The organism is Apilactobacillus kunkeei DSM 12361 = ATCC 700308 (genome assembly GCF_001281265.1).
GTDB lineage: Bacteria > Bacillota > Bacilli > Lactobacillales > Lactobacillaceae > Apilactobacillus > Apilactobacillus kunkeei.
This window is the reverse complement of the sequence record NZ_JXDB01000009.1, coordinates 1-57,671: the sequence shown is the minus strand read 5'-3', so window position 1 is coordinate 57,671 and position 57,671 is coordinate 1. Positions and strand designations below refer to the sequence as shown.

Here is a 57,671-nt window from a genome sequence, read left to right as displayed (position 1 = left end):
GTATCTATTTTACCTAGAATTCTTGTTGGGTTAGTTGCTGGACTTATTTTTACACGTTTATACAAACCTAATAAACCATATCGGATGTACATGTCCATTACTGGTTTTGTCAGTTCAATTGTGAATACTGTTGTATTATTAGGATTAGTTTATATATTCTATCGCGGTGATGCATTTAATATTTATCACATTAATGTTGATCAATTATTACCTTACTTATTATTTGTAGCCTTAACTAATGGTTTAGTTGAAGCATTTCTATCAGCCGTATTAGTACCGGTGATAGGTTCACCATTATTAAAGATAAGAAAAAGCACCGATGACTAATGTCATCAGTGCTTTTTTTATTACTTTTCGTCGGCTTCACTATCTTTGTTTTTACTCTTTGAGTTGTGAGGTCCTTCTTTTACCATAGTGATGTTCTTGTTGTTAATAACAATCTTTCCGTGGTATTTGTCCTCTAATGCAGGATCGGTAGTTTGAAAACCAATCATGTATGAGTTGTTGTATCCTTTTTCAATAATTCCTTGGAATTTCTTTTTTTCTAGCATGAATGAAACTTGGTCACCAACATCAAATGGTGATTTGTCATTGCTTGTTAATTTATCTTTTACCAAAAGCATACATCTCCTAACTTATACCTTAAAATTACAGAAAAATGAGTCATTTGTCAATTAAACAATATTTAAGTTAAAATTTGATTTTCTTTTTTTTAGTGAATAGTTTAGAATATTAAATAATATAAGGAGAGATTCTGTGAGTAAAAGAAGATATCGAAAAAGAAGAAAGAAGAAAACATCTAACTTTGGATGTCTTATTTTTATTTTAATCGTTGGTGTATTATTATTTGCAGGCGGAATGAAGATATTCGATCGGATTTACACATATGATTCATACACACAACAGAATGTGTTAAAAAAGCATCGTAAGTTTATCAACGCTTTATTACCAGCTGCAAATGATGTACAAAGACGTTATAACATCCTAGTTAGTATTAGTTTGGCTCAAGCAATCCTTGAGTCAAATTGGGGAACTAGTCAATTATCTAGTCAGTATAATAACCTATACGGAGTTAAAGCGTCAGGAAACCAACCATCTGTGAATCTTTCTACCCAAGAGTTTGTAAACGGCCAATTTATCACGATTACGGGTCGTTTCAGAGTATACAACAGTTGGTCTGAGTCAGTTGAGAGCCATGCTCTATTGCTTGTAAATGGGACTGATTGGAACCCAAATCAGTACAAGGATGTAATTGATTCAGACAATTACGTTGCTGCTGCCAAGGGACTACAAGTAGACGGATATGCGACAGATCCAACTTATCGCAACAAGATTATTGAAATTATCCGTAAATACAAATTATATCAATATGATAAACAAACTACCACTACAGGAGGAACCTCAAATGAAACTACTGGAAGATAAGATTAAAGAAGTCGGACGTGTATTACCAGGGGATGTATTAAAGGTTGATGCATTTCTAAACCATCAGGTTGATCCTAAATTGATGTCTGAAATGGGTAAAGAATTTGCTAGACTATTTAAGGACGATAACATTACCAGAATCGTAACTGTTGAGTCTTCTGGAATTGCCCCTGCAGTGATGGCTGGATTGTACATGGATGTACCAGTTGTATTTGCTAGAAAACATAAGAGTTTAACACTAACTGATGACGTATATACTAGTGAGGTATATTCATACACTAAACAAACCAGCAACCAAATTAGTATCGATAAAAGATTTATTCAACCCAATGACCATTTATTAATCATTGATGATTTCTTAGCCAATGGCCAGGCCGTTCAAGGACTATTGGACGTAGCTAAGCAAGCTAATGTATCAGTTAATGGAATTGGTATCGTAATTGAAAAGTCATACCAAAAGGGCCACGATTTGATTGAAAAGACAGGGATTCATCTAGAATCACTTGCGAAAATTAAATCATTAGATAACGACAAAGTCACTTTTGTAGAAGATTAAAAAGAGTCGGCATAATTTGCCGACTTTTTTATTTGGTGCTAAATGAAAATATGCCCAGCTATGATATAATTAAACTATATATAAATTTGAGAGGATTGTGTTTTTTGTGCCAGTAAACGATTTAATTTCAGGAATGAATGATAAACAAAAAGAAGCAGTATTATGTACCGAAGGTCCTCTATTGATAATGGCCGGTGCAGGTAGTGGTAAGACCCGTGTCTTAACCCATCGCATTGCTTACTTAATCGAAGAAAAAAATGTATTGCCATGGAACATCCTAGCAATTACTTTTACCAATAAAGCAGCTCGTGAAATGAAAGAACGTGTTTCTAACCTATTGGATTATGGTGGGAACGACGTTTGGATTTCTACTTTCCATGCTCTATGTGTCAGAATTTTAAGAAGACATATTGATAAGGTTGGTTTTAACCGTGCATTTACTATTGCCGGTAGTAGTGAACAAAGAACTTTGGTAAAGAGAATTCTAAAGGATTTTGATATTGATCCTAAGAAGAATGATCCAAGAGCAATTCTTTCAGCTATTTCAAACGCTAAAAATGATTTATTAGACCCAATTCAATACAGTGAATCAATCGACCACAACAGTCCATTTGAAGAAACTGTATCAAAGGTTTATGACGAATACCAAAAACGTCTTCACGGAAACCAAGCATTGGACTTTGATGATTTAATCATGTTAACCATCCAATTGTTTGAATCTGACAAAGAAACATTAGAATACTACCAAAACAAATTCCAATACATTCACGTTGATGAATACCAAGATACCAATGAAGCGCAATACAAACTTGTTACTATGCTTGCTAAGAAGTACAGAAATATCTGTGTTGTTGGTGATTCTGATCAAAGTATTTATGGTTGGCGTGGTGCCAACATGAACAACATCTTGAACTTCCAAGATGATTACAACGATGCTCACACAACATTACTTGAACAAAACTACCGTTCAACTAAGAACATCTTAAGTGCTGCTAACGACGTTATTCAAAACAACGTTGCTAGAAAGGCCAAGAACCTTTGGACCGAAAACAAAGAAGGGGACAAGGTTTCATACTATCGTGGCCAAAGTGAAATTGATGAAGCGCGTTTCGCAGTTACCCAAATTCAAAAGATTATGGATGAAAAGCATTATTCTTACAACGATTTTGCTATCCTATACCGTACCAACGCTCAATCACGTATCATTGAAGAAACACTTCTAAAATCAAACATTCCATACAACATTGTTGGTGGACACAAGTTCTACGACAGAAAGGAAATCCAAGACATCTTGGCTTACCTAACACTAGTCGCTAACCCAAGTGATTCAATGAGTTTAGAACGTATCATCAATGAACCTAAACGTGGAATTGGTGCATCAAGTGTTGATAAACTAAGAGTTTTCGCCGGTGAAAATGGTTGGTCAATGCTAGAAGCTGCCAAGAACGTTGATTTAAATAACACACTTTCAAGTCGTGCTAGAAACTCAATTGCCGACTTTGCCAACGTGATGACTAAGATTCAAAAGGTTGCCAAAGAAGGTAGCGTAACTGATGTTGCCCAACACGTATTGGATGACACTGGGTACCTAGCTGAACTAAAGAAGACTAACTCACTTGAAAACAAGGCACGAATTGAAAATATTGAAGAATTTATTTCAGTAACTCAACAATTCGATACCAACAGAAGCGAAGAAGACAACGAAGATGGTAACGAACCATTAACCGACTTCTTAGCAGATCTAGCCTTAGTTTCCGCACAAGACGACGTTGAAGAAAATTCTCCACAAGTAACCCTAATGACACTTCACGCTGCCAAGGGACTAGAATTCCCAGTCGTATTCTTAATGGGAATGGAAGAAGGAATCTTCCCACTAGGTCGTTCAATGGAAAATGAAAAGGAACTAGAAGAAGAACGTCGTTTAGCATACGTGGGAATTACCCGTGCGCAAGAAAAACTATTCTTAACCAACGCGTTCTCAAGAATGTTATATGGTCGTCGTCAAACTAATCCTGAATCTCGTTTTGTAAACGAAATTTCACCTGAATTAATTGAATCAGAAAACAACTTTGCACAAAGCAGTACTGTAAAGACACCATTTGATTCAAATAGAAACCAACGTAATGCGCGTTTTGCACAACAACGTGCATACAAGCAACCAGCTAAGAAGGTTCAAAAGCCTGAAGGAACTGGTGCTGACAAGAAGGCATGGACTGTTGGTGACAAGGTCGAACACAAGGCCTGGGGAACTGGTACTGTTGTCAAGGTTAACGGTACTGGTGAAGATATGGAACTAGATATTGCCTTTCCAGACAAGGGATTAAAGAGACTATTAGCTGCATTCGCACCAATTCAAAAAGTTCAATAGAGGTGAGCTAATTGACTGATCAAAGTAACGATATTCAAATTGAATACAATAAATTAAAAGACCAACTAAAGACCTGGAGTCGTCAATACTATCAAGAAGATAGTCCCAGTGTAGAAGATCATGTTTATGATATGAGCTACCGTCGACTTCAAGAAATCGAAGCTAACCATCCTGATTTAATCGCTAGTGATTCACCAACCCAAAACGTTGGGGGACAAACCTTACCTGGTTTTAATAAGGTCAATCATGAAATTCCAATGCTTTCTTTAGGGGATGTCTTCTCTGAAGAAGAACTAAAGGACTTCATCGACCGATTGGATAAGAACTATCCAGAAATCACCGAGTACAACTGTGAATTAAAGATTGATGGTTTAGCAATTTCACTTCGCTATGAAAACGGGATTTTAGTTCAAGGTTCAACTCGTGGAAACGGAACAATTGGTGAAGACATCACTAACAACCTAAAGACGATTGAATCAATTCCACAAAAGTTGACTCGTCCAATCGACATCGAGGTGCGTGGTGAATGCTACATGCCTAAGTCATCTTTTGTAAAACTAAATGAACAACGTGAAAAAGATGGTGAATCAGTTTTCGCCAATCCACGTAACGCGGCAGCTGGAAGTCTAAGACAATTAGACTCAAAGGTTACCGCGCATCGTAAACTAAGTACCTTTATGTACAACGTTGCAAATTACGATGATCTAGAAACTAATACCCAAGCTGGATTGTTGGAGGAACTTAAGGATTTGGGTTTCACAATTAATCCCACATACCGTGTGATTAAGGACATGGATGATGTTCATGACTACATCGAATATTACACACAACGTCGTGATGAACTAAGCTATGGTATCGATGGAATTGTTATTAAGGAAAATGATTTATCTTTACAAGAACAAATCGGAACCACTGTGAAGGTTCCAAAGTGGGCGATTGCCTACAAGTTCCCACCAGAAGAAGTTGAAACTAAATTACTAGATATCGAATGGACAGTTGGTAGAACTGGTGTTGTTACACCAACTGCCATCATGAATGAAGTTCAACTAGCCGGTACTAAGGTTTCCAAGGCATCATTGCACAACCCCGATTATTTAGAAGAAAAGGGTGTCCGCATTGGTGACACTGTTAAGTTGCACAAGGCCGGAGATATCATTCCAGAAATTTCTGAATATATCCCAAGCAAACGTCCAGATGACAGTGTGGAATATGTCATTCCAACCACTTGTCCATCATGTGGTGACAAACTAGTTCATTTGGATGATGAAGTTGCTTTGAGATGTATTAATCCAAAGTGTCCAGCTCAATTGAGTGAACAAATTAATCACTTTGCTTCTAGGAATGCGATGAACATTGATGGATTGGGACCTAGAATTGTTCAACAACTTTTTGATCGTCATATGCTAGACGATGCTGCAAGTTTGTACAAGCTAACTCAAGAAGAACTTGAAACTTTAGATAAATTTGGTAGCAAATCTGCAACAAATTTATTATCTGCAATTGATAATAGCCGTAGTAATTCTGTTGAAAGATTATTATTTGGTCTGGGAATCAGACACGTTGGTGCTAAGGCCGCTAGAATTATCTCCGAACACTTCGGTGACATGGATAAGCTAATGGCAGCTAGTGCTAACGATATTGCTGAGATTAACGGAATGGGTCAAACAATTGCTGATAGCATTGTTACTTACTTCGAAAATCCGGAAGCACAAAAACTAATTGATGAGTTCAAATCATTGGGTGTTAATATGCAATATCTAGGAGCGTCCCAATCTGATATCGATAATTCAGATTCACCAGTTGCTGGAAAGACAATGGTCCTAACTGGAAAGCTTTCAGAATGGACACGTCCAAAGGCTAGTGAATGGTTGGAAAACCACGGAGCTAAAGTTACCGGAAGTGTTTCTAAGAAGACCGATGTTTTAATCGCCGGTGAAGATTCGGGAAGCAAGCTAACAAAGGCCCAAAGCCTCGGTGTAGATGTATGGACCGAACAAGATTTTATTGCTGTAGTTAATGAAACTAAGTAATTTGTGGAGGAAAGCAAATTGAAAAAATTAAATGTTTTATTCGTAGCACTACTAAGTGCATTAGTGTTAGCAGCTTGTGGAAGCAACGATGATAGTAGCAGCTCATCTGGTACTCAAGTTATTTCCCAAACTAATAGCAATTATTATCAAGGTGTAATTAAGAATGGTCACTACTTAACAAGTAAGTCCAGAGGGGTGTCCGTTCAACAAAATGATAACCAATTAAATCTAAAAGGTTTTGAAAATGGATTACTAAGTATCTCAAAGGATCAATTCCCAACAGATACATACATCTTACAAGAAGGCCAATACATCGACACTAGTACTGCCGAAGATTGGTTGGGTCGTAAGAGTAAGAATAACCCTGATGGTTTAAACCCATCGGGTAGTGATACTAAGGAACCACTTTATTTACAACAAATGGATGAACAAGATTTTATGGAACAAAGTCATGGCTCATTAAAGATTAAGGGGATGACAGTTGGTCTTGGAATTAATTCTGTTTACTACTACCGTAAGGAAGCTTATGGTGCTGTCTACCAAAAGAAATTAAGCGATAGTGATATTGAAAAACAAGGTAAGGAAATTGCTGATAAGGTATTACAACGTTTAAGACAAAAGAAAGACTTAAAGAACATTCCAATTGTGATTGCGTTATACAAACAAGCATCTAACGATAGTCTAGTAGGTGGTAACTTCTACTCATATTCAGTTAACAAGGCTGGTTCAACTAGTGTTGATAACTGGAAGTCATTAGATATTAAGAACTATGTCTTACCAGATAGTTCAACTAGTGAAGTTAATAGTAATGACGAAGATGCTTTTGAAAACTTCAAGAACCAAGTGCAAAAGTTCTTCCCTAACTTAAGTGGTGTTACCGCTCAAGCACATTACGTTGACGGAACTCTACGTGGCCTACACGTTAACATCACCACACAATTCTATGGACAAAGTGAAATCATTAGTTTCACCCAATACGTCGCTTCTACGGCCAAGAAGTACTTACCAAACAATATTCCAATTGATATCCAGGTTTCTTCTTCAGAAGGAATTCAAAGCTTCCTATCAAGAAAAACCGGATCAAAGAATTTCTATACTCACGTTTTTACCAGTTATTAATGTGAATGTGTTAAAATACTGGTAGCGTATTATCAATATATATAAGAAAGAGGGAACAACGATGTCTGAAAAAATTAGTAAAGAGACAGTAAGTCACGTTGCATCATTGGCTAAGTTGGAATTAACCGATGAACAACTACCATACTTTACTGACCAATTAGGTAGTATCATGGGAATTTTTGATTCCTTAAATGATGTAGATACTAGCAATGTCGAACCAACATTTAGTGTTACTGATCAAATTAACGTTATGAGAGAAGATGTTGCTGATAATTGGGGACAAAGGGATGCACTATTGAATAATGCACCAGACGTTTCCGACGGATTAATTAGAACACCTACAATCATTGATGAAAGCGGGGACTAGTGAAGATGGACTATTTAGGAAAAGATATTTTTAGCATTCACGAAAGCCTGGTTAATGGTGATATTACCGCCGAAGAATTGACAAGACAAACAATTGAAAATGCTAAAAAGAACGATGAAGATATTAACGCTTTCGTCGTTTTCGATGAAGAAAATGCAATTAAGCAAGCCCAAGAAATTGATAAATCCGGAATTGACCCAGATAACGTATTATCAGGTATTCCAGTTGCAATGAAAGATAACATGCTAACCAAGGGTGTATTAACATCTGCAGGTTCAAAGATGCTATCAAACTTCAAACCAATCATTGATGGAACAGCTGTTGCTAAGATGAAAGAAGCTGGCACTATCAACATTGGTAAGACCAACATGGACGAATTCGCCATGGGTGGTTCAACCGAAACTTCATTCCATGGTAAGACTAAGAACCCATGGAACTTAGACAAGGTACCTGGTGGATCATCAGGTGGTGCTGCTGCAGCTGTTGCTGCAGGGGATGTCTTAGTATCACTAGGTTCAGATACTGGTGGTTCAATCAGACAACCAGCATCATTTAACGGTATCGTTGGTATGAAACCAACATACGGTCGTGTATCTAGATGGGGATTGATTGCATTCGCATCAAGTTTAGACCAAATTGGTCCATTGACTAGAACTGTTAAGGACAACGCCGTAGTTCTAAATGCCATTGCTGGTAAAGATGAACATGATATGACAAGTTCAAACAAAGAAGTTCCTGACTTTACTGCAAACATCGATAAGGGTGTTAAAGGTATGAAGATTGCTTTACCTAAGGAATACTTAGGTGAAGGTGTTGATAAGGATGTTCAAGACGCTATTCTAGCCGCTGCTGACAAGTACCGTGAATTAGGTGCAACTGTTGAAGAAGTGTCTCTTCCAAACAGTAAGTACGGTGTAGCAGCTTACTACATCATTGCTCCTTCAGAAGCATCGTCAAACTTACAACGTTTCGATGGTATTCGTTATGGTTACAGATCTCAAGATGCTAAGAACCTAGAAGAACTATACGTTAAGAGTCGTTCACAAGGTTTTGGTGATGAAGTTAAGCGTCGTATCATGGTTGGTACTTACTCACTATCAGCTGGTTTCTTTGATGCTTACTTCAAGAAAGCCGCTGAAGTTCGTACTTTAATCATTGACGACTTCAAGAAGGTTTTCCAAGATTACGATGTGATCTTAACTCCAACAGCTCCCACTCCAGCTTACAGCTTGAAGGATGAAAAAGACCCAATCACTATGTACATGAATGATATTCTAACCATTCCTGTCAACATGGCAGGTCTTCCAGGAATGTCAGTTCCTGCAGGTTTCTCAGACGGACTACCAATTGGTATGCAATTAATCGGTAAGCCATTTGATGAATCAACTCTATACCAAGCTGCTTACGCTTTCGAACAAAATACTGATTTCCATAAGCAAGATCCAAAGATGGGGGGAGCACAATAATGAACTTTGAAACTACAATTGGACTAGAAGTCCACGTTGAATTAAAGACTAACTCTAAGATTTTCAGTCCATCTCCCGTACAATACGGGGTTGACCCTAACTTAAACACCAACGTAATTGATTGGGGATACCCAGGGGTATTACCATCAACCAACAAAGGTGTCGTTAAATCAGGTATTATGGCTGCTTTAGCATTACATGCTGAAGTTGAAAAACACCCTCATTTTGATCGTAAGAACTACTTCTACCCAGATAATCCAAAGGCTTATCAAATTACGCAAAAGGATACTCCTGATGCTCATGATGGTTGGATTGAAATTGAAGTAGATGGTAAGAAAAAGAAAATCGGTATCGAAGAAATGCATATTGAAGAAGATGCCGGTAAGAATACCCACGGAAACAAGTTCTCTTATGTTGACTTGAACCGTCAAGGTACTCCACTTATCGAAATTGTTTCAAAACCAGATATTGCTTCACCTGATGAAGCATACGCTTACCTTGAAGCTTTACGTGAAAGAATCCTATTTACAGGAATTTCTGACGTTAAGATGGAAGAAGGTTCAATGCGTGTGGACGTTAACGTTTCAATCCGCCCATACGGTCAAAAAGAATTCGGTACTAAGGTCGAATTAAAGAACTTGAACTCATTTAACTACGTAAGAAAAGGTCTTGCATACGAAGAAAAACGTCAACAACGTGTAATCATGGCTGGTGGCGAAATTCAACAAGAAACTAGACGTTTCGATGAAACAACTGGTAAAACTGTCTTAATGCGTGTTAAGGAAGGTGCGGATGATTACAGATACTTCCCAGAACCTGACCTACCAGCACTAGACATTACAGACGCATGGATTAATGAAATCAACGATTCAATGCCTGAAATGCCAGCTAGTCGTCGTCAACGTTACGTTAACGATTTTGGTTTGAAGGACTACGATGCAATGGTTCTTACTCAAACTAAGGAAATGGCTGACTTCTTCGATGCCGTGATTAAATTAGGTGCAGATCCTAAGATGGCATCTAACTACCTACAAGTTAACGTTAACGCTTACTTGAATGATGAACAAAAAGATCTATCTGAAACTGAAATTACACCAGAAAACTTAGCTACAATGATTAAGCTAATTGAAGACGGTACTATTTCATCTAAGATGGCTAAGAAAGTCTTCAAGGGTATTACTGAAGGTAAGGAACCTAAGAAGTTCGTTGAAGACAACGGAATGGTCCAATTATCAGACCCAGCCCAATTACAACCAATTATTGATGAAGTACTATCAAACAACCCACAATCTGTGGAAGACTTCCATAATGGTAAGGACCGTGCTATCGGTTTCCTAGTCGGTCAAATTATGAAGCAAACTCGTGGTAAAGCTAACCCACAAGTTGTTAACAAATTATTAATGGCATCCATTAATAAATAAAGTTTAGGAGAATTTGGAAATGCAAAAAAGGGCACGTGTAATATACAATCCAACATCTGGCCGTGAGGCATTGAAACGCAACCTGATTGATATTCTCGCTGTTTTCGAAGAAGCTGGTTATGAAACTAGTGCATACGCAACTACTCCTAAACCTAATTCAGCACGCGATGAAGCCAAGAGGGCATCATTAGATGGTTTTGACTTAATCGTTGCTGCTGGTGGGGATGGAACTATTAACGAAGTTGTTAATGGGATTGCACCACTAGAAAAACGTCCTAAGCTAGCAATTATTCCAGCTGGGACTACCAATGACTTTGCCCGTGCATTGCATATTCCAAGAGAAAATCCAATTGAAGCGGCCAAAGTTGTTTTGAAAGGTCAAACTTTCAACATGGACATTGGTAAAGCTGGAGAGAAATACTTCATGAATATCGCAGGTGGTGGTTTATTAACCGAATTAACCTACGATGTTCCTTCAGATTTAAAGACCATTTTTGGTTATTTAGCTTATCTAGTTCGTGGAGCAGAATTACTTCCAAGAATTAAACCAATTCAAATGGATCTTGAATATGATGGTGGAGAATTCAAAGGTAAAGCTTCAATGTTTCTACTTGCCATGACAAACTCAATCGGTGGTTTAGAACAAATTGTTCCAGACGCCAAGTTAGATGATGGTAAGTTTACAATGATTATTGTTAAGACTAGTAACATCGTTGAAATCGTTCAATTACTTGCGAAAGTCTTAAGTGGTGGTCGCCATATCAATGACCCTCGAATCATTTACAAAAAGACCAGCAAGTTAGTTGCTAATCCTGTTCAAGACAAGATGCAGATTAACTTGGATGGTGAATATGGTGGCGACGCACCAATGACTTTTATTGACTTAAAACAACATATTGAAATGTTTGCGAATGTCGATGAAATGCCAAAGAAGTCTATCAGTTTTGATGCTGAAAAGGTGGAAAAAGAATTCGTCGATAAAGTTGATAAATTATCATAGTGGAATTTAAAAACGAAAAGTTTTGTTGTATGATTATTTTAGAAGATTACAACAAAACTTTTTTGTTTAGAAAAAGGGGTAAATATGAAATTTAAAGCACCAGTTACAAAGAACGAAGAATATGAAGTCGATATTATCGACTTAACTTATCAAGGCTTAGGAGTCGCTAAGATAGAGGATTATCCTTTGTTTATTGAAGACACTCTTCCAGGCGAAAAAGCTTTGATTAAAGTAATCAAAGTTAACCAAAACTTTGGTTTCGCAAAGTTAGAAAAATTACTAACTAAATCACCAGATCGTGTAGAAAACATTGATAAGAACTACACTCGTACAGGAATCGCTCCATTACAACATCTAAAATATGATGCTCAATTGGAATTCAAACAACATCAAATCCAAGAACTTTTCGATAAGTCTAAGATGGATGTTGAAGTATTACCAACTATTGGGATGGATAATCCAACTCATTACAGAAACAAGGCGCAAATTCCAGTTCGTTCAATTAATGGAAAACTACAAACTGGTTTCTTCCGTAAGCACTCACACGATTTAGTAACCATTGAAGATTTTTACATTCAAGATCCAGAAATCGATAAAGCTATTGTTGTCGTTAGAGACATCTTACGTAAGTACCACATTGAACCATACAATGAAACTAAGCACAATGGTGTGATTAGAAACATCATGGTTAGAAGAGGACACTACACTAACGAAATGATGATTGGTTTAATTACTCGTACCAAGAAGATTCCAATGGTTGATATAATTGTTCGTGAAATCAAGGAAGCCTTACCAGAAGTGACAAGTATCATGCAAAACATCAATTTGTCAGATGGTAACGGATTATTAGGTAAGAGTACCGTTTGTCTAGATGGTAAGAAGTACATCGAAGATAAGTTACTTGGCTTGAAGTTCGCTATTTCATTGAACTCATTCTACCAAGTTAACCCAGAACAAACTGAAAAACTTTATTCTCTTGCAATTGAAAAGGCTCAACTAGATGGTACTCAGACAGTAATCGATGCTTACTGTGGTATCGGTACTATTTCATTAGCGGTTGCTGAACATGCTAAGAAAGTCTATGGTGTCGAAATCGTTAAGGAAGCTATCGAAGATGCTAAGATTAACGCTCAAAAGAACCACATCAACAACACTACATTTGTAGCCGGTAGTGCAGAGGAACAAATGGAAAAATGGCAAGCACAAGGATTGAAACCAGATGTTATCATGGTTGATCCTCCACGTAAGGGACTTGCATCATCATTCATCGACAGTGCTGCTCAAGTAGCGCCTAAGAAGATTGTTTATGTATCATGTAACCCATCAACATTAGTACGTGATGCACGTCGTTTAGCTGAATACGGTTATGAAATCACTCAACCAGTTCAACCGGTTGATCAATTCCCACAAACTGTTCACGTTGAATCAGTGACTGTATTTGAAAAGAAATAGATAAAGGAAAAGACACCCTGAAGAGGGTGTCTTTTTTTGTTTAAGATTAAAATTATATAACTATTTATTAAATGCTGTTGTTTAAGTGTTCACAAATATTTATACTAAATACATATAAAAAAAGGCAAAAAGGTAGGTTTATATTGTTGAACGAAAATGATTTTATAAGTATTTCTTATGAAGAATGGAATAAGTATATCAGTATGTATTTTGAAACTGATAATAATGTTTTATGTAAATATATACAATCATATCCATTCACTAAAATGGATGAAAAAACCAGAAAAATGATTCTATCTAGAAGATTTTTCGATGATTATATAAGAACGTGTGCTTTCTTAAATGATCAAGAGCTAAAATCCTATAAGACTGTTGTTACAAAAAATGATGGAACTTTGAGAGAAATAAATTTGGTTACTCCGATAATTTTTTTATTTTTTATCGTCCTTGGAGGACATTTTCATAATAATTTAAAATCAGAATATAAAGATGATATACATAGTAAGTTATATGCTGGTGATTATGATACAGAGGATTTAAATTACTCAAAAAGTTATGAACGATTTACAGTAGCATTAAAACAATATAAAAGTCAATATGATTATTATATCAAGATGGATATAAGTAATTTTTATCCAAATATACGTCTAGAATATTTATTTAAGAATATCGAGAAAATGTGTAATGGTGAAGATATCAGATCACTTTACTTTTATAAAAATTTATTAGAGTTTTTTGGTAAAAATAGAATGCCAATAATAATGGATAATACTGGAATTTCTTTTATAGCGACCATGTTCTACTTAACAGAATATGATAGGAATATTACTAAAAGAATAGGAAATTTTCTAGATTCTAAAGACTTTGAATTGTTGAGGTATGTTGATGATTTATATATAGTTTTTAATTGTGATGATAAAGATATCAGAATGGTAAAAGAACAGATAACTCAATCAATACAGAATGCATCAATAGATATTGGAGTTAATATAAATATCAATAAACAAGGTTTTGGAGTATCTGAGAACATAGATGAAGAACTTTATAAAAATATTTATGATTATATAGTTAATGTAGAAGATGTTGACTATAAAGAGCTATTTTCAAAAGACGATTTTGTAAAAATGCTTAAGGAATTGTATGATCTTCCTGATTTTCCAGATCATAAGGAAGTCGAAGATGTATTGAAAAAAAACATGGGAAATAATAAATATTCATTTCATTATACTGAGATTTTTAATTGGTTACTCTATAAGAATAAAGGGTTATTTCATGAAAATGAGGTGGTACTATATCTTACAGAATTATCAAATAAATTAAGCATATTCAGGCATTATCCAAAACAATTTATACAAATGTTGCTTGACAGTAATGATGGATACCTAATAAAGAACTTTTTACGTAGAGTATTTGAAAAATCTAGAAGTGATGAGTACTCTAGATATTATGAAATTATGATATATCAATATTTGCTGGGGAGAAATTTCAAACATAATGATTTAAAAAATATTTTGAAAGACAAAAATAACGAACTATTTTGTTATATAAACGATTATTGTGAACATGATGTAGAATATACTTTAACAGAAGATAGTAATGAGATCGTAAAAAAGATGAATAAAGATAGAATCATTCATTATTTATACTTCATGTATTTATTAAATGATAATCAGAATAATTTATTTGAAACATTTGCTTATTATAAGAACTATTTTGATAGACGTTTAGCGTATTTAATGGCTGCAATTGGAATAGCTGGGACTCAAAAGAAAAATGGGAAAATATCATTTAATAAGAGTTATAGGGCAAATGAAATTAATGAAATAGTTAATAAAGTTCATAATAATCATATGAATGAAATAGCGCAAAAAATTAAAGATACCTATCGGATTAGAAATGGGAATCCGTTAGTTCATTCTGGATCAGAACTATTAGATCATAACGATTTAAAAAAAGAAGAAATATATAATACAATCAAATTATTAGATGATTTTCAACGGGAAATGGAGAATGAAATAAATACTAAGTAACGGTACTTTTTCACAAAATTTAATTACGAAAAGAAACAAAAAAGTACATCTTTTAGATGTGCTTTTTTATAATGAGTGCTTATTTTAATTATAATCTAATTGGAAACAGTATCGATTTAAATGGTAAAATGCTTATATACATATAGATGTAAATAAATTACATCTTTTGAGGGGATGACGATTTTGAGTTCAAAAACATTTAATGAATTAATTGATGAAATAAATGAACATTTAACAAATGATAGAGATCGTGGAACTGCTTTTGAAAAGATGGTAGTTGCGTATTTAAAAAATGAACCAATTTATAAAAAGAAGTATTCAGATGTCTGGATGCTATCTGACGTTCCAACAAATCTTGGAATATCACGTATTGATACAGGTGTTGATATTGTTGCTAAAGATTTTAATGGTCAATTAACAGCTGTTCAAGCAAAATTTTATAAAGGCAAAGTCGGCAAAGATGCAATTAATTCTTTTGTTGCTGAGACAGGTAAAGACTGTTATTCTGCTGGGATTATTGTTTCAACAACTGATGAATGGAATAAAAATGCTGAATCAACACTAAAAAACACTTCAAAACCATTCTCAATTATTGGTTTAACACAATTGAAGAACTCAAGTGTTGATTGGGGTAAATTCTCATTTTCTGAAGATAATGATTTATCAATTAAAAAGCCAAAAAAGCTTAGAGGATATCAAGAAGAAGCAATCAAAAATGCTGTTGAATATTTTAAGAGCAATGAAGATTACCATGACCGTGGAAAATTAATTATGGCTCCAGGAACTGGAAAGACGTTTACAAGTTTAAAAATTACTGAAGCTCTTATGAAGGATCAAGTAAAGAGTAAGTTTAATGTTTTATATTTAGTTCCAAGTATTCAATTATTATCGCAAACATTATTTAATTGGAACGATGACGTCAGTGAAGATATTCATATGACCTCTTTTTCTGTTGTCTCTGACCGTAAGGCCACAAAAAAGGGTAAAGAAAGTGACGATGATTTAAGTTCTAAAGATATTGGCTTCCCGGCAACGACTGATGTTAATGAACTAATTAAAAACTACGAGTATGTAAAAGAGTTAGACACTGGACGAGAAATGACTGTAATATTCTCAACTTACCAATCTATCGATGTTATTAAGCAAGCTCAAGAAATGGGTTACCCAGAATTTGATTTAATTATTGCTGATGAAGCACATAGAACGACTGGTGCAAATAAATTAAATGAAGATAGTATGTTCACAGAAGTACATTCTAATTCGAATGTTAAAGGTAAGCTTAGACTTTATCAAACTGCTACACCAAAAATTTATGATCAAAACGCTAAGAAAAAGGCAGAAGAAAATAGTATAGTTGTTTCTTCAATGGATGATCCTGAAAAATACGGACACGAAATCTTTCGTTTAGGATTCGGTGACGCAGTTGCTCAAGGATACTTAACAGACTATAAAGTTTCTGTTTTAGCCGTAAGTGAGTCTTATATCAATAAAGATATGCAACAAATAATGGCTGCTGATAATCAACTAAAAGTTGATGATATCGGTAAAATTATTGGTGTTTGGAACGCTATGGTAAAACGTAATGGAATAACAGGTGAAGTTACTGGTGCTCCAATGAAGCGAGCAATTGCATTCTCAGATACTATTAAGCATTCAAAAGCGATTTCTAAAGAATTCTCTTCTGTTGTTAATGAATACCTAGATACACAATCAAGTGAAAGCTTTATGGTGGATGTTCACCACGTTGATGGTGGTCTTAATGCACTCCAAAAGACTGAACAAATTGATTGGCTTGGTGATGAACATATTGAGGATAATCGTGCTAGAATTCTTTCTAATGTTCGATTCTTGACTGAAGGTATTGACGTTCCAAATCTTGATGCGATTATTTTCTTTAGTCCTAAGAAGTCACAAGTTGATATTGTTCAAGCAGTCGGACGTATCATGAGAAAAGCACAAAATAAGGAATATGGATATATTATTCTACCAATTGTTGTTTCTGAGGGTGTAGATCCAAGCTCTGCATTGGATAATGACAGCAAATATAAAGAAGTATGGCAAGTATTAAATGCCTTACGTTCAACTGATGATCGTTTTGATGCTGAAGTAAATAAAATTGATTTAAATAAGAAGAAACCAGAGAACCTTGAACTTATTGGGGTTAATAGTAGTCCTGATTCAAATGTTACTGAAGAAGATGGATTAAAAGCTGAACAAGAAAACGTTACTGAACAACTTGAATTACCACTGGATTGGCAAGATATGCGTAATGCATTCTATGGTAAGGTAGTACAAAAAGTTGGTGACAGAAGATATCTTGAAGATTGGTCTAAAGATGTTGCTGATATTGCTAAAAGACATATCACTAGAATCAGTGACATTATCGATTCTAACGATGGGGCAAAAATGGCGTTTGATAATTTCTTAAATAGTTTGCATTACAATATTAATAACAGTATTGGAAAAGAACAGGCTATTGAAATGCTTGCTCAACATTTAATTACTGAACCAATTTTTGAAGCACTATTTGGTGAATACTCTTTCGTAAGAAATAATGCCGTATCAAAAGCCATGAATGATGTGGTTGGTGCATTTAGCATGTTTGGATTTGATAAAGAACAAGCGGAATTAAAGCCGTTTTATGATTCTATTAAGTTAAGAGCAACTGGAATTGATAATGCCGCCGGTAAGCAAAAACTTATCTTAACACTTTATGATAAATTTTTTAGAACTGGATTTAAGAAAACTACCGAACAATTAGGTATTGTATTTACTCCTGTGGAAGTTGTTGATTTTATTGTTAATTCAGTTGATGATTCATTAAGAAAATATTTCAATAAATCTTTAATTGATAAAAATGTTCATATTTTGGATCCTTTTACAGGGACTGGAACTTTCATGACTAGATTGCTATATCATTTCAAAGAAAAACTTGATAAAGGCGAAATTACATTTGATGAGATTTTATCAAAGTACATGCATGATATGCATGCTAATGAAATTGTGTTATTAAGTTATTACATTGCTGCAATTAATATCGAATCAACATTTGAAGAAATAAACAATGAATACGGTAATGAGAAGGAAGATTATAAACAATTCGAAGGAATAGTTTTAACTGATACATTTGCAAGTACAGAAAATAAAGATACTTTGGATGACAAGATATTTGGTGAAAATGATGAAAGATTAAAGAAAGAGCAAGAAACACCGATAACTGTTATCGTTGGAAATCCACCATATTCTAAAGGACAATCTAGTGAAAATGATAATAATCAAAATGTATCTTATCCTGAATTATTTAAATCTATATCAAAAACCTATGTAAAAAAGTCAAAATCAAATAGTGTTTTAGGTATGTATGATAGTTACGTATTGGCTATTAGATGGGCTTCAAATAGAATTAAGGAGAATGGAGTAATAGGATTTGTTTCCAATGGATCATACGTAGATAGTCAATCGGCTGATGGATTACGAAAATCATTATTCGAAGAGTTTAATCACCTATATATATATAACTTACGTGGAGATCAGAGAACCCAAGGTGAAATATCACGTAAAGAAGGAGGGAAGATATTTGGTTCCGGAAGTAGAACCCCTATTTCAATTTCTATTTTAGTTAAAGATGGTAGTAATAATCATGAAATTCATTATCATGATATAGGAGATTATTTGAGTCGTGAAAACAAATTAAAAATATTACAATATAATGATTCAATTAGTTTAATTGATTGGAAAAATATTGTTCCGGACAAGAATAATGATTGGATAAATCAAAGAGATATGAACTATGTAAATTATCCATCCGTAGCCGATGAAGATGATTCTATCTTTAACGTAAGAGATATGGGTATAGTGACAAATAGAGATTCATGGGTTGTTAATTTTTCTTATAATGATTTAAGTAAAAATGTTTCTAGTATGATAGATAACTATAACAATGATGTTTCTAAATTAAGTAAGATTAAAAAAAAGTTTGATTATAAAACTATTTCTGATTACGTTAATAACGATTCAAGACAAATATCTTGGTCAAGAAGTTTAAAGCAAAAAGCTGCTAAATTAAAAAATGTAAAATTCAATAGCGATAACATAATCCCATACATGTACAGACCATTTACCAAAAAATGGTTATATAGGAGTAGGTTCTTAAACGAAAATGTTAGAAAATCATATTTATCTTTTCCTAATGCAAAGAATAAAAATCTACAAATTAATTTTTCTGGAACTTCAAATAAATCTGATTTTTCTTTAATTATGTCGAATTTAGTTTCAGATCTTATGTTGTTAACAAATTCTAAAAATTTACCACGTTATGTATATGATGATAGTGATTTATTAGATAGTAAAATAGATAATGTTTCTAGCGATGATGAATTTTATTATGTATATGGTGTTCTTCATTCAACTGAATATAGAAATAAATATCAAAATGATTTAAAGAAAGATTTACCAAGAATTCCTAAATTAAAAAATAGAAATAAATACATTGAAGTTGGTAAGGAACTAGCTGATTTACATCTTAACTACGAAAATCAAAATAAAATTGATGAAGTTAAAATTGAATATTCAAATGATAACCCAAGTTATCTAGTTGAAAAGATGAAACATCCAAAGAAAGGTGAGTTAGATACAATTGTTTATAACAATGACATTAAGATAACTAATATTCCTGAAAGAGCTTATGACTATGTTGTTAATGGGAAGCCAGCTATAGAGTGGATAATCGATCAATACAGGGTTAAAACTGATAAAAAGTCTGGTATTACAGATGATCCTAATGAGTTTAGTGATGATCCTAAGTATATCCTTAACTTAATACTTTCTGTTATTACAGTAAGTATTAAGACTCTTGATTTGATAGACGAATTACCACCTTTCGAAATTGATGAATAATAAAAAAAGACACCCTCAGGGTGTCTTTTTTATTTGTCGAATTTCCAACTTCGACCTTTATTAATGTTTATTTTTTCTTGTATAATATCATTAGGATTAACTTGTAGTTTATCGCACATGTAGTAGCAATATATTAATACATCAGCTAATTCTAACTTCAATTTTTCTTTATCCGCGGATGATAGAGAGCTATCATCTTTTTTCCAAAGAAATATTTTTTCTACCTCAGAAGCTTCAATACCTAAAGCTCTAGATAATGATATAAGAGTATGGTATTCATTCCAGCATCTGTCGTTTCTAAATTCAATTAATTCTTGAATTATATTTTTATATTCCATAAAAAATCTCCTTTAAGGTAGGTACTTTCTAAATGTCAGATAACAACATAGCTAAACCAATTATTAGAAAATATGATTACAATACTAATAGTGACATAAAACAAGAAATTTTAAAACAAAATAATACTAGTGAAGAGCATGAATTAATAACTAGATTCCCAACTGTATACATAGTTATAGATAAAATTAGTGGTAATAAAAAGAAGTTCGGTCAATTTAAAGCATATGTAGGAGAAACTAACAATATTGTTAGAAGAACTGAAGAACATCTGAACAGCGAATCAGAAGATAGAACTGATTGGACAGAATTAAATAATTCTAAGGATGCTAAGATTATTGTTATTGCTCATAAAGAATTTAACAAGTCTTTAACTTTAGATATTGAAAATCAATTAATGAAATATCTTCTTAGTGACGATGCCATTGGTGAACTAAATAATCGTAGATCGAATGATCAAGATTTATACTTTACGAGAGATCATTTTAGAGATATTTTTCAAAACATTTGGGAAGAATTATCCAAGAAAAATAAGGATATATTTCCGAGTGTCGATGATATTACCAATTCTGCAATTTTTAAAGCATCTCCTTTTCATAAGTTAACTGACGAACAACTAGATGCTAGAGATGAAATAATTGATAAAATCGAAGATATTCGTGAAAGACGTAGTACAGATAATTTGATTATTATTAAGGGTTCTGCTGGAACAGGTAAGACGGTTCTTTTAAGTTCTTTATTTGCTGAACTTAATAAACCTGAAAATCAAGAAGCATATATGATTGTAAATCATGATCAACAAGTGAAAGTATATGAAAACATTGCACAGAAAATAGGTATTAAAACAAGACTAGGAGATTCCATAGTTAATAAACCAACAAAGTTTTTAAATAAGCATCAAGTTGGAGATGAAAATTCAAAAATAGATATTGCTTTAATAGACGAAGCTCATTTGTTGCTTACTGAAGGTTACATGGTATATCAAGGATCAGGTCATTTAAAAGATATAAGAAGCGTATCTGATGTGGTTGTAGCAGTGTTAGATCCGATGCAAGTTTTAAAGCGAAACGGTTATGTTGAAAAATCATTTTATGACGACTTAATAAACAGAGCAAAATCAAACCATCAACTTATTGAATTATCTGAACAAAATAGAATGGATGCTTCAAAAGAAACAATTGATTGGATTGAAGATATTGTTACTAAGGATAAAATTAAAAAGATTCCATATGATGACAAATATGATTTAAGAATTTTTGACGATATCAATGATATGTACGATGCAATTAAGAAGCATAATGATAGTATCGAGTCATTAACAAAGGGACTATCTAGAATGGTTGCAACTTATGATTGGAAATTTAAATCAAGTAAATATCATAAAGTTGTTAAAGACGATGGAACTACAATTGATGATTTATGGAGAGTATCAATTGGTGATAAATTTAATCTTCCTTGGAATTATCAATTACCTGCTGAGAAGAAATATAGAGGACTATCATGGGCTGAACAGCCTCAAACAATTAATGAAGTTGGTTCAACATTCACAATTCAAGGATTTGACTTGAATTATTGTGGGGTTATTCTTGGCCCATCCATTAAATTTAGAAACGGTAAATTAGTTTATGATGGGTCAAAAAGCTTTGATAGACAGGTTAAAGAAAAAAGAACAATGAAAAATGGTGAACAGAAGGATATATCATCAGAATTAATTCGAAACCAGCTTAACGTATTATTAAAACGTGGTGTTCATGGACTATTCATTTATGCAGTTGATGACGAACTAAGAAAAGAACTACTGCGACAGAGTAAGTAAATTTAAAAGACACCTCCACTCAGGTGTCTTTTTTGCACTCTCATGTTTTTTGTTATATATTACTTTCTATAAAAAATGAATGTAAAAGTAGGCGAAGATAATGCGTATTAATATTATTCAACATACTCCAAACGAACGCCCCGGTTCGATTTTGGATTGGGCACATGACAGGGGACATGATGTTTACATTTACCATCCATACCAATTTGGTATCCTACCAAAGGTCAATGAAACAGATATGTTAGTTATCATGGGTGGTCCAATGAGCGTTAACGATGCTATTGATTGGATTGGGTTCGAACGTGATATTATTAAAGAACTTGCAAAAAAAGATGTTCCAATCTACGGTGCTTGTTTTGGTGCACAACAAATTGCCAAAACATTCGGTGCCAAGATTACTACTTCAACGGCTAAGGAAGTAGGATGGGCACCTGTATACTTAAGATCCGAACGCATTCCTGGAATTTACAACAAGCTTACTGCAATGCATTGGCACGGGGAAACATTTGAAATTCCCAAAAACGGTGAATTATTATTCTCCAGTGATTTGGTGGAAAACCAAGGATTCATCATTGGTGACAGAATTGTTGGTTTACAATTCCACTTTGAACTAGGTACTGACGAAGTCAGAGAGATTGTCACCAACGATAACAAGTACGTTACTGGATCTGCTTTGAATCAATCTAATGAAGATATCTTAGCTAGACCAGTACCAAAAGAAAATAAACAAGTGATGTATGCAATCTTAGATTACATCGCTAAAGGCAAATAAACGCCATTTTAGACACTTTATTAATCATTAATATAAATAGACGAAACGTTTAATAAAATCGATTTAAAAGAAAATATAGCACTAAAAAAAGCATTCGAAGTTAGGAACTGCAACTATTATTTTGAACAAATAAATAAAAGCAGCTTTCTAACTATTTAATTGGGCAACTGATTTTCTGTATTCTACAGGGGATTGGTTGCCTAATTTTGTTAGTATTCGTTTATTATTCCAAAATTTGATATAATTATTTACACACTTGATTGTATCAGCTAAACCTTTAGGTTTAGCTTGTGTGTATATCATTTCAGTCTTTAGGTTGGCGTGAAATGATTCGATGATGGCGTTATCAGCTGGCGTGCCTTTTCGGGACATGCTTCTGATGGCGCCTTTTTTACGTGCTAATTCATAAAATTCACGTGAAGTATAAGTGGAACCTTGATCACTATGAATAATAGCTCCATTTAAATAGCCTAATTGATTTAATGTATCTAAGGCCAATTGTGTATTTGGATGATTAGAAATTTTATGAGCAATGATTTCCGAATTAAAACTATCCATTATTGTAGAAAGGTATAACATCTTATTTCCGCAAGGAATATAAGTGATATCAGTAGTTAATTTACGTTTGGGTACACTAACGCTCCAATCACGATTGATTATATTATCAAATTGTTTGAATGGATTACCAGGTCGATGGGATCTTTTACGTTTTATACGACACCCCCAACCATATTTAGCCATAATTCTTTGAACTTTACTAACACTGCATTTTAAGTACTTATTAATTAGTGCATGAATTTTACGATAACCATATAAAAACTTCGTTTTTATACATAGCTGTTGAATCTCCTGTTCAATCCGATTTAAATTAAAATGATCTGCATGTTTTTTATGGTAGTAATAGGTGCTTCTAGATATATTAAGATACTGACAAATTCTAACTAAAGGTATTTTGGATGTAAAAGTATCGATTAATCTAATAGTATCTTGGTTTACCACAGCCCTTCCATGATTAAATATTTTTTTATAACTTCAAGTTCTTCTTTCATTTGTTTAATTTCCATGTCTTTTATGACATCACTGGGTAGCTCCAAATTACCTTTATTATATTTATATTGCTTTCCAGGTTTTTGATTCAAACGATAATAATCACCGTTTCTTACATATTTACGCCACGTATAAATTAAACCATCACTCTTTAATCCCAATATTTTACAAATCTTTCTACCTGGAACACCTTCATTAAGAAGCCGGACGGCTTCTAGTTTAGTTTCATATGAATATCTATTATTAGCCATACAAAAAACACCTCCGAATTATGTTATTTTATCAAATTAAAATAATCATTTTATCGAAAGTGCTTTTATTTATCTGTTCAATATTATAACTTCAGTTCCTTAATCGAATGCTTTTTTATTATTTACTGTTCTTCAAATGTCTTTGTTGTAGATAGTAAACTGGAATTCCAATTAGTGTTAAAAGTAATCCAACTAGAGCTAAACCAGTTTGTGTAATTAGTGTTTCGGCTAGGATGAACACACCACCAACCAACGCTATAATTGGCACGATTGGGTACCAAGGAACCTTATATGGACGAATCATTTCAGGTTCTTTACGGCGAAGTTTAAATACGGCAATGAATAGTAGACAGTTAAATATCCACATAACAAACACTAACATGTCAGTTAATAAGTCGAAACTTCCCGCAAAAATCATTAAAATTGCGATTACGAATTGGAAGATTCCAGAAGTGTATGGCACGCGAGTTTTCTTAGAAAGTTTAGCAAACCAATCGCTAAATGGAAGTGATTTACTTTGACCCATTGCATAAGGAATTCTCATTCCTGATAGGGTGTAACCATTTAAGGAACCATAAACTGAAACTAGAATACCGATAGTAACTAACTTACCACCGAATTCACCGAATAGCTTAATAGCAGTTTCTGAAGCGGTGTTTTGGTTACCAGCGATGTGATCAATTGGTAATGTCTTTAGGAAGGCAACGTTTACCAATGTGTAGATAACCATAATCAAACTTAGACCGATAATGATGGCCTTTGGTAAGTTCTTCTTAGGGTTCTTAATTTCACCGGCAACGTCACAAACACCAATCCAACCATCGTAAGCAAACATAGTTGCTAATAAACCTGAACCAAAGGCAGTCCAAACGTTGGCGTGATTACTTGGACTAATTGGTAAGAAGGAAACGTGAACAGCACCAGGAATAAATAAACCAAAAATAGCAATTAGAATAATTGGAATTAACTTACAAATAAGTGCAACTGTTTGAACGTTTCCGCTAATTTTTGATCCCAATAAGTTAATGAATAACACACTCAATGCCACAATAATTGCCATTGGGTTTAAGATGTTTGGGTTTAAATGGAATAGGTTAATTAATTGTGTTGAGAAAATAATTGCTTCAGCGGCAATGTTGGCAGGGTAGTAGACCAAGATTTGAGCCCAACCCATTGAGAAACCGGTTAGCGGACCATAGGTATAATCTAGATACTTAATGGCTCCTCCGGTCTTAGGAATGGCAGCAGCTAATTCAGATACAGTTAAACCAGCACAGATGGTCAATAAACCACCAACAATCCATGCTAAAACAGTTAATGTAAATGAGTGGGTGCTATTAACAACACTGGCAGTTTTAAAGAACACACCAGCACCAATAACAGTTCCCATCACTGTTGAAAGAGCCGCCATCATGCCAATTCCACGTTTTAATTCGTTTTCTTGCATGACGAATATCCTCCTAGATAATTTTTAATATAAAAAAGGAAGGGGTCTAAATAGACACCCAACCTTTTTAATAAATAATATTAGTTATTATTTGTCTTCGCTTTCAACATCGTGTTTACGTTGGAATTCAGCAATGTTCTTGTATTCAGTTTGAAGTTGACGACTCAAACGAATGTAGATAGGAGCTAATTCACGGTAAACTTTGTAGTTGTCAGGATTTGGCTTGTGGGCGTTAGTTACTCCAACGAAGTCTTTAACCTTTTCTAGGTCATCAATGATACCTAATGAGTACATACCTAATGTGGCAGCACCTAAAGCAGTACCTTCAAAACTTTCTGGAATAGTAACATCTTGTTCGAAGATGTCAGCTAACATTTGACGCCATAGTTCTGAACGAGCAAAACCACCAGTAGCTTGGATACTTGTTGGCTTACCAATAACTTCTTCTAAGGCAAGACTAACAGTGTATAGGTTAAATACGATTCCTTCTAGAGCTGATCTAATCATATGAGCACGAGTGTGGATACGAGTTAAACCAAAGAATGAACCACGAGCGTTAGCGTCCCAGATAGGAGCACGTTCACCACCTAAGAATGGGTGGAATAGTAATCCATCAGAACCGGCTGGAATCTGTGAAGCAATTTCAGTTAATAGGTCGTATGAATCCATGTGCATTTGTTCAGCAGTAACCTTTTCAGGAGCACATAGTTGATCTCTTACCCAACGGAAGACGATACCACCGTTGTTAACAGGTCCCCCGACAACCCATTTGTCTTTTGATAAGTAGTAACAGAAAACACGACCCTTAGGATCAATAACAGGTTTGTCAGTAACGACACGAACGGCACCAGAAGTACCAATTGTAACGGCTAGAACACCTGGTTTAATAGCATTAACACCAAGGTTAGCTAATGGACCATCAGAAGAACCGATAACGAATGGAGTATCTTCATCGATACCAATTACGTTAGCGTAAGCTTTGTTTAGTCCTTTGAATTGGTATGTAGTGTCAACTAATTCAGGAAGTTGGTCACGTGATACACCAGTTAATTCAAGTGCTTCTTCGTCCCAATCCATCTTAAAGATGTTGAACATACCAGTAGCATTGGCAATTGAGTAATCTTCTTTTAATTCACCAAATAGTTTGTATAGGATGTATTCCTTGATACCTACGAAGTAGGCAGCCTTGTCATATACATCTTTTCTTTCATTCTTCAACCACATTAACTTGGTTAGAGGAGTCATAGGGTGAACTGGAGTACCAGTCTTTTCATATAATTCCTTAGCCTTACCGCTTTCCTTTAGTTGGTCAGCGTAGTTAACGGCACGGTTATCAGCCCATGTAATAGCACGAGTTAATGGTTTGTGGTTTTCATCAAGTAAAATCAAACTGTGCATAGCACATGAGAATGAGATACCCTTCAATGTACCATGTTTAAGGTCAGCCTTACGTAAAACTTCAGTTAGACCTGCAAGCATGGCAGAGAAGATTTCTTCTGGATCTTCTTCAGCCATATCTGGAGTATCTTGGTATAAAGGATAACCATCGTTTGAGTATCCCTTAACTTCTCCATCGGTATCGTACAAAACAGTTTTTACACTGGTTGTTCCAATATCAACACCAATGATGTAGTTCATAACATAACTTCCTTTCGATCTAAAAAGAGAGACTTAATTATTTTTTTAATAATGTTAACTATTATAATAAAATCCGCATAAAAAGTCATCACTAATTTATTTAGTTACCGCTTTCATTATATTGAAAACAAAAGGCCGATTCAAGTGTTTTAACGTGTTTTATAGTAATTTGCAGTCATTATGATTATAATAAGGTTAATTGTATAAAAGAGGTGAGTGAATGGATACCAGAATGTCTTTGTATCATCAAAAACCAAAGCCTACAAAAAAATACGGACAGTTTTTTAAAAAATATGCATGGTTGATTGCAATTTTAATTGTAGTATTGAGTTCAATCTTCGGATATGTTGCATACCAAAGTTATGAAAATAATATGATTAATAAGTATCAAGTTAAGGGAATCATGATTAGCCAATCAAATGGTTACATCGATTTCGTAACCCTAGCAAATACTGGCCAAAAGTTTGTCTACATTCGTGCCAGTCAAGGTGCTACATATACAGATGATGATTTTAGTGATAATTTTCAACGCAGCCAGGGATCGGGTTTGCAGGTTGGTTCTTACCACGTTTTTAGTACACAAACGGCGATTAAGGATCAATTGAAGAACTTTACACGAGAAGTTGGTGATGATTACGGAACATTACCTCCATTAGTGGAGGTGACTTCACCTTTATCTGATGATCAAGTTCATCGACTTTCTGAATTCATTTACATGGTTCATAAATACTATGACACCAATGTAGTTGTAAGAAGTAGCACGAGTGTCTTCAATCGATTAGACGAGAAGGTAGAACATGATGTGCAGTTCTTTAGCGGAAACGCTAATAATAAACGGGCCAATTTTATCGAAGTGAAGAATAATAGGAAAATTAATATCGATGGTTCAAACGTCTATGTTAATCAAATTGCCTTTAATGGTAACAAGAAAGGTTGGCAACAGTACCTATTGAAGAATCAAGACCGTTAATAAACATCGATATTAATGAAGATATTTGCTAAAATAGAACATATATTAATTCGAAATTAAGTAGGGGAACCCAGAATGTTAGAACAATTTCAAAAGTATTTTAACAAGCTTGGATATGATAAACAGACGCTGATTCAAGAGCGTGTCTATCCAATTATCAAGAACCACGATAGTGTCTTAGGACTATCACCAACCGGATCTGGAAAAACAGTTGCATTTTTAATTCCAAGTATCGAAATTCTAGAACCTGAAGGTGGTTCACAATTACTAATTATCGAACCATCTCAAGAACTAGCAATTCAAACCGCAAAGGTAGCCAGAAACTGGGCTAATTTGCGTGGAATGAAAGTGTTGGCTTTAACCGGTGGTGCAAATATCAAACGTCAAATGGAACGTTTGAAGAAACATCCTGAAGTAATCGTTGGTACAGCAGGTAGAATCAAGAACTTAATCGATGACAAAAAACTGAAAACTCATCTTTTTTCTACTATTATAATTGATGAAGCTGACGACCTATTACAAGGTGAAACTTTGACCACAGTTAGAGACATTGTTTCTTCCATGATGTCAGATGTTCAATTGGAATTCTTCTCAGCCACAGCAACACCAATTTTAGACCAACTATCAGGTTGGTTTGGTAACCGTGACATCCAAAAGGTCGATGTTCGTGCAGAAGACAAGACACAAGGCCACGTTGAACACGGTCTGATGAATGTCTTACGTAAAAACAGAAATAAGATGTTAGCTCGTCTACAACACGTTGCCGGTTTTAAAGCATTGGTATTCTTCAATCAAACCGTTGATTTGAATAAGACCTATAGTTTCTTTGTTCATAACCACTATCAGGGTGTGGCCAAACTAACATCTGATCAGAATCAAACCAAGCGTCAAAAGGCGATGGATGATTTCAGATTAGGGCGTATCAAGTTACTACTAACTACTGATGTTGCGGCGCGTGGATTGGATATTGCTAAGCTACCAGCGGTTGTTAATTATGATTTACCTGATGAAGCCATCGACTACGTTCACCGTGTTGGTAGAACCGGTCGTATGGGTGAAGACGGCATGGTAATTAATTTCGGTGATGACCATGATTTAAGAGACTTGAAGAATTTGTTATCCGATTATGATTTTGACTTTCAGCCAAGTTACTTCTACAAGAATAAGATTGTAAAGTCTGTTCCAAAGACTGCTGAAAAAGTTGTCGAAGTTGTTGAAAAAACAACCAATAACGACAAGCCATCTAAGGATGAATCAACCAAACCTCATGTTAAGAAGGTAAAAAAACAAGTGGTTTCCAACCCAGCACCAAAAAAACGTGTCAAGAAAAATAAACACACCAAGAATAAAGGTATGCGTAACAAATGGCGTAAAAACAATAATAAGCATAATTAAAGAGCTTTACATTAATTTACTAAAATGCGACAATATTAATTGTCGTTTTAATGACTCCATAGCACAACTGGATAGGGCGACCGCCTCCTAAGCGGCTGATCTCGGTTCGATTCCGAGTGGGGTCATAAAAAGCACTAACATTTTAAATGTTAGTGCTTTTTTATATTTACATAACTTTTACATGAAAATAACTTTAAATTTACAAACCGTCGATATACTAAGCTTGTAACATAAAATATTGGTTAGGAGATATTGATATGATTAAAATGAATAAGGTTCTATCAATTGCTTCAGTTGTTTTAGTTTCAGGTTCACTATTAGCTGCCTGTGGTAGTACAAGTGTTTCACAGGCTAGCGGGGATGTATCAGTTGTCGGTTCAACTGCTTTACAACCATTAGTGGAACAGGCAGCAAAGGATTATCAAAAAGATAATTCAGGTGTTAACATTTCTGTTCAAGGTGGTGGATCTGGAACAGGATTAAGCCAAGTTCAATCCAAGAGTGTTTCTATCGGTAATTCTGACGTTTTTGCTGAAAAACAAAGTGGGATTGACGCTAGCAAGTTAAAAGATAACAAGGTTGCTGTAGTTGGTATGGCACCGGTTGTTAACAAGGGTGTTGGAGTTAAGAATATTTCACTAGAAAATCTAAAAAAGATTTTTACTGGTAAGATTACCAACTGGAAAGAACTCGGGGGTAAAAACCAAAAGATTGATGTTATCAATCGTGTAAAGGGAAGTGGAACCAGAGCTACTTTTGAAAGTAACGTTTTGAATGGAGCTTCAGCTATCCAAACCCAAGAACAAGATTCTAACGGTGCAGTTAAGAAAATTGTTTCATCAACTCCTGGAGCAATTAGTTACCTAGCATTTTCATTCATTGACAGTAGTCTTCAACCACTATCAATCGATAATGTTGCCCCAACAGACAAGAATGTTGAAACTAACGCTTGGAAGATTTGGTCATATGAACACATGTACACACCAAAGAAGGCTGACAAGAACGCTACTAAGTTCATCAAGTACGTTGAATCTGGTAAGGTTCAAAAGGCTTTAGTTAATAAGCTAGGTTACATCAGTATCTCAGACATGAAAGTAACCAAAGATAGTAATAATAAAATTGTAAAATAAACCAATTGAAAGAGATCAGTTTAATGAAACTGGTCTTTTTTTGTACTCATTTCTAAAATTTACATAAAATTTACAAAAAATCTAAATTAGATTTACATTAAATCGTTATACTTAGTTTTGTAAATTAAAAAAGGATGATTTTATTATGATAAAAATTAAAAAGTTAGCGATTATGACATCGGCAGTCTTATTCGCAGGGACAGTATTAACAGCGTGCGGAGTTAGCTCGGCGTCAAACGATAAAATTACAGCGGTTGGATCAACAGCTTTACAACCTTTAGTAGAAGAGGCAGCAAACGATTATCAAAAGGAACACAAGAATCTATCAATTACGGTTCAAGGTGGTGGTTCCGGAACAGGTTTGAGTCAATTGCAATCTCGAGCAGTGACAATCGGTAATTCTGATGTGTTTGCTGAGAACCAAAAGGGAATTAAATCCAAAGACATCGTCGATCACCAAGTGGCTGTAGTCGGCATCACACCCGTTGTTAACAAGGGCGTTGGAATTAAAAACATCAGCATGAAGAATTTGCAAAAGATTTTTGAAGGTAAGATTACTAACTGGAAACAAGTTGGTGGTAAAAATATTCCAATCGAAGTCATTAACCGTGTTAAGGGTAGTGGTACCAGAAATACATTTGAAGCGAATGTGATGGATGGACACAGTACCATAAAGGCACAAGAACAAGATTCAAATGGAACCGTTAGAAGAATCATTGCTACTACTCCTGGAGCAATCAGTTACCTATCATTCTCGTTTGTCGACAAGACCATTCAATCACTATCAATTGATAACGTGAAACCAACAGACAAGAATGTTGAAACCAACGCTTGGAAGATCTGGTCCTATGAACACATGTACACAGCTAAGAAGGTTAGCGACGACACTAAGAAGTTCTTGGCATACATGAATTCAGCAGAAGTACAAAAAGGTTTAGTAAAGAAATTAGGTTACATTAGTATCAGTGATATGAAAGTGAAAAAAGATGCTAACAATAAAGTAATCAATTAATTGGAGGAAGACTCATGGAAATTAATAAGAAAATATTAATGCCATCCAAGGAAACACGCCAGGAAAGATTTGGTCGTACTTTAAGTTTCATTAGTATTTCAGCAATCGTCGTCTTGGTGGCTTTAATTTTATACTTCATCATCTCAAAAGGAATTTCTACCTTTACTGATAATCACGTTAACTTGTGGGATTTTATCAGTAGACAAGATTGGTCACCTTCAACAATCGGAAAAGACGGTAAACCTGAAGTAGGGGCACTACCAATGATTGTGACATCATTTAGTGTTACTTTCTTATCTGCATTGCTTGCAACACCATTTGCAATTGCTGCTGGTATTTACATGACAGTAATTGGTCCTAAGAAGAGTCGTGGGTTCCTACAAACTGTTATTGAATTGTTAGTTGGGATTCCTTCGGTGGTTTATGGTTTTATTGGATTAACCATCATTGTTCCAATCGTTAGAACTTTATTTGGTGGAACTGGTTTCGGGATTCTATCAGCAACATTAGTATTGTTCGTCATGGTTCTTCCAACCATCACATCACTAACTGTTGATAGTCTAAACGCCGTACCAAAGCACTTATCTGAAGCATCACTTGCTTTAGGTGCCACTCGTTGGCAAACAATCTACAAGGTTATTCTAAGATCAGCAACACCAGGTATCTTAACAGCCATCATCTTCGGAATGGCCAGAGCATTCGGTGAAGCATTAGCCGTACAAATGGTAATTGGTAATGCCATCCTAATGCCTAAGAACTTGATTACACCATCATCAACATTAACCAGTCAATTAACTACCGGAATTGGTAACACTGTCATGGGAACTCTAGGCAACAATGCCCTATGGTCATTAGCCTTAGTTCTACTTCTAATGTCACTATTCTTTAACATCTTGGTTAAGTTAATTGGAAAGAGAGGTAAGTTCTAATTATGAATCCAAAAGTAGTTAATAAAATTGCGACCGGCGTGATTTACGGATTAGTAATTCTAGTCGTTGCAATTCTAGCAGCCTTAATTGGTTACATCTTGGTAACCGGTGTGCCTCACATCTCATGGCACTTCTTAACCAGCCCAGCACAATCATTCTTAGCTGGTGGGGGAATCAGAGATCAACTATTTAACTCAATCTACCTATTAGTTCTTACATTAATCATTTCATTTCCAATTGCCTTAGGTGCCGGAATTTATCTAGCTGAATACGCTCCTAAGAACTGGTTTACTGAAATTATTAAGACCACTATCGAAGTATTAAGTTCACTTCCATCAGTTGTTGTGGGACTATTCTGTTACCTATTATTCGTTGTTCAAATGAGAATGGGATTCTCAATTCTATCAGGTGCGATTGCACTTACATTCTTCAACTTACCTCTATTAACAAGAAACATTGAAACATCATTAGAATCAGTTTCATCACTACAAAGAGAAGCTGGACTATCACTTGGTTTATCACAATGGAAGACAATCACTGGTATCATCCTACCAGCTGCAGTTCCTGGAATCATCACAGGGATTATCCTAAGTGCCGGTAGAGTATTCGGTGAAGCTGCCGCATTGATTTACACAGCTGGTCAAAGTGCTCCATTCGTGGATTACACTAACTGGAATATATTCTCAGACACTAGTTTCTTAAACCCACTACGTCCTGCAGAAACACTAGCCGTTCACATATGGAAGGTTAACTCAGAAGGAATCACTCCTGATGCTAACGCCATCTCTAGTGGATCATCAGCCGTATTAATTATCGTAATTCTACTATTTAACATTTTCGCGCACTGGATTGGAAACCGTTTGTACAAGAAAATGACTTCTAGTAAGTAAGGAAGGTTTAACATGAAAAACTACAATTTAAATCAACAATATGTACGTGACTTCGCAGTCGAAAACGCAATTGAAGCTCACCATGTAAACGTTTCTTATGGTGAACACCAATCAATTTTTGACGTATCACTATCATTTCCTCGTTTTAAAGTAACTGCCATGATTGGTGCTTCTGGATCAGGTAAGTCAACTTTCTTACGTTCAATCAACAGAATGAACGACAACGTTGCGACTGTCGACGGCGATATTATGTATCGAGACGTTAACATCAACGACGATAAGATTAACGTTTACGAATTAAGAAAACACATCGGAATGGTGTTCCAACGTCCAAACCCATTTGCTAAGTCAATTCGTGAAAACATCACATTTGCACTTAAGAAGCACGGTATTAAGGACAAAAAGGAATTAGACCAACGTGTTGAAACCAGTCTAAAAGAAGCCGCATTATGGGATGAAGTAAAGGACAAACTAGACGAAAGCGCGCTATCACTATCAGGTGGGCAAGCTCAACGTTTATGTATCGCACGTGCGATTGCCATGAAACCAGACGTGTTACTACTTGATGAACCAGCATCAGCACTAGATCCAATCTCAACTTCAAAGATTGAAGATACACTAAATCGTTTGAAGGAAAAGTACACAATCATCATCGTTACTCATAACATGCAACAGGCTTCTAGAATGAGTGATTACACTGCATTCTTCCACCAAGGCCACTTAATTGAGTTCAACAAGACTTCTCACATCTTTACTAGACCAAAGATGCAAGCAACAGAAGACTACATTTCAGGAAACTTCGGGTAGGTGAATTACATGACTTCTATTTTAAAAACAGAAAACGTTCATTTGTATTACGGTGAAAAAGAAGCACTACATGGCTTTGACATCGAGTTTGAACAAAACGAAATTACTGCTTTAATTGGACCATCTGGTTGTGGTAAATCAACATTTCTAAGATGTTTAAACCGTATGAATGATTTAAGAAATAATACAACCGTTACTGGTAGTTTCAAAATTGGTGATCGAGACATTTATGCACCAACTACCGACATGACCGAATTAAGAAAAGAAATCGGAATGGTGTTCCAACAACCAAACCCATTTCCATTCTCTGTGTATGACAACGTGGCATATGGATTAAGAATTGCCGGTGTTAAAGATAAAAAAGTATTAGATGAAGTAGTTGAAAAGAGTCTAAAGCAAGCTGCTGTTTGGGATGAAGTAAAGGATGATTTAAACAAGAACGCATTATCATTTTCAGGTGGTCAACAACAAAGAATTTGTATCGCCAGAGTGTTGGCGGTAAAACCTAAGATTATTTTGATGGACGAACCTACCAGTGCGCTAGACCCAATCTCAAGTGCCAAGATTGAAGATACTCTGTTAGAATTAAAGAAAGATTTTACAATTATCATCGTTACACACAACATGCAACAAGCATCAAGAATTGCTGACAAGACAGCATTCATGCTAAATGGGGATTTAATTGAATACAACAAGACTTCTAAGATGTTCTTAAATCCTGACAAGCAACAAACTAGTGACTACTTAAATGGAGAATTCGGATAGGAGAGCTGATTATGAGTCAAACATTTAACGACAAACTAAAAGTACTACAAAAGACCTACATGAAGATGGGAATTAATGTTTCTGATCAAATTTACCAATCAATCAAGGCCTTCACTGAAAACGACCAAAAACTAGCTACCGAAATTGTCAATCGTGATAGCAAGGTTAATGACGAAGAAGTGGACCTAGAAAAAGAAGCACTAAACTTAATTGCATTAAGACAACCAGTTGCGTCTAACTTCCGTTCAATCATCACGTTATTAAAGGCTAGTTCTGACTTGGAACGAATTGGGGATCACGCATCATCAATCGCCAGAGAAACTCTTCGTATCAACACAGAAAGTCGTATTCCAGAAGTCAACGAAGCTATTAACCAAATGGCATTAAAGATTAGGGGAATGCTAGAATCATCATTAGATGCTTATGTTCATTCTGATCAAGAAGCTGCTAAACTTGTCGCTCAAGAAGATATCTTAATCGATAAGAAGTTTGTTTTAGCTAAAAATCTAATCGTTTCTGAAATGGAAAAGAATAATGATAAAATTGAACTAGCAACTATCTATTTAATGGTAGTTCGTTACCTAGAACGAATTGGGGATCATATCGTTAATTTATCAGAATGGATTGTATATAATGCTACTGGTAAGATTGTTGAATTGAACCCTGGTAAGATTGAACCAGAATTGATTGCCAAAGAACTAAAAAACAATCCAAAGTAGGGAGGTTTAAATGGGATGCAAAGTCTGTTGCTAGTAACAAAACAATTAAGATTAGCCGCTGACTTAAGTCAATTGGCGTTGCAAGATGAATATTTTGTTAACAGCGTTAGTGATGATGAAGATATCGAAATCATGGCTAAAAAGGATAACGTCTTTGCGGTTATTATCGATTTATCAATCTTTGATGACTTTAATAACGTCAAAAGGCTGATTGAACAAGTTACTAAGACATTCTCAGGCCCTATTGTTACTTTTGATGACCAATACGATGATCAAAAAGAAAGAGATTGTTTTGAATTAGGGGTCAACGATTACTTCAGTGATTACGTTGACGCCCAAAGAATCATGTTAAGAACACTAAAGCGTGTCAAAATTTATGATGAGATGTTAGAGAATACCGATAAAGCTAAGCGTAAAGAGCATTTTAAGGACTTTGAGATTAGTTTGAAGCATTTTCAAGTAAAGTATAAGGGAGAGGTTTTAAACTTCACACCGAAGGAATTTAACATCTTTTATTATCTAATCAGACACCATGACCAGGTATTAAGTCGTGAACAAATCTTTAATGGTGTCTGGCGTGAAGATCGAGACGATGGAGATTCATTTATATCTTCTCGTATCGTTGATATGCACGTTAGTCATGTTAGAGATAAGCTTAAAGACTTACCCGAAAATGACGTTGAAATTAAAACGGTCCGTGGATTCGGATATGTACTACAATAAAAAAATCCCGCTTGGAATTTCCAAGCGGGATTTTTATTTAGGTTTTATTAGTTTAAGAATGCAGTAACTGCAGCTGCTAGAATAATGATTACTAAACCGATTATTGTAACAACCATTTCTTTTTTAGTCTTGTGTTGGTGTAGGAAGTAGATACTAGTTAAAGTGGCTAACACAACAGATGTTTGTGATAACACGAAACCAGTAGCTAAACCATTCATTTTAGGTTCTGCAGAGATTAGGTAAGTTAAAGCTGCAAATCCGAAGAAGAAACCTGAAATGATTTGTAGGTAGGAAGTCTTACTAGCAAATACATTGTTGTTCTTAACGTGGAACAAGCAGTATACAACAGCAACTAAGAACATTCCAAGAGCTTGAGGGAAGAACGCATGCATACCATCTAAGTGACTTGATGCTTGTGGTGCTGCTGAGTAACCCCAGTAACCAATAACACCGATAACCAAAAGACCAATTGCTTTCTTTAAGTCAGCTGAACTTTTAGTATCTTTGTTTTCTTGCCAAGCAGTCATAGTAGCACCAATAATAATTACTAATAAAGCAATGAAACCAATGATACGGTGTGTTTCTGAGTGCCAGTTACCTAATGCGAATACACCCCATAGGGCAGTTACAATTAATTGTAACGCAGTGGTGATAGGCATTACTCTTGAAGATCCAACTAATTCAAATGCCTTAAATGACATAATTTGACCAAAGGCCCAACCAGCACCGGAAAGTAATGCTAATACAAAATCCATACCGGTCGGAATTGAATTACCAGAGATTAAAAGAAAAATAGCGGCGAAAATAAGTGTTCCCAAAGTGGAACCATAAATTTGGTTAGTAGGTTTGCCTCCAAATAATGAAGCAATAGTAGGGTATAGACCCCAACCTAAAACTGGACCTAGTCCAATTAATAAAGCAACAGCGTTCAAAGCGTGTCCTCCTTATCATTATATATTATTTCTATAATTAACAATTTACCACAAGTGTTGTTAACATAGTTAGAAAACGAGTAGATTTCATCCAAACTTAAATAAATCTTAAGTTTTAAAATGCCTAAAGTAATATAACATATTTATTAGGGACTATGTTTTAAAAAGTGTAATGAAATCGTTTTCATTTTCTAAAAAGTATGTTATATTATTTCTACAGAAAAGTAAAGCGCTTTCATTCAAGAAACATAAAAAATATTTTTAATAAAAGAAGGGGTATTAAAATATGCCATTTGTTGTTTTAGTATTAGGGATATTATTGCTTTTGTTCCTAATCATTAAATGTAAATTAAATACATTTATTTCATTAATTGTTACATCTGTTATTGTTGCTTTAGGTTTAGGAATGAACCCTGCACATATTGCTGTTTCCATTAAAAACGGTATCGGAAGTTCTTTGGGTGAATTGGTTATCGTTTTTGGATTTGGTGCCATGATTGGTCGACTAGTTGCTGATGCAGGTGGTTCTTACAGAATTGCCAGAACACTAATTGATCTATTCGGTAAAAAGAAACTTCAATTTGCAATCGTTGTTGCTTCATTTATTATTGGAATGTCATTATTCTTTGAAGTTGGATTGGTTCTATTAACACCAATTGTATTTGCCGTAGCACTTGAAGCTGAAGTTCCATTTGTTTATCTAGGTATTCCAATGGCAGCTGCATTATCAGCTACTCAAGGTTTCTTACCACCACAACCAGCTCCAACAGCTGTTGCAACAGCATTAGGTGCAAACATTGGTCAAACACTTCTATTAGGTATTATCGTTGCTATTCCTTGTGTGATTGTAGCCGGTCCGCTATACACAAAGATTGCTAAGAAGGTTGCTCCAGAAACATTCGTTGTAAAAACTTCTCTACCAGCCTTTGGCGAAATGAAGAAGTATGATTTAAAAGACACTCCAAGCTTTGGACTTGCCGCATTTACTTCATTGCTACCAGTTATTTTAATGGCTATCTCAACTGTTTACGACATGGTATTCAATGGTGGTAAAGCTGTTGAAAATCCACATGGCATTGGTGCCGTTGTTGCTATGTTTGGGAACCCAGTAATTGCTATGATTGTTACTTTATTATTTGCTATCTGGGCAATGGGCTTCCATCGTGGTAAAAAGATGGACGATATCACAAATACTGTCACTGAAGCCATTAAGTCAATTGCAATGCTACTAATGGTTATCGGTGGTGGATCAGCGTTCAAGCAAGTATTAATCGATGGTGGTGTTGGTAAAGCCGTTCAAAACGTAATGGGACACGCTAATCTATCACCAATCATTTTAGCTTGGTTAATCGCTGTTATTCTACGTGTTTCATTAGGTTCAGCTACTGTTGCAGGTATGACTGCTGCTGGATTAGTAACTCCACTAATGCACTCAATGAGCGTAAGTCCCGTATTAATGGCACTAGCAATTGGTGCCGGTTCACTTGCCGCATCACACGTTAACGATGCTGGATTCTGGATGTTCAAAGAATACTTTGACTTAAACGTAAAACAAACATTGAAGATTTGGACTGTACTGGAAACTATCATTTCCGTTACTGGATTGTTGATGGTACTTCTATTAAGTCTATTCATTCACTAACAAATATAGATACGAAAAAAGCGATGAGATAAATTTTTATCTCATCGCTTTTTTTATTTTTCTTTATGATTAACAAAGACCACTAATTTTGACCAGAAGTAGTTAAAAATAATTACAACTAATTGAGCGAATATTTTTAGTAGATCAAAGTTATTTTCGCTAATAATTGAAACACCAATCATTAGGATGATTTCTTCTAAGATTAATGAAGCCACACGGCCAAGGAAGAAAGAAATCATTTCTGTAATGTATTCTTTAACAGTGTTCGCCTTAGACTCGAACACCCATTTACGATTAGTAAAGTAAGCAAATAATACACTGGCTACCCAAGCGATTAGTGTGTTCCAGAATACGTCCATGGTTGGTAGTAGGTGATAAAGCACTAATGCAACAGCAATGTCGATAACAGTGGTTAATACACCCCAAAACAAGTAAGCAATTACTTGTTTGTATTTATTCCACAAATTTTTCATTATTTCTTCTCTTTCACAATATATTTAGGACGATGCTTTGTTTCTAAGTAAATCTTTCCAATGTAGTTACCAACGATTCCTAGACAGAATAGTTGAACACCGTTGATTAATAGAATGATTGATACTAGTGATGGCCATCCAGATACGGATCCGCCAAATAAAATAGCTCTTAAAATAACAAATATTAGTCCAATCAATGATAGGAAGAACGAAACACCACCAACCCAGGTTGCCACTTTAAGTGGGACATCTGAGAAGTCGACGATTCCTTCCAGTGAATATTCAAGTAGTTGGTATAGTGACCAGTGTGATTCACCGGCAGCTCTTTCAACACCATCGTATTCGATGTATTTAGTTTTAAAACCGACCCAACTAAAGATACCCTTAGTGAAACGGTTGTATTCAGTTAATTTCAAAACATTATCAACGTATTGACGAGTCATTAGACGGTAATCTCTGACGTTTTGTTTAATTTCAACGTCAGACATTTTGTTGATAACCTTGTAAAAACTTGAAGATAGGAAAGCTCTCACAAAGTTTTGTTTTCTACTCTTTTGCACACAGCCAACGACGTCGTAATCATCTTCTTTTATGTACTTAATCATTTGAGGAAGTAATGCAGGTGGATCTTGTAAGTCCACGTCCATAACGGCGACATAGTCACCGCCAACGTTTTCTAATCCAGCTGACATTGCAGATTCCTTACCAAAGTTACGTGAGAATGATACGTAATGAACATTTTCATCATTTTCGCGTAGCTTCTTAATTTCTTCTAAAGTGTTGTCAGAGGAACCATCATTAATAAACCAGTATTCATGATTGTAGTCAACGTGGTTAGCGTGCATTTCGCTGAAGACGCGTTCGACTTCATCATAAAAGATTTTAATGGAAGGTTCTTCATTATAACAGGGTACAATTAAACCAATATTTTCCATAATTGTAACCTCCTTCATTAATCCATAATTATTTATATTTTATCATAATACTTCAAAAAGGTTTTCATAGATAGCATAAATTTTTCTTAAGATGTATTTATGGTCGGCAACCTCGACATTATTTTGTTATAATTAGATAAATATACTTTTTTGTGGAGGCATAAACTTGAAAAAACCGATTAAAGTGATGACCATCTTTGGAACTCGTCCAGAAGCTATTAAGATGGCTCCAATCATTCTAGAAATGAAAAATAATTTAGAGGAGTTTCAACCCATCACAGTTTTGACTGGCCAACATAAAGAAATGCTAGATCAAGTTATGGATATTTTCCATATTGAAGCTGATTACAATTTACACGTAATGAAAGCACAACAAACCTTAAGCTCAATCACAACCACTGTCATTAACAAACTAGACAGTATTATTAACGAAGCCAAACCAGATATGATTTTGGTCCATGGTGATACCACAACCACATTTGCTGCTGCAGTCAGCGCATTTTATCACCAAATTCCACTAGGTCATGTTGAAGCAGGGCTTAGAACCTGGGACAAGTACTCTCCATATCCTGAAGAAATGAACCGTCAAATGACCGACATCCTTTCAGATGTGTACTTTGCACCAACTGAATTAAGCAAAGAAAATCTGTTAAAACAAAACCTAAAAGAAGACCGTATCTATATTACAGGGAATACTGCAATTGATGCGTTAAAACAAACCGTTGATAGAAATTATCACCACAGCGTGTTAGATGATATTGACAAGACTCACAAGATTATTCTATTAACCATGCACCGTCGTGAAAATCAAGGTGAACCAATGCGTCGTACCTTTGAAACAATCAAAAACGAAGTATTAAAAAGAAAGGATATCGAAGTCGTATATCCAGTCCACTTGAGCCCATCAGTTCAATCTGTTGCTCACAGCGTGTTTGATGGGGTGAACCGTGTGCACTTAATCGAACCATTGGATGTTGTCGATTTCCATAACATGGCAGCTCGCAGTCATTTCATCATGACTGACTCTGGTGGAGTCCAAGAAGAAGCTCCTTCATTAGGTAAACCAGTATTGGTACTAAGAGAAGCTACCGAGCGTCCAGAAGGAGTCGATGCAGGAACACTAAAACTTGTGGGAACTGATCCGAAAAAGATTAGTGCAAGCATTGACCAACTATTAGACGATACAGAAGAATACAAGAATATGGCCACTGCCAAGAATCCTTACGGGGATGGAACTGCTTCTAAGCAAATCTTAGACGCAATTAAAGAAGTGTTTGCTTCTAATAAACTAAGTGGTGATAATAATGAAGCTTAATAAAGACACCGCTAGAAAATGGAAGCATTTCTTCCTAGTCGTAAAGAAGCATTATAAAGAATCCAACGTATCCGATTCAGCAGTCGTGATTGCCTTTTATTCTTTGCTATCACTATTCCCAGCGACAATCATCGTTGGAAACCTACTAGAATTGTTGCACGTTAACCAATACGAAATTTTAGACTATCTAGAACCATTATTACCTTCGACGGTTTTCAAGACAGTTAGTCCTATCGTTATTTCAGCTTTAAAGGGAGCCAATGCCGATAAGTTATCGATTGGTTTAATCGTTGCCATCTGGTCAGCTAGTCGGGCCTTAGCAGCGTTTCAACGGGCGGTTAATTCGTCATATGGAATTAAAAACGAAAGTAATCTGATGAATCGAATCGTTTCGTTTATCTGGATGCTATTGTTGGTAATTTCGCTAGGAATTTTCCTATTATTCTTTGGTTTTGGAAAGGTCATCATTAGTTACTCAGCTTATCTAATGGGATTATCCAAGATGAATGTGGGACTATTTATCCTGTTGAGATATCCTTTGACCGTCATTGGGGTATTCCTATTGGTACTATTGATGTATTACTTCGTGCCAAATGTTAACACAAAGTGGCGTTATGTTTGGATGGGATCATTAATCGTTACAATCGGTATGATTGTTCTATCCAAAGGATTCTCCATTTATCTTCATTATTTCGCACGTAGTGTTGATGCCTATAAAGCATTAGGAACCTTTGTTATTTTAATGCTTTGGTTATACATCATTGGTATGATATTGATTTTAGGGGCGGTCATTAATGCCTCCGTGCAAGACGTTAAGAACGTCGAAATTAAAGGCAGAAAGCCTAGCATCAAATCATTTATTCCAAACAAGAAGAGATAAGATTGCAAAACAAAAAATCGTTGATAAACATCAACGATTTTCTTTTTAACCATTTATTTTTTTGTAAGTATCAACTAAGCTTGAGGCAAATTCGTCAAGTTTTTCAATGTCATCTTCATCTGGTTCCAAGTTGATTTTAACACCTTCAAAACCTTGAGTAGCGTTAGTCTTCTTGAATTGGTTGATGAAGTCATCAACTGAAGTATTGAAGAATTCTTCATAGAAGATATCACCAGAACCGGCAACACCAAAGACCTTGTTTGAAAGATCTAAGTCACCTAGGTCGTCGAAGAAGTCTAAACCTTCTTCTGGAAGGTGACCTTCGTTGTAGGTGTATGCACAAACGACACAGATATCTGCATCTTCAAAATCTTGAGCATCTGTTTGTGAAATTTCGGTTTGGGTAACTTCAGCGCCTAAATCTTCTAGGCCTTCAGTAACGATATCAGCGACGTCTTCGTTGTTACCTGTGATGGTTGCAAAAACTACATGTGCTTTCAAAGTAATATACGTCCTTTCGCAATCTGATAACTAATTATACCAAATGTAAAATGGGATGTTAAATAAAGGAGTGAGAGTAATGGCATCTAAAATCACCATGATTGAAGCCCAAAAGAGAAAAGAGCGTTTTAATGTTTACGTAGACGGGGTATACGCGTTTCCAATCAGTGAAAATGTAATGATTAAATATCGTATCTTTAAGGGAATGGAAATCGACGACGAGCTAAAAGAAGAGCTCGTCAATGCTGATGACATTTCCAAACTTTACAGTAAGGCGATTAACTTCTTATCCCACCAATTAAGAACTGAAAACGAAGTCGTAAAGAAACTTCAAACCTATAGTGAAAACGAACAACACATTGCTGTAGTCATGCAGAAGTTGGTTGAATTAAAACTAGTTAATGATCAAAGCTACGCTGACAGTTACGTGCGAACGGAAGTAAAGAAGCAGGATAAGGGACCATCAAACGTCTTTTATAAGCTAAAGGAAAAACAAATCAACGAAAACTTGATTGAAAATGCCTTGAATAACTTCTACTCACACGAAGAAATGATTGAAAACTGCCAAATTCAAGCCGATAAAATTTTTAAAAAACATAAGCGTGATGCGTACAAGAACCGTTTGGATAAGACCAAACTAGCGCTGATGAAGAAGGGGTATCCAACTGACGTAGTTTTAAGCGTCATGGAGGACATGGACTTTGAAGTCGATGAAGAAGACCAAATGGATTTATTGAGACAACAGGGTGACAAGATTTGGCATCGTAATCGTAAGTATGATGGGATGCAAAGAGTCATGAAGACCAAGCAAGCACTTTACCGCAAAGGTTTTGATATGGATGATATCAATTCATTCATAGATGATAAAAATATGGATGAATAAAATGGTATAATGATTATTGGAGGTTTCGAATATGTTTAATAAAATTAAAAATTCCTCGATAATCCTATGGACAGTGGAATTGCTACTGGTCGTAAGCATTATCTGGATATGTACAAAACTTGAGTTTATTTTCAGCCCAATTGGGATGTTTATCTCAGCAGTATTCATGCCAATCCTAATTGCTGGGGTATTGTTCTACATGCTAAACCCAGTGGTTAACCTAATAATGAAAATTAAGATTAGTAAAACCAAAAGAATTTCCCGTAACTGGGCAATCTTGATTGTATACATATTTCTAATTGGAATAATCGTATATCTATTCTCATCATTTCTACCACGTTTGGTAACTCAGGTAACCAACTTGGTTACTAACCTACCAAAGATTGCCGATGATATTAATCACTATGTGGAAGTGCACAGTCAAAAGGGTATCTTTAAGAAATTCTATTCATCAGAATACATTTCTTCACTACAAAGTTACGTTTACAACTACTTCCAACACAGTTTAGGTGGGATTACTTCTAGTGTCGGATCAATCATTTCAACCGCTGCTTCAGCTGTGATTGTGATGATTACCGTCCCAGTGGTATTGTTCTATATGCTAAAAGATGGTCACAAGATGATTCCAAATATCGCTAAGATGTTGCCACCAAGAAGTCGTCGTAGAACTATCAAGCTATTGGGAAAGATGAGTGATACCATTTCTCACTACATCGGTGGTCAGATGATTGAATGTTTATTCGTTGGTGTATTCACATCCATCGGATACGTTCTAATCGGCCAAAAGTATGCACTACTGCTAGGGGTGTTTGCCGGAATCTGTAATATCATTCCATACGTTGGTCCATACATTGGAATCATGCCATCAGTATTTGTAGCACTTTCTACCAGTGTCAGCGAATTAGTATGGGTGGTAATCGTGGTAGTCATTGTTCAACAACTAGACGGTAACTTGGTTTATCCAAATGTAATCGGAAAGTCTTTGAATATTCATCCACTAACCATTATAATAATCTTAATGGCTGCCGGAAATATTGCTGGTTTAATGGGAATGATTCTAGCAATTCCACTATATGCCGTTGTGAAAGTGGTCGTGCAATACATCTACAGTATTTGGATGATTGAACAATCACACAAGTGAGTTAGCAAAAACAAAGAGAGACAAAGCAGGAGATAATATGACAAAAGTAATTACTTATGGAACATTTGACCTATTACACAAGGGTCATGTTCGTTTATTAAAACGTGCCAAGGAATTAGGTGACGACTTAACAGTTTGTGTTTCTACCGACGAATTTAACGCTGAAAAGGGTAAGAAGGCTTACACTTCATACGAAGACAGAAAGTATGTTTTAGAAGCTATTCGTTACGTTGATCACGTGATTCCAGAAAACAACTGGGACCAAAAGATTAAAGACGTTGTTGATAATAACATCGACATATTTGTTATGGGAGATGACTGGGAAGGCAAGTTCGACTTCTTAAAGGACTACTGTAAAGTCGTTTACCTACCAAGAACTGAAGGTATTTCAACTTCTAAAATCAAGAAGGACTTAGGTCTTACTGACGAAGGCGATTGGAAGAAATAAAAAAGACATCCTCGATTTAATCGGGGATGTTTTTTAATTCACATATGGAAGATTGTTTTAATATGTTACAATTGTATTTATATATTATAAAACGGAAGGATTCGAATAATGGGTAATAAAAAAATAGAGCAAAGCGTTGATAAGCGTCGTACTTTTGCCATCATCTCTCACCCGGATGCTGGTAAAACTACAATTACTGAACAATTACTATTGTTTGGTGGAATTGTTCGTGAAGCCGGTACTGTTAAGGCTAAGAAGTCAGGTAACTTTGCAAAGTCTGACTGGATGGAAATTGAAAAGAAACGTGGAATTTCTGTTACTAGTTCAGTAATGCAATTTGATTACGCTGGTAAGCGTATCAACATCTTGGATACCCCTGGGCACCAAGATTTCTCAGAAGATACTTACCGTACTTTGATGGCCGTTGACTCTGCAGTCATGGTTATTGATGCTGCCAAGGGGATTGAACCACAAACTAAAAAATTATTCCAAATTTGTAAAATGCGTGGAATTCCAATCTTTACTTTCATGAACAAACTTGATCGTGATAGTCGAGACCCAATGGAATTAATCAGTCAACTAGAAGATGTCTTGGGAATCGAAGGATACCCAATGAACTGGCCAATCGGTTCAGGAAAAATTCTAAGAGGACTATACGATCGATACAACAAACGTGTCGAACTTTACCGTCCAGAAGATGAAAATAATCCATACTTACCATTGGATGAAGACGGTAACTTGTTAGAAGACAACAAGTTAGCTGACGACAGTGTTTACCAAGATGCTAAAGAAAGCATGGATCTAATCACTGAAGCGGGTAATCCATTTGACGAAGAAAAGATTAAGAATGGTGAACAAACTCCCGTATTTTTTGGTTCAGCCTTGGTTAACTTTGGGGTAAAGACTTTCTTAGATGCATATCTAAACTTTGCACCAAAACCAGGTGAACACGAAACTGAAAACGACGTTGAAGTCAAACCTGAAGATGAACAATTCACTGGTTTCATCTTTAAGATTCAAGCTAACATGAACCCTAAGCATAGAGACCGTATCGCATTCGTGCGTGTATGTTCTGGAATGTTTGAACGTGGGATGGATGTTACTTTACAAAGAAACCAAAAGAAACTACGTCTATCTAACGTGACTGAGTTCATGGCTAACACTCGTGAAAACGTTGAAAACGCCGTAGCCGGTGACATCATTGGTTTATACGATACTGGTAACTTCCAAATCGGTGATACCATTTACTCTGATAAACGTGATGTTAAGTTCACCAAGCTACCTCAATTTACACCTGAACTATTCATGAAGGTTTCCGCTAAGAATGTTATGAAACAAAAATCATTCCACAAGGGAATCCAACAACTAGTTCAAGAAGGTGCGGTTCAACTTTACACATCATACACTACCGGTGACTACATCCTAGGTGCCGTTGGTCAACTTCAATTCGAAGTTTTCCAATTCAGAATGCAAAACGAATACAACTCTGAAGTTGTAATGGAACCAATGGGTAGCAAGACTGCTCGTTGGATTAACCCAGACCAATTAGACGAAAAGATGTCTTCATCTAGAAACATCTTGGTAAAAGACGGTCATGGCGATCCATTGTTCTTATTCGAAAACTCATTTGCTGAACGTTGGTTCAAGGAAAAGTATCCAGATGTAGAACTTACTTCAAAACTATAAAATAAAAAGAGCTTAGATGTTATCTAAGCTCTTTTTTTACGTCATCTGAAACGATGTAGTGCAGGTTATTAATTTCGACCCATTGGACATTGTTTTGATCAACAATCTCCTGGGTGACGATGAAGGAGTTACCATTGTGGAGGAATCCAATACAGCTACCGTAAGGGAAGTTGTATACGACCACACTCTGATGATTATCGTTTTCAACGGTTGCAGGGTAGTGTACTTGTTCAATCTTCCAAGAATCCGTATTGGTTAGTTCTTTAGCGAATGGATATTGCATTCTAAAGAAGTTTCTATCGACAATCCATTGGTTTGGTCCGATATTTAACCACAGAGCGTCGTCAGTAGTGACTTGATAGAATACCTTCCAAATACTTTTCTTTGGTAATAAGACGTGAAGCACATCACCGTTAGTGTCGTTGTAGACTCTGGTGTATTCTCTTAAACGAATGTAGAACGTGTCCTTTTGGACGCTGTGCCAATCGTTTCGACGGTAGTAGATGATTAAATGCTTCATGTAGTCATCGAAGATACCGTTTGAATCACCGGAATAGTTGACTAGTTTAAAACCAGATAGTTCTGGGATGTTAATTTGAAATTCATTGTTATATTTACCGATTGCCATTTGAGGAAGACGAATCATGGAATATGTATCATAGTTAATGAAGAAAATATTAACTGGTTTTCCATTCAATCGATTATATTGAAGTGTGACTTCATTATCTTCTTTTTGCATGTAGGTGGAAACACCCATTATTTTGAATAAAACGTAGTGATCAAAATCGGGGATGATGAAACTGACTGGATCACCGACGAATCCATGAATTACGTTGAACTCGTGAAGATAGTGACCGTCTTCATCTACATAGTAGATAGTCATCTTTGCCCTTGGTTTAGGAGAAGGAGAAGGGGTTTCTTCAATATTATCGGCTGTTGCTTCTACAGGTTCATCAACGGTTTGCGTTGTGAAATCTGTGAAGTCATTTTCTTGTGATTCATCTGGTTGACGTTTGGGTCTAAACAAACGAATGATGTCATGAATAAAATGAAACATACCTTTTCCTCCTCTCTAATAACCATATTAACATATGATAGTACAAAAAAAGTTAAAAAAACAGCTAAGAATAAGTCTTAGCTGTTTTTATATCTATTCAATTATTTAGCGTTAACGAATACTTTGTTTTCGTCGTTGACCTCAACGCTTAGATGCTTGCTGCTTGGGTTGTTTAGATAGTAGTCAGCGACCTTATCCTCAACTTCTTCTTGGATTACACGGCGAAGTGGACGCGCACCCATTTCTGGGTTGTAGCCTTTTTCGACTAGTTTATCCTTGGCAGCATCAGAAACATCGATGGTGATACCACGGTTTTCAAGCATCTTGTTAACATTGTCTAGCATTAAGCTGACAATCTTCTTCAAGTCATCCTTGCTTAGTTGGTTAAATTCGACGATGTCATCGAATCTGTTTAGGAATTCTGGTTTGAAGTAATCACCTAACTTATTCAATACTGAATGAGTCTTGTTGTTAGCTTCGGCACCAAAACCAACACTAGCTGTATAAGCACCGGTACCTGCGTTACTTGTCATGATGATGACAGTATCCTTGAATGATACAGTTCTTCCCTTAGAGTCGGTCAAACGACCATCATCTAGGATTTGTAGGAAGGCGTGGAGAACGTCAGGGTGAGCCTTTTCAATTTCATCGAAAAGAATTAAGCTATAAGGATTTCTTCTTACCTTTTCGGTTAATTGACCGGCTTCATCGTAACCAACGTAGCCAGGAGGTGAACCGATTAGTTTAGAAATGGAATGTGGTTCACGGTATTCAGACATGTCGAATCTAATCATTGCTTCTTTGGAACCAAATAGTTGCTTAGCTAATTGCTTTGCAAGTTCAGTCTTACCAATTCCGGTAGTTCCTACAAATAGGAATGATCCGATTGGACGACCAGTTCCGTTGAAACCAATTCGATTACGTTTGATAGCACGTGCAACCTTCTCGATTGCTTGGTTTTGTCCGATTACGCTACCAGCTAGCTTCTTGTCTAAGTCCTTTAGATTATCCTGTTCTTGTTCTCGCAATTGACCAACAGGAATCTTAGTGATTGATTCGATAATTCCTTCGATATCCTTCGTAGATACAGTAGGGTAGGTATTATCGGATTCGTCAAAGTCATTTAGCTTGTAGTTAAGTTCTTCAATCTTATCACGATAGAAGGCGGCCTTTTCATAGTCTTCCTTTTGTAGGGCATCCTTCTTTTCACTTTCGCACTTGCTTAGTTCTTCCTTTAAATCATCAGGTGACTTAACGTCTGATTTGATATTAAGTTTAGAACCAGCTTCATCGATTAAGTCGATAGCCTTATCTGGCAAGAAACGATCTTGGATGTAACGGTTTGATAGGTAAACGGCAGCCTTGATGGCATCACCACTGTATTTGACGTGGTGATACTTTTCATAACGACCCTTGATACCGTTTAAGATATGAAGTGCTTGTTTCAATGAAGGTTCATCAACTTGGACGGTTTGGAAACGACGAGCCAGTGCTGAATCTTTTTCGATACCACGGTATTCGTTTAAGGTAGTAGCACCAATTAGTTGGAAGCTACCACGAGCTAAAGCAGGCTTTAAAACGTTTCCTGCATCCATGGCACCATCGGCATTACCGGCACCCATAATTTCATGAATTTCATCAATGAATAAAATGATGTTCTTGTTGGATTGAACTTCCTTGATTAGTTCTTGCATTCTTTGTTCGAATTGACCACGCATGGATGTTCCTTGAACAATGGATACAACATCTAATCTAATGACACGTTTGTTCTTTAATTTATCTGGAACTTCGTGATGAGCAATCTTTAGTGCTAGTCCTTCGACGACAGCAGTCTTACCAACACCGGCTTCACCGATTAGAACAGGGTTGTTCTTGGTTCTTCTGTTTAGGATTTCAATCACACGATCAATTTCCTTATCACGACCAATAACGGGATCAATCTTGTTCTTTTTTGCTAAGTCGGTTAAATCATATCCATACTTTGCTAACACAGAGTTGGAATTGTTGTTATTGTTATTTTTTTGCTGATTGTTCTCAGGACGGTGGATAGAATTTTGATTGCTTTGATTCATCGCGTTAAATAGGTCATCTAAGCTACTGAAACCAAATGGATCATTCATCATATCAACACCTCCGTTATTACGATATTGTTCGGATTGTTGACTCAATTTGTGGTAACAGTCCTGACAAATATCAATATGTCTCTTTTCGCCATTAAAATTGACGAGTAAATGAATGGTTGCCTCATTTATATGGCAGTTTTCACATTTCATACGACTGCTCCTTTCTGAAAACAACTAAATGGTTAAAGGTTATTTTGACCTTTACTGACCATTTGTAGAATTATTATAACTCATCGTAAATTTAGTGCAAGTAATTTGATTAGATTAAAATAATGTCTATTTTTTTCATATTTTTTAATTATGATATGTTTTAATTAGTATCAATCGTATATAATATATATTGAAAGAGGGAATATAATTATCGCAGATAAGAATTATACTGAATTATTAAATGACCTAAAAGACAACAAAATCAAAGAATTGGTAGTCAAACCCGACGAGTTCACTGAGTTTCAAGTTGCATACATGAACTTTGATACCAGAAAACGCGTGATAGGGAAGGCAGATCAGAACGGTGTAATTACGTATACTTACCTATCTGATAGTGGTACCAATAGTTAAAAATGTTGAGTTTTATCACATTAATTGATATTCTAAAATTAGTATAAGAATAAAAGGAGATTTTCAAAATGGAAAAACGTCAATTTAAAGTTGTTTCTGAAACTGGAATCCATGCTCGTCCTGCAACACTTTTAGTTCAAACTGCTACTAAATTCAAATCAGAATTAAAACTAGAATACCTTGGTAACACTGTTGACTTAAAGTCAATCATGGGTGTTATGTCATTAGGTGTTGGTCAAAACGCCGAAGTAACTGTTATTGCTGATGGTCCTGATGAAAAAGACGCAATTGAAGCAATTGCAAAGTCATTCAAAGATGAAGGATTAACTGATTAATTACAAGTTATATATGGTACGTCTATTAAAATAATGAGTCAGAAATATTTTATGTTTGGTTGTCATAATAGTTCATTGTCATTATTGAACGAATATGGAAACAACTACTTCGATAGAATTGTTCTGGCTCGTTTTTTTTTATTAAAATAGGAAATTATGGCATTCACATGAGTTTGCAATGCAAACAGCAAAACAATATAATTACAAATAATTAATAATAAAAGAAAAGGAGGTGCTACTATGAATATTGGAATTTTTACGGATACTTATTTTCCACAGGTCAGTGGGGTTGCCACATCCATTAAGACATTAAAAGATCAATTGGAAAAAGATGGTCATCAGGTGTATATCTTTACCACGACTGATCCTCACGTTGATAAGGCCACATACGAAAAGAATATTTTTAGATTTTCCAGTATCCCCTTTATTTCTTTTACTGACCGCAGAATCGCGGTAAGGGGAATGATCCAAGCTTATCAAATTGCTAAGAAACTTAACTTGGACATTATTCATACACAGACTGAGTTCTCAATGGGAATCATTGGTAAGTTCGTGGCGAAGTTCTTAAGAATCCCATGTGTACATACTTATCACACAATGTATGAAGACTACTTGCACTACGTAGCTAAGGGAAAGCTATTAAGACCGGTACATGTTAAAGATGCAACCTTAGCGTTTTGTCACAACATGTCAGGGGTAGTGGCGCCAAGTAAAAAAGTATTAGACACGTTAGTTAGATACGGGGTAAAGAGCCCAATTAGGATTATCCCAACCGGAATTAATATCAATAAATTTGCGACTCAATCTGATTTTGATTTACGTAAATATTTAGGGGTAGATAAGGACGCTCCTGTGTTATTATCAGTGAGTCGTTTGGCTTACGAAAAAAACATCAAAGAATTAATTAATTGCATGCCAACAATCTTGGCTGACAAACCATTAACCCAATTAGTGATTGTGGGGGATGGACCAGCCGGAGAAGATTTGAGAAAACAAGTCGATGACATGAAATTAAATGCAAACGTTAAATTTGTTGGTGAAATTAATAACGATGAGGTATATAAATATTACCGAGATGCCGACTTGTTTGTATCGACATCTAATTCTGAATCACAAGGTTTAACTTATATTGAAGCAATGGCTGCCGGAGTTAAGGTTGTGGTTGCATCAAGTCCATATACTGAGGACCTATTAAGTGATAAGGCATTAGGGATGACCTTCTCAAATAAAGATGGCTATGTTTCAAGCGTATTGGAATACTTGAATCAAACTAAAGCTAAACCAGATCAATCAAAGGAAGAACTTAGACAAACTAAGTTACATGAAATATCATCTGAAAACTTTGCCAATCGAATTGTAGACTTTTATAAGAGTGCTCAATTAGATTTCAACAAAGAATTTAGCGATGATAATGGGATAAGCGACTAGGAGGATTTATGATAAAAATAGATATGTTTTCAACTGCCGACAAGGTAAAGGGACAAGGAGTTGGCAGTGCCTATCTAGAATTAATTAAATTAATGGAAAAGCGTTTTTCAGATGAATTTGACATTGAAATCAATGATCCAAATAAATCTGATATTACTCACTACCATACAATTAATCTAAGATATTACCTCTCTACTTTCCAAAAGAAACGTGGAAGAAGAATTGGGTATGTGCACTTTCTACCAGAAACATTAGAAGGAAGCTTGAGTTTACCCAAGCCAATCAAATGGATTTTTTATAAGTATGTAATTGCGTTCTACAAACGAATGGAACATATTGTAGTAGTTAATCCAACTTTTATACCTAAGTTGGAAGCGTATGGGATTAATCGTGATAAAATTACTTACATTCCAAACTTCGTTAGCAAGAAGGAATTCTATCCTTACACCGAAGACGAAAAGTTGGCCGCTCGCAATGAACTTGGCATCGATAAAGACAAGTTCGTCGTTGTGGGAACTGGTCAGGTGCAAACCAGAAAGGGAATCCTTGATTTTGCCAAACTAGCTGAAGAAAACCCAAATGTCGAATTTATTTGGGCAGGTGGTTTTTCATTTGGTAAAATTACTGATGGATACAAGAACTTAAAACTCTTGGTAGACAATCCACCCGCAAACCTTAAATTCCCAGGAATTGTGGACCGTGATAAATTAGTTCAATACTACAACGTTGCTGATTTATTCTTACTACCATCATTTAACGAATTGTTCCCAATGTCAGTGCTGGAAGCATTCTCTTGCGGAACTCCAGTTATGCTTAGAAGTTTAGATTTATATAAAGAAATCATCAGTGGTTACTATGAACCATTTACTACTTTTGAAGAAATGAATGATAGTTTACATCGCTTAATTGATAATAGAGATGAACTAAAAGAATTGTCTGATAAAGCACTAGCTGCATCTGATTACTATTCAGAAGATCATCTAGCTTCAATTTGGCATAAATTCTATAAAGGTCAGATAAAAGAGGGATAGTAATGTCGAAGAGAAATGTAATAACTTTCTTTATGATGTTTCTAATCGGGATACTGATTTTTTGGTATTTCATAAGAGATATCAATATGGATGTATTGATTGCAGATTTTTTTACTATTAATTGGTGGTGGATTGCCGTTGCCTTCCTATGCATGTTGCTATACTTAGGACTAGAAGCGGTGGTTACTAAGACAATCGTTGATACTCAAGTTGATCACTTTACTTGGTGGGATGCGATTAGAGTCCCATTGGTAGAACAACTATTCAACGGAATCACACCATTCTCATCAGGTGGACAACCAGGACAACTATATGTAATGGTTCAAACGGGTGTGGATGCTGGTAAGGCTAGTTCAACGCTGTTGATGAAGTTTGTTGTCTTTCAAACCATGATAGTAATTAATTTCATTTTGAGTCTTATTGTCGGTTTTCAATACGTGGAAGAAAAGCTACACTATCTAGCTTGGCTGGTATTGTTTGGCTTCTTCGTTCACCTATTTGTAATTGTCGCCTTGTTATTAATCATGTATTGGTATACATTTACTAAGAAACTGGTTGATAATTTGGTAAAACCATTTAAAATCTTTATGAAGGATGAAAAGTACCTTTCATTTAAAGAGATTTTAGACAACAAAATCGATACATTCCATATGGAAAGCATCAGAATTGCTAAACAATGGAAGCTAATGTTAAAGATTATTGTTATTACTTTCTTCCAGCTAGCTTTCTACTACCTAATTCCATATTTCATCATTTTGGCATTAGGATTTGATCAAGTTAACATCATCATGATTGTTAGCTTACACGTATTAATCTTTATGATAATCTCATTATTCCCAATTCCAGGAGGAGCTGGGGGAGCAGAGTACAGTTTTGAAACTTTGTTCAAGAGTTTTATCATCAATAACACAAAGTTAATTCTCGCGTTAATTGCTTGGCGCTTGATAACTTATTACTTAGGAATGATTTTAGGGGCGATAGCATTCTTTATTCGTCCCAATAAGATTGATAAGTAAATTTACTAACACTTTATATTTTTTATTTTGGAGGCATAGAAATGTCTAGTCATATTAAGAACACCAGAAAGTTCTTTGATACAAAATTTGGCTTTTTTGTATTAATTGTGGCCTTATTCTGGTTGAAAACATATATTTCATACCGTATTGATTTTACCTTAGGTGCAAAGGGGGGCATTCAACAATTCCTATTGGCTGTTAACCCACTTCCAGCTGCATTACTAATCTTTGGGATTGCTTTGTACTTTAGAGGTAAGCTTGCTTACTGGCTAATGATTATTATTGATTTAATCGAATCAATTTGGATTTTTGCCAATGTTTTATACTACCGTGAATTCTCTGACTTCCTATCATTTGGAATCATCAAGGGTTCAGGTACTGTTCAAAACAACCTTGGTAAGAGTTTAGCTGAAATCTTACATCCATTAGATTTCTTCGTATTTATCGATATCATTGTATTGATTTTATTACTATTATTCAGAGTAATTAAGGTGGATCATGCTCCATTTAAGAAGAGAAACGCCTTTGCAATCACCATCTTATCTTTAGTATTGATGTTTGCTGAATTTGGTGTATCTAATGCAGACAGATCAGGTCTATTAACAAGAACTTTTGATAACAACTACATTGTTAAGTACCTTGGTTTAAATGAATATGCAGCATTTAATGCATATCAAACTCACAAGGAAAGTCAAACTAGAGCTGAAGCTAAACCATCTGATTTAAATAGTGTCCTTACATATCTAAAGCACAACCGTAGTAAGTCTAATATCGAATACTACGGTAAGGCTAAGGGTAAGAATGTCTTTATCATTCATTTGGAAAGTTTCCAACAATTCTTAATTGATTACAAAGTTGATGGTAAGGAAGTAACTCCAAACCTAAACAAGTTCTACCATAACCAAAATACATTATCATTTGATAACTTCTACCACCAAGTAGCTCAAGGTAAGACCTCTGATGCTGAAATGATGCTAGAAAACTCACTATTCGGTTTACCAGAAGGATCAGCAATGGTTACTTATGGTACTCAAAACACATACCAAGCTGCTCCAGCTATCTTAGCTCAAAAGGGTTACAGTACTGCTGCATTCCATGGGGATGTGCCTAGTTTCTGGAATAGAGATAATGCATACAAGTCATGGGGATACCAATACTTCTTTGATTCAAACTACTACACTGAAAAACCATCATACAGCGTTGGTTACGGTTTGAAGGATAAGATCTTCTTTAAGGATGCTGCACAATACATCCAACAATTACCACAACCATTCTATGCAAAACTAATTACATTAACTAACCATTATCCATATGAATTGGATAAACAAAATGTATCATTCCCAGCAACTAAGACTGGTGACAACACTGTTGATCCATACGTACAAACTGCTCACTACCTAGACCAAGCCTTTGGTGAATTCATGAATTATCTAACTAAGACAGGTCTAATGAAGAACAGTATGATTGTGCTATACGGTGACCACTATGGTATTTCAAACAACCATAGACCAGCTATTGCTCAATTACTACACAAGAAGTCTATTAACAGCTTCGACTTAGCACAATTCCAAAAGGTTCCATTCATGATTCACATGGACGGACTAAAAGGTGGAATTGACCACACTTACGGTGGAGAAATTGACGTATTACCAACACTATTACATCTATTGGGTGTAAAGGACGATAATACTATCCAATTTGGTAATGACTTGCTATCTAAGAATAGAAACCAAGTTGTTGCATTCAGAAATGGAGATTTTGTATCTCCTGAATATACAGTAGTAGGTGGAAGTGTATACCTAACTAAGACAGGTAAACAAATTACACCAAACAAGAAGCAAGCTGCTGAAATCAAGAAAATGCAAAACCACGTGACAACTGAATTATCTCTGTCGGATAAGGTGGTGCTAGGTGACTTACTACGTTTCTACAACCCTAAGGGCTTCAAGAAGGTAGATAAGAAGTCATACAGTTACAAGTATGCTGATGGAATGAAGCTTCTTAAGGAAATGGATAAAAAGAAGAAGACCGATCTATTGAATAAGTTAAAGAAGAAAGATACATTGAACTTATACAAGACAGACGCACCTGAATTAAAATAATTTCAAAATAAAAAGGACGACTTTAAAAGTCGTCCTTTTTATTTTGAAATTAATGTTGACGCGGTGTCGATATTTTGATAATATAAATATTACTGTTGATGAGGCGGTCAAAAGCCTCGTTAAAACGTTAAAAAATCAGTAAAAAACTGTTGACTTTACGTTAACAAGATGGCATAATATTTATTGTTGTCGATAAGCGACAAACGTTGATGTGAAAACATTCATCAACAAAATAAATAAAAAAAGTTATTGACACCGTGTTGATAATTTGGTAATATTAAATAGTTGTCAATTGAGACAACGGTTGATATTAAAAGGTAGATCTTTGAAAACTGAACAAGATTGATAATCGATGATGTGTAAGGAACTTACAACTTGGTTGTAAGAATTAAACATTGCGAAGTC

49 protein-coding genes and 1 tRNA gene (1 of these 50 running past the window's edge) are annotated in these 57,671 nt (G+C 35.4%); 38 read left to right on the top strand and 12 right to left on the bottom strand.

Annotation, left to right across the window (positions count from 1 at the left end):
- Window positions 1-327 carry the 3' portion of an ECF transporter S component gene (locus tag RZ79_RS04935; RefSeq protein WP_054450323.1) on the top strand. It extends 270 nt beyond the left edge of the window, so the window shows 327 of its 597 coding nt (coding positions 271-597); its start codon lies beyond the left edge, outside the window; its stop codon occupies window positions 325-327.
- Between the two features lie 20 nt (window positions 328-347).
- Here the strand turns inward: RZ79_RS04935 and RZ79_RS04930 are convergent, their stop codons facing one another.
- Window positions 348-617 carry a hypothetical protein gene (locus RZ79_RS04930; protein ID WP_054450322.1) on the bottom strand — a complete coding sequence of 90 codons (270 nt, stop codon included), beginning with the start codon at window positions 615-617 and terminating at the stop codon, window positions 348-350.
- A gap of 241 nt (window positions 618-858) precedes the next feature.
- On the opposite strand from RZ79_RS04930, the gene RZ79_RS04925 reads away from it, so the two are divergent.
- From RZ79_RS04925 to RZ79_RS04870, 12 genes are all read left to right on the top strand, one after another.
- Window positions 859-1,425 carry a glycoside hydrolase family 73 protein gene (locus RZ79_RS04925; protein WP_080695538.1) on the top strand — a complete coding sequence of 189 codons (567 nt, stop codon included), beginning with the start codon at window positions 859-861 and terminating at the stop codon, window positions 1,423-1,425.
- A complete protein-coding gene (locus tag RZ79_RS04920; protein WP_054450321.1) occupies window positions 1,406-1,981 on the top strand; it encodes a xanthine phosphoribosyltransferase in 576 nt (191 codons plus the stop codon). Before RZ79_RS04925 ends, RZ79_RS04920 begins: the two co-directional genes overlap by 20 nt.
- A 106-nt stretch (window positions 1,982-2,087) precedes the next feature.
- A complete protein-coding gene (pcrA, locus tag RZ79_RS04915) occupies window positions 2,088-4,349 on the top strand; it encodes a DNA helicase PcrA (RefSeq protein WP_280635879.1) in 2,262 nt (753 codons plus the stop codon).
- A gap of 11 nt (window positions 4,350-4,360) precedes the next feature.
- Entirely contained in the window at window positions 4,361-6,379 is a 2,019-nt protein-coding gene (ligA, locus tag RZ79_RS04910; RefSeq protein ID WP_052471519.1) for an NAD-dependent DNA ligase LigA, read from the top strand.
- An 18-nt stretch (window positions 6,380-6,397) separates the two neighbouring features.
- The gene (locus tag RZ79_RS04905; RefSeq protein ID WP_080997469.1) at window positions 6,398-7,498 is read left to right on the top strand and encodes a CamS family sex pheromone protein; all 1,101 of its coding nucleotides are present in this window, start codon (window positions 6,398-6,400) and stop codon (window positions 7,496-7,498) included.
- A gap of 61 nt (window positions 7,499-7,559) precedes the next feature.
- Window positions 7,560-7,865, top strand: a complete 306-nt coding sequence (gene gatC, locus RZ79_RS04900) for an Asp-tRNA(Asn)/Glu-tRNA(Gln) amidotransferase subunit GatC (RefSeq protein ID WP_041152907.1) — start codon at window positions 7,560-7,562, stop codon at window positions 7,863-7,865.
- A gap of 5 nt (window positions 7,866-7,870) precedes the next feature.
- Window positions 7,871-9,331 carry an Asp-tRNA(Asn)/Glu-tRNA(Gln) amidotransferase subunit GatA gene (gene gatA / locus RZ79_RS04895; RefSeq protein ID WP_054450317.1) on the top strand — a complete coding sequence of 487 codons (1,461 nt, stop codon included), beginning with the start codon at window positions 7,871-7,873 and terminating at the stop codon, window positions 9,329-9,331.
- Window positions 9,331-10,752: an Asp-tRNA(Asn)/Glu-tRNA(Gln) amidotransferase subunit GatB gene (gene gatB / locus RZ79_RS04890; protein ID WP_041152905.1), complete on the top strand. Its 1,422-nt coding sequence runs from the start codon at window positions 9,331-9,333 to the stop codon at window positions 10,750-10,752. Before gatA ends, gatB begins: the two co-directional genes overlap by 1 nt.
- A gap of 19 nt (window positions 10,753-10,771) precedes the next feature.
- Complete coding sequence (locus tag RZ79_RS04885) at window positions 10,772-11,752, top strand: diacylglycerol kinase (protein ID WP_041152904.1); 981 nt, start codon at window positions 10,772-10,774, stop codon at window positions 11,750-11,752.
- Window positions 11,753-11,836: 84 nt separating this feature from the next.
- Entirely contained in the window at window positions 11,837-13,204 is a 1,368-nt protein-coding gene (gene rlmD, locus RZ79_RS04880) for a 23S rRNA (uracil(1939)-C(5))-methyltransferase RlmD (protein WP_054450315.1), read from the top strand.
- 146 nt (window positions 13,205-13,350) lie between these two features.
- Window positions 13,351-15,234, top strand: coding sequence for an AbiA family abortive infection protein (locus tag RZ79_RS04875; protein ID WP_162200347.1), 1,884 nt, complete (start codon window positions 13,351-13,353; stop codon window positions 15,232-15,234).
- A gap of 183 nt (window positions 15,235-15,417) precedes the next feature.
- Window positions 15,418-20,130 carry a type ISP restriction/modification enzyme gene (locus tag RZ79_RS04870; protein WP_420313689.1) on the top strand — a complete coding sequence of 1,571 codons (4,713 nt, stop codon included), beginning with the start codon at window positions 15,418-15,420 and terminating at the stop codon, window positions 20,128-20,130.
- Between the two features lie 29 nt (window positions 20,131-20,159).
- Here the strand turns inward: RZ79_RS04870 and RZ79_RS04865 are convergent, their stop codons facing one another.
- Window positions 20,160-20,468, bottom strand: coding sequence for a nucleotide pyrophosphohydrolase (locus RZ79_RS04865; protein WP_054450308.1), 309 nt, complete (start codon window positions 20,466-20,468; stop codon window positions 20,160-20,162).
- A gap of 32 nt (window positions 20,469-20,500) precedes the next feature.
- On the opposite strand from RZ79_RS04865, the gene RZ79_RS04860 reads away from it, so the two are divergent.
- Window positions 20,501-22,282 carry a DUF2075 domain-containing protein gene (locus RZ79_RS04860; RefSeq protein ID WP_054450304.1) on the top strand — a complete coding sequence of 594 codons (1,782 nt, stop codon included), beginning with the start codon at window positions 20,501-20,503 and terminating at the stop codon, window positions 22,280-22,282.
- Between the two features lie 100 nt (window positions 22,283-22,382).
- On the top strand, window positions 22,383-23,054 hold the full coding sequence (locus RZ79_RS04855) for a type 1 glutamine amidotransferase (RefSeq protein WP_054450302.1): 672 nt from the start codon (window positions 22,383-22,385) through the stop codon (window positions 23,052-23,054).
- Between the two features lie 147 nt (window positions 23,055-23,201).
- On the opposite strand, the gene RZ79_RS04850 is transcribed toward RZ79_RS04855, so the two are convergent.
- From RZ79_RS04850 to gntK, 4 genes are all read right to left on the bottom strand, one after another.
- Window positions 23,202-24,053 carry an IS3 family transposase gene (locus RZ79_RS04850; RefSeq protein WP_054450301.1) on the bottom strand — a complete coding sequence of 284 codons (852 nt, stop codon included), beginning with the start codon at window positions 24,051-24,053 and terminating at the stop codon, window positions 23,202-23,204.
- On the bottom strand, window positions 24,047-24,352 hold the full coding sequence (locus RZ79_RS04845; protein ID WP_054450299.1) for a transposase: 306 nt from the start codon (window positions 24,350-24,352) through the stop codon (window positions 24,047-24,049). Before RZ79_RS04845 ends, RZ79_RS04850 begins: the two co-directional genes overlap by 7 nt.
- 118 nt (window positions 24,353-24,470) lie before the next feature.
- Window positions 24,471-25,799, bottom strand: a complete 1,329-nt coding sequence (locus RZ79_RS04840; RefSeq protein ID WP_053795672.1) for an APC family permease — start codon at window positions 25,797-25,799, stop codon at window positions 24,471-24,473.
- Between the two features lie 87 nt (window positions 25,800-25,886).
- Window positions 25,887-27,437 carry a gluconokinase gene (gene gntK, locus RZ79_RS04835; protein ID WP_034531577.1) on the bottom strand — a complete coding sequence of 517 codons (1,551 nt, stop codon included), beginning with the start codon at window positions 27,435-27,437 and terminating at the stop codon, window positions 25,887-25,889.
- A gap of 220 nt (window positions 27,438-27,657) precedes the next feature.
- Between gntK and RZ79_RS04830 the strand changes: the two genes are divergently transcribed.
- The 11 genes from RZ79_RS04830 (at window position 27,658) to RZ79_RS04780 (ending at window position 36,777) form a co-directional block, all read left to right on the top strand.
- Entirely contained in the window at window positions 27,658-28,407 is a 750-nt protein-coding gene (locus tag RZ79_RS04830) for a GH25 family lysozyme (RefSeq protein WP_054450297.1), read from the top strand.
- A gap of 75 nt (window positions 28,408-28,482) precedes the next feature.
- Window positions 28,483-29,802: a DEAD/DEAH box helicase gene (locus RZ79_RS04825; RefSeq protein WP_054450295.1), complete on the top strand. Its 1,320-nt coding sequence runs from the start codon at window positions 28,483-28,485 to the stop codon at window positions 29,800-29,802.
- Window positions 29,803-29,854: 52 nt separating this feature from the next.
- A tRNA-Arg gene (locus tag RZ79_RS04820) sits at window positions 29,855-29,927 on the top strand.
- Between the two features lie 135 nt (window positions 29,928-30,062).
- Window positions 30,063-30,932 carry a phosphate ABC transporter substrate-binding protein PstS family protein gene (locus tag RZ79_RS04815; RefSeq protein ID WP_420313692.1) on the top strand — a complete coding sequence of 290 codons (870 nt, stop codon included), beginning with the start codon at window positions 30,063-30,065 and terminating at the stop codon, window positions 30,930-30,932.
- Window positions 30,933-31,086: 154 nt separating this feature from the next.
- Window positions 31,087-31,944, top strand: coding sequence for a phosphate ABC transporter substrate-binding protein PstS family protein (locus RZ79_RS04810; protein ID WP_054450600.1), 858 nt, complete (start codon window positions 31,087-31,089; stop codon window positions 31,942-31,944).
- Window positions 31,945-31,958: 14 nt separating this feature from the next.
- Window positions 31,959-32,873 carry a phosphate ABC transporter permease subunit PstC gene (gene pstC, locus RZ79_RS04805; RefSeq protein ID WP_034531582.1) on the top strand — a complete coding sequence of 305 codons (915 nt, stop codon included), beginning with the start codon at window positions 31,959-31,961 and terminating at the stop codon, window positions 32,871-32,873.
- A gap of 2 nt (window positions 32,874-32,875) precedes the next feature.
- Entirely contained in the window at window positions 32,876-33,763 is an 888-nt protein-coding gene (gene pstA, locus RZ79_RS04800; protein ID WP_041152894.1) for a phosphate ABC transporter permease PstA, read from the top strand.
- Window positions 33,764-33,775: 12 nt separating this feature from the next.
- Window positions 33,776-34,570 carry a phosphate ABC transporter ATP-binding protein PstB gene (pstB, locus tag RZ79_RS04795; RefSeq protein WP_041152893.1) on the top strand — a complete coding sequence of 265 codons (795 nt, stop codon included), beginning with the start codon at window positions 33,776-33,778 and terminating at the stop codon, window positions 34,568-34,570.
- A gap of 9 nt (window positions 34,571-34,579) precedes the next feature.
- A complete protein-coding gene (gene pstB, locus RZ79_RS04790; protein ID WP_053796016.1) occupies window positions 34,580-35,335 on the top strand; it encodes a phosphate ABC transporter ATP-binding protein PstB in 756 nt (251 codons plus the stop codon).
- 11 nt (window positions 35,336-35,346) lie between these two features.
- Window positions 35,347-36,054 carry a phosphate signaling complex protein PhoU gene (phoU, locus tag RZ79_RS04785; RefSeq protein ID WP_054450293.1) on the top strand — a complete coding sequence of 236 codons (708 nt, stop codon included), beginning with the start codon at window positions 35,347-35,349 and terminating at the stop codon, window positions 36,052-36,054.
- 15 nt (window positions 36,055-36,069) lie between these two features.
- Window positions 36,070-36,777: a response regulator transcription factor gene (locus RZ79_RS04780; protein WP_054450290.1), complete on the top strand. Its 708-nt coding sequence runs from the start codon at window positions 36,070-36,072 to the stop codon at window positions 36,775-36,777.
- A 47-nt stretch (window positions 36,778-36,824) separates the two neighbouring features.
- Here the strand turns inward: RZ79_RS04780 and rbsU are convergent, their stop codons facing one another.
- Entirely contained in the window at window positions 36,825-37,709 is an 885-nt protein-coding gene (rbsU, locus tag RZ79_RS04775; RefSeq protein ID WP_054450288.1) for a ribose/proton symporter RbsU, read from the bottom strand.
- A gap of 286 nt (window positions 37,710-37,995) precedes the next feature.
- Between rbsU and RZ79_RS04770 the strand changes: the two genes are divergently transcribed.
- Window positions 37,996-39,351, top strand: coding sequence for a gluconate:H+ symporter (locus RZ79_RS04770; RefSeq protein WP_054450286.1), 1,356 nt, complete (start codon window positions 37,996-37,998; stop codon window positions 39,349-39,351).
- A gap of 53 nt (window positions 39,352-39,404) precedes the next feature.
- On the opposite strand, the gene RZ79_RS04765 is transcribed toward RZ79_RS04770, so the two are convergent.
- Together RZ79_RS04765 and RZ79_RS04760 are read right to left on the bottom strand one after the other, a co-directional pair.
- Window positions 39,405-39,824, bottom strand: coding sequence for a GtrA family protein (locus tag RZ79_RS04765; RefSeq protein WP_080997466.1), 420 nt, complete (start codon window positions 39,822-39,824; stop codon window positions 39,405-39,407).
- Window positions 39,824-40,759 carry a glycosyltransferase family 2 protein gene (locus tag RZ79_RS04760; RefSeq protein WP_054450282.1) on the bottom strand — a complete coding sequence of 312 codons (936 nt, stop codon included), beginning with the start codon at window positions 40,757-40,759 and terminating at the stop codon, window positions 39,824-39,826. Before RZ79_RS04760 ends, RZ79_RS04765 begins: the two co-directional genes overlap by 1 nt.
- Window positions 40,760-40,946: 187 nt before the next feature.
- On the opposite strand from RZ79_RS04760, the gene wecB reads away from it, so the two are divergent.
- Together wecB and RZ79_RS04750 are read left to right on the top strand one after the other, a co-directional pair.
- On the top strand, window positions 40,947-42,074 hold the full coding sequence (gene wecB, locus RZ79_RS04755; RefSeq protein ID WP_054450598.1) for a non-hydrolyzing UDP-N-acetylglucosamine 2-epimerase: 1,128 nt from the start codon (window positions 40,947-40,949) through the stop codon (window positions 42,072-42,074).
- Complete coding sequence (locus tag RZ79_RS04750; RefSeq protein WP_034534840.1) at window positions 42,064-42,954, top strand: YihY/virulence factor BrkB family protein; 891 nt, start codon at window positions 42,064-42,066, stop codon at window positions 42,952-42,954. Before wecB ends, RZ79_RS04750 begins: the two co-directional genes overlap by 11 nt.
- Before the next feature lie 45 nt (window positions 42,955-42,999).
- On the opposite strand, the gene RZ79_RS04745 is transcribed toward RZ79_RS04750, so the two are convergent.
- Window positions 43,000-43,455 carry a flavodoxin gene (locus tag RZ79_RS04745; RefSeq protein ID WP_176589797.1) on the bottom strand — a complete coding sequence of 152 codons (456 nt, stop codon included), beginning with the start codon at window positions 43,453-43,455 and terminating at the stop codon, window positions 43,000-43,002.
- A gap of 79 nt (window positions 43,456-43,534) precedes the next feature.
- Here RZ79_RS04745 and recX point away from each other — a divergent pair, with 79 nt between their 5' ends.
- From recX to RZ79_RS04725, 4 genes are all read left to right on the top strand, one after another.
- Entirely contained in the window at window positions 43,535-44,338 is an 804-nt protein-coding gene (gene recX, locus RZ79_RS04740) for a recombination regulator RecX (protein WP_054450280.1), read from the top strand.
- A 31-nt stretch (window positions 44,339-44,369) separates the two neighbouring features.
- Window positions 44,370-45,479, top strand: coding sequence for an AI-2E family transporter (locus RZ79_RS04735; protein ID WP_054450279.1), 1,110 nt, complete (start codon window positions 44,370-44,372; stop codon window positions 45,477-45,479).
- A gap of 37 nt (window positions 45,480-45,516) precedes the next feature.
- Window positions 45,517-45,927, top strand: coding sequence for a glycerol-3-phosphate cytidylyltransferase (tagD, locus tag RZ79_RS04730; protein WP_053795662.1), 411 nt, complete (start codon window positions 45,517-45,519; stop codon window positions 45,925-45,927).
- A gap of 108 nt (window positions 45,928-46,035) precedes the next feature.
- Window positions 46,036-47,613, top strand: a complete 1,578-nt coding sequence (locus RZ79_RS04725) for a peptide chain release factor 3 (protein WP_054450276.1) — start codon at window positions 46,036-46,038, stop codon at window positions 47,611-47,613.
- Window positions 47,614-47,632: 19 nt separating this feature from the next.
- Here RZ79_RS04725 and RZ79_RS04720 read toward each other — a convergent pair whose 3' ends face one another.
- On the bottom strand, window positions 47,633-48,670 hold the full coding sequence (locus RZ79_RS04720; RefSeq protein ID WP_054450275.1) for a MucBP domain-containing protein: 1,038 nt from the start codon (window positions 48,668-48,670) through the stop codon (window positions 47,633-47,635).
- 101 nt (window positions 48,671-48,771) lie between these two features.
- Complete coding sequence (locus tag RZ79_RS04715) at window positions 48,772-50,943, bottom strand: ATP-dependent Clp protease ATP-binding subunit (RefSeq protein WP_054450274.1); 2,172 nt, start codon at window positions 50,941-50,943, stop codon at window positions 48,772-48,774.
- Window positions 50,944-51,422: 479 nt separating this feature from the next.
- Here RZ79_RS04715 and RZ79_RS04710 point away from each other — a divergent pair, with 479 nt between their 5' ends.
- From RZ79_RS04710 to RZ79_RS04690, 5 genes are all read left to right on the top strand, one after another.
- Window positions 51,423-51,689 carry a phosphocarrier protein HPr gene (locus RZ79_RS04710; RefSeq protein WP_034531608.1) on the top strand — a complete coding sequence of 89 codons (267 nt, stop codon included), beginning with the start codon at window positions 51,423-51,425 and terminating at the stop codon, window positions 51,687-51,689.
- Window positions 51,690-51,929: 240 nt separating this feature from the next.
- A complete protein-coding gene (locus tag RZ79_RS04705) occupies window positions 51,930-53,117 on the top strand; it encodes a glycosyltransferase family 4 protein (RefSeq protein WP_053795658.1) in 1,188 nt (395 codons plus the stop codon).
- Window positions 53,118-53,125: 8 nt separating this feature from the next.
- On the top strand, window positions 53,126-54,148 hold the full coding sequence (locus RZ79_RS04700; RefSeq protein ID WP_054450271.1) for a glycosyltransferase family 4 protein: 1,023 nt from the start codon (window positions 53,126-53,128) through the stop codon (window positions 54,146-54,148).
- Between the two features lie 2 nt (window positions 54,149-54,150).
- Window positions 54,151-55,164, top strand: a complete 1,014-nt coding sequence (locus tag RZ79_RS04695; RefSeq protein WP_054450269.1) for a lysylphosphatidylglycerol synthase transmembrane domain-containing protein — start codon at window positions 54,151-54,153, stop codon at window positions 55,162-55,164.
- 41 nt (window positions 55,165-55,205) lie between these two features.
- Window positions 55,206-57,266: an LTA synthase family protein gene (locus RZ79_RS04690; RefSeq protein ID WP_054450267.1), complete on the top strand. Its 2,061-nt coding sequence runs from the start codon at window positions 55,206-55,208 to the stop codon at window positions 57,264-57,266.
- Window positions 57,267-57,671: the final 405 nt, after the last annotated feature.

Bases quoted from the DNA above. Each gene is read 5' to 3' on its own strand.
- RZ79_RS04925 (WP_080695538.1), top strand. From the start codon at position 859: ATGAAGATATTCGATCGGATTTACACATATGATTCATACACACAACAG.
- RZ79_RS04920 (WP_054450321.1), top strand. From the start codon at position 1,406: ATGAAACTACTGGAAGATAAGATTAAAGAAGTCGGACGTGTATTACCA.
- gatC (WP_041152907.1), top strand. From the start codon at position 7,560: ATGTCTGAAAAAATTAGTAAAGAGACAGTAAGTCACGTTGCATCATTG.
- gatA (WP_054450317.1), top strand. From the start codon at position 7,871: ATGGACTATTTAGGAAAAGATATTTTTAGCATTCACGAAAGCCTGGTT.
- gatB (WP_041152905.1), top strand. From the start codon at position 9,331: ATGAACTTTGAAACTACAATTGGACTAGAAGTCCACGTTGAATTAAAG.
- RZ79_RS04885 (WP_041152904.1), top strand. From the start codon at position 10,772: ATGCAAAAAAGGGCACGTGTAATATACAATCCAACATCTGGCCGTGAG.
- rlmD (WP_054450315.1), top strand. From the start codon at position 11,837: ATGAAATTTAAAGCACCAGTTACAAAGAACGAAGAATATGAAGTCGAT.
- RZ79_RS04865 (WP_054450308.1), bottom strand. From the start codon at position 20,468: ATGGAATATAAAAATATAATTCAAGAATTAATTGAATTTAGAAACGAC.
- RZ79_RS04860 (WP_054450304.1), top strand. From the start codon at position 20,501: ATGTCAGATAACAACATAGCTAAACCAATTATTAGAAAATATGATTAC.
- RZ79_RS04855 (WP_054450302.1), top strand. From the start codon at position 22,383: ATGCGTATTAATATTATTCAACATACTCCAAACGAACGCCCCGGTTCG.
- RZ79_RS04845 (WP_054450299.1), bottom strand. From the start codon at position 24,352: ATGGCTAATAATAGATATTCATATGAAACTAAACTAGAAGCCGTCCGG.
- RZ79_RS04840 (WP_053795672.1), bottom strand. From the start codon at position 25,799: ATGCAAGAAAACGAATTAAAACGTGGAATTGGCATGATGGCGGCTCTT.
- gntK (WP_034531577.1), bottom strand. From the start codon at position 27,437: ATGAACTACATCATTGGTGTTGATATTGGAACAACCAGTGTAAAAACT.
- RZ79_RS04830 (WP_054450297.1), top strand. From the start codon at position 27,658: ATGGATACCAGAATGTCTTTGTATCATCAAAAACCAAAGCCTACAAAA.
- RZ79_RS04825 (WP_054450295.1), top strand. From the start codon at position 28,483: ATGTTAGAACAATTTCAAAAGTATTTTAACAAGCTTGGATATGATAAA.
- pstC (WP_034531582.1), top strand. From the start codon at position 31,959: ATGGAAATTAATAAGAAAATATTAATGCCATCCAAGGAAACACGCCAG.
- pstA (WP_041152894.1), top strand. From the start codon at position 32,876: ATGAATCCAAAAGTAGTTAATAAAATTGCGACCGGCGTGATTTACGGA.
- pstB (WP_041152893.1), top strand. From the start codon at position 33,776: ATGAAAAACTACAATTTAAATCAACAATATGTACGTGACTTCGCAGTC.
- pstB (WP_053796016.1), top strand. From the start codon at position 34,580: ATGACTTCTATTTTAAAAACAGAAAACGTTCATTTGTATTACGGTGAA.
- phoU (WP_054450293.1), top strand. From the start codon at position 35,347: ATGAGTCAAACATTTAACGACAAACTAAAAGTACTACAAAAGACCTAC.
- RZ79_RS04780 (WP_054450290.1), top strand. From the start codon at position 36,070: ATGCAAAGTCTGTTGCTAGTAACAAAACAATTAAGATTAGCCGCTGAC.
- RZ79_RS04770 (WP_054450286.1), top strand. From the start codon at position 37,996: ATGCCATTTGTTGTTTTAGTATTAGGGATATTATTGCTTTTGTTCCTA.
- RZ79_RS04765 (WP_080997466.1), bottom strand. From the start codon at position 39,824: ATGAAAAATTTGTGGAATAAATACAAACAAGTAATTGCTTACTTGTTT.
- RZ79_RS04760 (WP_054450282.1), bottom strand. From the start codon at position 40,759: ATGGAAAATATTGGTTTAATTGTACCCTGTTATAATGAAGAACCTTCC.
- wecB (WP_054450598.1), top strand. From the start codon at position 40,947: ATGACCATCTTTGGAACTCGTCCAGAAGCTATTAAGATGGCTCCAATC.
- RZ79_RS04750 (WP_034534840.1), top strand. From the start codon at position 42,064: ATGAAGCTTAATAAAGACACCGCTAGAAAATGGAAGCATTTCTTCCTA.
- recX (WP_054450280.1), top strand. From the start codon at position 43,535: ATGGCATCTAAAATCACCATGATTGAAGCCCAAAAGAGAAAAGAGCGT.
- RZ79_RS04735 (WP_054450279.1), top strand. From the start codon at position 44,370: ATGTTTAATAAAATTAAAAATTCCTCGATAATCCTATGGACAGTGGAA.
- tagD (WP_053795662.1), top strand. From the start codon at position 45,517: ATGACAAAAGTAATTACTTATGGAACATTTGACCTATTACACAAGGGT.
- RZ79_RS04725 (WP_054450276.1), top strand. From the start codon at position 46,036: ATGGGTAATAAAAAAATAGAGCAAAGCGTTGATAAGCGTCGTACTTTT.
- RZ79_RS04720 (WP_054450275.1), bottom strand. From the start codon at position 48,670: ATGTTTCATTTTATTCATGACATCATTCGTTTGTTTAGACCCAAACGT.
- RZ79_RS04715 (WP_054450274.1), bottom strand. From the start codon at position 50,943: ATGAAATGTGAAAACTGCCATATAAATGAGGCAACCATTCATTTACTC.
- RZ79_RS04710 (WP_034531608.1), top strand. From the start codon at position 51,423: ATGGAAAAACGTCAATTTAAAGTTGTTTCTGAAACTGGAATCCATGCT.
- RZ79_RS04705 (WP_053795658.1), top strand. From the start codon at position 51,930: ATGAATATTGGAATTTTTACGGATACTTATTTTCCACAGGTCAGTGGG.
- RZ79_RS04700 (WP_054450271.1), top strand. From the start codon at position 53,126: ATGATAAAAATAGATATGTTTTCAACTGCCGACAAGGTAAAGGGACAA.
- RZ79_RS04695 (WP_054450269.1), top strand. From the start codon at position 54,151: ATGTCGAAGAGAAATGTAATAACTTTCTTTATGATGTTTCTAATCGGG.
- RZ79_RS04690 (WP_054450267.1), top strand. From the start codon at position 55,206: ATGTCTAGTCATATTAAGAACACCAGAAAGTTCTTTGATACAAAATTT.